Genomic DNA, 55,417 nt, shown 5'->3' with positions numbered 1-55,417 from the left:
GGGCCTGTGGAAGGCATGGTCGGCGCATCGCTCCAGCAAGGAGCATGAGGGAGATTCGGCATGAAATGGATCGCGGCCTTTGCGGCACTGGCCTTCGCGACACCGGCAGTCGCCCAAGCGGATGATCCGCTCGACTGGTCCGCGCCCGATCAGGAATTGCGCGTCGCGGTTGATGGCGGCGAGGTGTGGGTGCGCGTCAATGGCGATCTGGAGGCCGATGCCGCGCCCGCGATCTTCATCCATGGCGGCCCGGGCGGCACCCACACCGTGTTCGGCGGCCTCATCAGCATGGCGGACGAGCGCGCGGTGATCCTTTACGACCAGCTCGGCAGCGGAATGTCCGACCGCGGCGGCGATCCTGCCACTTGGGGCGTGGAGCGGTTTGTCGACGAGCTGGAAGCCATCCGGCAGGCGCTTGGCGTGGAACGTTGGCACGTGGTCGGGCATAGCTGGGGCGCGGCGCTCGCGCTGGAATATGCCGCCGCTTACCCGCAGCACACCGCTTCCGCCGTGCTCGGCGGCACCTATATCTCCACCCCGCACTGGATCCTCGGCACCAATTTGCTGATCCGCGACCTGCCCGACGATGTGCGCGATACGCTGATCGCGTGCGAGGCGGGGCGCGCGCAGCCGGGCATGAACTGCGATGCGGCCACCGCCGCATTCTACCGCGCCTATAATGGCCGCGCCGACAGCCCGCCGCTGTCGCCCGCCGCGCGCCGCTATTTCGGGCAATATAACGGGCGCGGGTTCAACGGTCAGATTTACAACACGATGTGGGGGCCGAGCGAGTTTTCCGCGCGCGGCACGCTGGTCGGCTATGACGGGACACCGCTGCTCTCACAGGTCGATGGCAGCCGCATCCTCTTTATGATCGGCCAGTATGACGAAGCGCGGATCGATACAGTGCAGGATTTCCTGACGCTGACGCCGGGCGCGGAATTTGCCGTGGTGCCAGGCGGCAGCCATTCCTTCCCGATGGAGCGCCCGGTCGAGACCGAAGCGATCCTGCGGGCTTGGCTGGCGCGGAAGGATTGAGTAGCTGGCTAGAGGGTATCAGAACGCTCAAAAGCACTGGGATAATTGAACCTAAACTCCAAATGACGGCCAATACCTTCGTGTTCATCGTCATAGGCTGAGCAAAAGCCGAAAATCTCTCGGTTCCAATCTCCAAGTTGGTCAAACAGATCTTGGATTTTTGCGCGAACGCCCGCATCGTGGTTGGAGAAGTTGAAGAAAGCTATCCCTACCCTGCTATTGTGCCGCGTCACCGTGAGCTTGGTGGCAGAATCCGCGAAAGCCTTCTCTACCTCTGCAACGACATCCTCCCATTTGAAGAGGATTTGATCCTCATCAATTGGATAGTTATCGATCCTCTCAGGTGTAACAATAAAGCCGGAATATGTGTTCATGGGATATCTATGACGAACCGCTTCTTCTCTCGCAACAAGTTGGAACACTTGGCATGATCATCGCCGTCGATGGCCCCACCGCTTCGGGCAAAGGCACGATTGCCAAGGCGCTTGCGGCGCATTTCGGCCTGCCGTGCCTCGACACCGGCCTGCTTTACCGCGCGGTGGGCTATCAGGTTGAGCAAGCGGGCGGTGATGCCGACAATGCGGCGGATGCGCTGGCGGGGTGCGACTTCCCTGACAGCCTGCTTGCGAATCCCGATCTGCGCAGCGAAGCGACCGGCGGGCTGGCCAGCCGCGTCTCAGTGCATCCCGAAGTGCGTGCGGCGCTGCTCGAACGCCAACGCGCCTTTGCGGAGCAGGAAGGCGGCGCGGTGCTCGACGGGCGCGATATCGGCACAGTGATTGCGCCCGATGCCGACGTAAAGCTCTTCATCACCGCCAGCGTGCAGGCGCGGGCCAAGCGGCGCTGGCTGGAAATGCAGGGGCGCGAAATGGAAATCACGCTCGACGAGATCGAGCACGATATCGCCATGCGCGATGCCCGCGATACTGGGCGGAAAGACGCGCCGCTCAGGATTGCGCCCGATGCGCGGGTAATCGACACGACCGCGCTCGGCAAAGAGGAAGCGATTGCCGCAGCGATTGCGGCGGTGGAACTCGCGCGCGATTAGCGCGACTAAGCAGCGGCGCTTTTCGCCCTCGCCGCGAACTGGCGCAGCACCAGCGCGCGGAAACGCGGGTCAACCGCCATTCCCAGCAGCGCCGCAGCGGCAATGGCCGCCACCAGCGCGCCGCTCCAGCCCAGCCCCGCGCCCACCAGCAGAAGCAGCAGCGGGTAATGCAGCGCGTAAAGCGGGAAAGACAGTCCTCCCAGCAGCCGTGCGGTGCCGCTCTCGCCCATCGCCAGCACGGCCAGCACCAGCAACGGGTGGACGATCAGGACAAAAGCAATCTCCCCCTCCCCGCTTAGCCATGCGGGCCAGAAAGCGAGCGCCAAGACATAGAGGAACACCGCCGGCCAAGCGGCACTTGCGGGCAACCACACACGGTCGCGGTTCCAGCGCCACAACGCCACACCAAGGCAATAGGAGAGCAGCACGCGCGGCAGGCCGAGCAGCGTGCCGACATCCAGCCCGCGCACTTCCATCAGCGGCAGCAGCACCAGCGCGCTTACCGCCACGACGGCGAGCAGCTTGGTGACGGAGATGCGGTGCAGCCATGCCGCGTGAATCATATTCGCGACGATCTCGAAAAAGATCGTCCAAGCGGGCGGATTGAACAGGATCACCAGCCCCACCAGCGGCAGGATCGCCAGCCCGGCGGCGAGATTCAGCGCCAGCTCACCCGGTGCCATGCCGTCCATCGCAAAGTAAATCGCGCCCAGCGCCACCCCGCAGGCGACCGGTGCCCAGAGGCGGAGATAACGTTGGCGGGTGAAATCCAGCGTGCGCGGCATCCGCCCTTCATAAGTGCGCGCCAGCACATAGCCCGAGAGCAGGAAGAACAGATCGACCGCGAGATAGGCCTTGTGAAACAGGCCCGATGCCGCCGAAGGAAAGTCGGCGATAAAATCCGCATGGAACCACGCGACCAGCAATGCCGCCACACCGCGCACCAGTTCCAGCCCGTGCAGTCTTCCCGTCATGCAAAACGGGTTAGCGACTTATGGTAAAGTTAGGGTGAAGCGCTCAAGTCGCCGCGCGGGGAGCCATCAATGCGTCGACGTCGCCCTTTAGCCCCTTGGCCAGCCCCAGCGCCCACAGCCCCTCGACCGTCATAAACAGCGGGCCGTGCAGCAGGCCGCGCAGGTCATCCATGAAGGCGGGCTTGCGGCCTTCATAATAGTGCCCGACAAACTGGAACGCCCAACCGACCACGAACAGGCCGATCCCGCCGCCAATCCATGCGGTGGTAGAGATCGCGGCAATCTGCGCGCCAATCGCGTAGAAAATCGCCAGCAGCGCAGTCATCAGCAGCCCCGTCTTCGTATCGAGCCGGAGATACCACACCGCTGCGAGCACATTCACCACCAGCGCGGGCGTCAACGCCATGCCCGGCAGCGGAAGGCCCAAAGCAGGCCGGGCGAGCAGCACATCGAGCGCCAGCACGATCATCGGCACGCCCACGGCATGGGTCAGCACATTGCGATGGTCGCGGTGATATTCGCCATAACTGGCGAGCGTTTCGGCCAGGGTCATGCCTCTCTCCTCATGCGCGGACTTTCCTACAGAATATCGCGCAGTGCAAGGCTCGCCGGATGATCCGTCAGCCATCCCTCGCCCCCTGCTCATCTGCAGCCGGATTGCGCCCTGCGGTTTTCCCCTCTGAACCGTGTAACAGGTGTAACAGGTTAGTTGGATTTGCCCGCGCCCGCCTCCTGCATAGCCTGCCCCAAACCGCTTGCCTTTCGCAGGGCTTTCGCCTAGGCGCGCGCCTGTTCCTTGCATCTCCTGATGGAATGGACCCGGGCGGCGGTATTCGGCCCCGCACGGATGTCGGCCTCTTGCCCCGGACGGCTCGCAATAGTGCGCAGCAGGCGGGAAAAGACCCCGGTAAAACCGGTGGCCGGTAGCAAACATGAACGAGGAAACTCAACCCTATGGCAACTTCTGCCAACCCCACCCGCGATGATTTCGCGGCCATGCTCGACGAACAGCTCGGCGGCGCCGATGGCGGCTTTGAAGGCCGCGTCGTCAAGGGCACCGTCACCGCCATCGAAAACGGCATGGCGATCATCGATGTCGGCCTCAAGAGCGAAGGCCGCATCTCTCTCAAGGAATTCAGCCGTGGTGAAGACGATCACGGCCTGACCGTCGGCAGCGAAGTCGAAGTCTTCGTTGACCGGGTCGAAAACGCCGATGGCGAAGCCATGCTCAGCCGCGACCGCGCCCGCCGCGAAGCCGCGTGGGACAAGCTGGAAAGCGAATTTGGCGAAGGCAAGCGCGTCGAAGGCCGCATCTTCGGCCGCGTCAAGGGCGGCTTCACCGTCGATCTCGATGGCGCCGTGGCCTTCCTCCCCGGCAGCCAGGTCGATATCCGCCCCGTGCGCGATGTCGGCCCGCTGATGGATATGCCGCAGCCCTTCCAGATCCTGAAGATGGACCGTCGCCGCGGCAACATCGTGGTCTCGCGCCGCGCGGTGCTGGAAGAAACCCGCGCCGAACAGCGCAGCGAACTGATCGACAAGCTGGCCGAAGGCCAGATCACCGATGGTGTGGTGAAGAACATCACCGATTACGGTGCTTTCGTCGATCTGGGCGGCATTGACGGCCTGCTGCACGTTACCGACATGAGCTACAAGCGCGTCAACCACCCCAGCGAAGTGATCGAAATCGGCCAGAGCGTGACCGTGCAGATCATCCGCATCAATTCGGACACGCAGCGCATCAGCCTCGGCATGAAGCAGCTCGAAAGCGATCCATGGGAAGGCGTCGGCGCAAAGTATCCGGTGGGTGCGAAGGTCTCCGGCCAGGTCACCAACATCACCGAATACGGCGCCTTCGTGGAGCTGGAAGCCGGCATCGAAGGCCTCGTCCACGTTTCCGAAATGAGCTGGACGAAGAAGAACGTGCACCCCGGCAAGATCGTTTCGACAAGCCAGGAAGTCGACGTGCTGGTGCTGGAAGTCGATGCCGACAAGCGTCGCATCAGCCTTGGTCTCAAGCAGGCCCAGCGCAACCCGTGGGAAGAGTTCGCCGAAGCCAATCCGGTGGGCGCAACCGTTACCGGCGAAGTCAAGAACGCGACCGAATTCGGCCTGTTCATCGGCCTGCCGGGCGATGTGGACGGCATGGTGCACATGTCGGACATCGCATGGGGCATTTCGGGTGAAGACGCCCTCGCTCTCCACCGCAAGGGTGAAGAAGTGCAGGCCGTCGTGCTCGATGTCGATATCGAGAAGGAACGCATCAGCCTCGGCATGAAGCAGCTCGAAAAGGGCGCTCCGGCAGAAGGCGGCGCTTCGGACAGCCTGCGTCGTGGCCAGGTCGTCACCGTCACCGTGCTCGAGGTCCGCGATGGCGGCCTCGAAGTGCAGGTGGGTGAGGATGGCGCAACCGGCTTCATCAAGCGTGCGGATCTCGGCCGTGACCGTGACGAGCAGCGCCCCGACCGGTTCCAGACCGGCCAGCAGGTCGATGCGATGGTCACCGGCTTCGACCGTTCGAAGAAGCCCAACTTCTCGATCAAGGCGCACCAGATCGCCGAAGAGAAGGAAGCGGTGGCACAGTTCGGTTCTGCCGATTCGGGCGCATCGCTGGGCGACATCCTTGGCGCAGCGCTGAAGAAGGGCGAGTAAGCTCTCCGTTGGCGCTCGCCCCTCCGGGCGAGCGTCCTCGGCGCTGTTCCCTCCGCCGGGGCTTCGCTCCGGCTGCGGGGCACCTGCGGGCTGCGCGTTCGCGCGCTGTCGGCACCGGAGCGGTACCGAGAAAAGGGCGAAAAAGGATCAAGGCCCGCTTGCCAATTCGGCAGGTGGGCCTTTCCTACATCCGGCATCCGTGTAAACTGGCGGTACGATGCCAAAGCGCCACGCCAGCTGCCAATGCGGTGCCCTGACCGCCGAAATCGCCGACGGGGCGGAAGCGGCGACAGTCGTCTGCCACTGTATCGACTGCCAGCGCCGCAGCGGCTCACCCTTCGGTGCGATCGCCTATTATCCCAAGGACAAGGTGACGCTGGCGGGCGAAGCCACCGAATTCACGCGGCCCACCGATGAAGGTCGCACCTTCACCACCGGCTTTTGCCCCGCGTGTGGCAGTACGGTATGGGCCCGGGCCGACAAGCATCCAACGATGATCGGCGTCCCGCTGGGCGCGTTCGCCGATCCGCTGTTCGGCAAACCAGCGCGTTCGGTGTACGAACGCAGCAAGCATTACTGGGTCGCGCTTCCGGCCAACGTGCCGCGTCATCCGATGGGGAGGAATACATGAGCACCGATATCGCGATCCACCAGTTCCCGTGCCTGCAAGACAATTACGGCTTTCTGGTGCACGATCTGACCAGCAAGCAGACCGCCTGTATCGACACGCCCGACCCCGCCGAATGTTTCGCCCAGGCCGAGAAGCGCGGCTGGACGATCACGCAAATCTGGAACACGCATTGGCACCCCGATCATGCAGGCGGCAACGCCGCGATCAAGGAAGCCACCGGCTGCACGATCATCGGCCCGCAGGCAGAGGCGGACAAGATTCCCGGCATTGACCGCGCGGTGCGCGAAGGCAATCTGGTCAAGCTGGGCCAGCACACCGCGCAGGTGATCGATGTCGGCGGGCACACCAATGGCCATATCGCCTATAATCTGATCGACTACGAAATCGCCTTTGTCGGCGATGCGTTGTTCGCCTTGGGCTGCGGGCGGATGTTCGAAGGCACGCCGGAACAGTTCTGGACGAGCCTCTCCAAGCTCAAACGCCTGCCCGAAGACACGCTATTGTTCTGTGCGCACGAATATACACAGGCCAATGCCCGCTTCGCGCTGCACGCCGATCCGGACAATGCGGTGCTGAAAGAATATGCCGAATGGATCGATGCAAAGCGTGCCGAGGGTGCGCCGACCGTGCCGTTCGGGCTGGAGCGCGAGCTGGAGACCAACCCCTTTCTGCGCGCCGATGATCCGGACATGATGGCCCGCTGGGGTGGCTCCGCTCCGCACGAGACGTTCGCCGCGCTGCGGGCTGCGAAGGATGCATTCTGAGCGGAACGGTCAGCCTCGTCCCCTATACCTCCGCTTGGCCTGTTGAGTTTACAAACGAGGCTTCGGCAATCAGAGCGGCGATTGGGCTGGCTTGCGTTCACATTCACCACATTGGCAGCACTGCGGTTCCGGGACTGTTAGCCAAACCGGTGATCGACATTCTGGTGGAGACGGAAACTCTGGCGGCACTGGACGCGGCGACGCCCGCCCTTGCCGCCTTGGGTTACACCGCGCGCGGTGAGTACGGGATCGCGGGTCGTCGCTATTTCGCGAAGAGTGACCGTGAAGGTCAGCGCAGCCACCACCTGCACGCCTTCACCATCGGTGCGCCCGAAATTGCCCGGCATTTGGCCTTCAGGGATTACTTGCGCACACACGACGCCGCGCGGGCGGAATATGCGGCTGCGAAATGCGCTGCCTTGCAGGATACAGGTGCCATCAAGGCGGACTACCAGTCGGCAAAATCCGCCTGCATTGCCCGCCTGTTGGAGGAAGCGCTAACTGGCCCCGCCAGTCCCTAACCCAACAAAACAAACCCCACGAAAGCTGCCGCGCCCACGCTGCTCGCGGTAATCGTCAGGCGGCGCAGGGCCTTGACCTGCAGACCCATCATAACGCCGCTCAGCACCAGCAGGAAGAGCACCAGCGCGAGCGCGGTGGCGTAGAGCTTGAACCACACGCTGCCCTTGGCCTTGTGCAGTTGCACCAGCCAGCGGTGGACGGTCGCTTCTTTCACCGCGACTGCGGCCACCATCGGGTCGGCACTGGCCGCAACGCTCGCCTCGCTGCGGGCGCCGGTCCAGATCAGGCTCTGCTCTGCCCCCTCGCCGTCAACGCTTGCTTCGCCGCTCGGCGCAGGTTGGCCGGTCGCTTCGAGCGCGTCGATGGCAGCCGCGCGCAGGCCCGCCTCGTCCAGCTCGGCATAGGGCTGCGAGAGCGTGACCGTTTGCGTGCTCTCGATCCACTCGCCCTTATTGCCCCAGGTGTAGAGCCCCCCTGTCACAAGGAACATCAGCACCGCCGGGAACATGAAGGCAGCAGCGACGAGATGGAGTTTGGTGAGAAGCACGCGATTCATTCGATCGGACCCTTATTGCAATTCGCTCGCATTAGCACAATCGGCGCAAATGCCAACGAAAAAGCGCGCCCGATCCGGAGAAGGGGCGCGCTTTTTGTGTTCCATCATGTCGCAAACTGTCAGAGGCTGGCGATCATCTCGTCGGCCAGTGCCTTGTCGGCTGCGGCATCGTGGTTGCCCGCAATCAGCGCGGCGGCGGCAGCGGTCGAGGCATCGGCGGCCTTGGCGCGCAGCTCGGCCACGGCTTGACGCTCGGCAGCGGCGATCTTGTCCTGCGCCATGCGTTCGCGGCGGGTAATCATCGCGGCGGTGTCTTCTTCCGCCTTGGCGACAATGCCCTTGGCTTCGCGGCGGGCATTGTCGAGCATCGCCTCAGCATCCTTCTCGGCACCGGCGATCTTGTCGGCATATTCCTGCCGCAGCGCCTCGGCCTCGGCACGCAACTGCTTCGCTTCTTCCAGATTGTCGCGGATCGCCTTGATCTTGCTATCAAGACCACCGGCAATCGACTTGTGCACCTTGGCAAAGCCGAAGACGAACAGCAGCAACACTGCCATCGCCACCGAAACCCACTGATAGGGCTCCAGGCCAGCAAATGTCGGCTCCGAATGCGCCCCGGCGTGTTCGGCGACTTCCGCCGCAACGGTCAGCAGATCAAGCATGGCGCATCGCCTCCTTCACGGCAGATTTGGCAGCGGTCTTGGTGACCTTTACCCCGGCAAGCCGTGCAGCGATGTCCTGCGCGGCTTCGGCGGCGACGCTTTCGATTTCGGCAGCGGCTTCGGCACGGCTGGCAGCAATGCGCTGCTCGGCCTCTGCCAATTGGGCGTCGATACCCGCCTGCACTTCGGCGAGGCGCGCTTCGGTCGAGGCTTGCGCCTTGGCCTTGGATTCGCTCACCAGCGCCTGCGCCGCTTCACGGTTGGCATTCTCGCGCTGGCGCCATGCCTCTTCCGCCGCATCGGCAGCATCGCGCGACGCCTGCGCCGCAGCCAGATCGTCGGCGATCTGCTGGTCACGCATACCCACGGTGTCCAACACCTTGGGCACCATGCCCTTGCCGATGACAAAGAACACGAAGCCGAACGTGATCAACAGCCAGAAGAGCTGGCTGGACCAGATTTCGGACATTTGATCTATCTGGGGCATGGACGGATTCCGCCTGTAAACGCGAGTGCAAGTTCAAAAACCGGCCGGACGCGAACCGCCCGACCGGCCAAGTTCGTATCAGACTTCAACGAAGAGAATGATCATCGCCACAACGAAGGCCAGCAGGCCGAGCAGTTCGGCTGCGGCGAAGCCGATGAACAGGCGGCCCTGCTGGCCGTCTGCGGCACCCGGATTGCGCAGCGCGCTTTCGAGGAACGAGCCGAACACATTGCCCACGCCCAGCGCAGCCATGCCCGCACCGATTGCAGCGAGACCCGCACCGATCAGCTTTGCAGCTTCTGCTTCCATTGTATTATCCTTTCAGAGGTAAAACTAATAAGAGATTGAAAAATTGAATTTAGTGCAGATGCTCAGCATCGTTGATATACAACGACGTCAGCAGTGCAAACACGTAAGCCTGAATGCCTGCGACCAAGATTTCCAGCGCGGAAATACCAATCATCAGGGCAAAGCTAGGAATACTTACCATCGCGCCCACGCCAATCCCGGCATTGGCACCATTGATAACGAAGCCCGACAGCACTTTCAGCAGGATATGCCCCGCCATCATCGCCACGAACAGTCGCAGCGCGAGGCTGAAGGGGCGGAACAGGAACGAGACGAACTCGATCGGCGCGATCACGAAGACCATCGGCAGCGGCGTGCCCGACGGCACGAATAGGCTAAAGAAGTGCAGGCCGTGCTTCCAGAAGCCGACGATCAGCACAATCGCAAAGCTCATAATCGCCAGCACGCCGGTGACGGTGAAGTGGCTGGTGAAAGTGAACGGGTGCACGCCGACAATGCCCAGCGGCAGCAGGCCGAGGAGGTTGGCGAAGAGAATGAACATGAACAGGCTGAAGATATAGGGCACATATTTGCGCCCTTCCTTGCCGATATTCGCTTCCAGCATATCGTCGATAAAACCGGTGAAACTTTCCACCATCATCTGCCAGCGGCCGGGCACCAGCTCGCGCTTCATCCCGCCGAGCATGAAGACGAACAACACCACGGCGGTGATCGTCATCCACATCGCGGAATTGGTGTAAGCAATGTTGAACCCGCCAATGTTCCAGTCCTGGCCGAGCAGCGGCTCGACAGTGAACTGGTGCATGGGGTCGACTTTGCCAGCTTCGGCTTCGCCTGCCACGTGATTGCTTCCCTTGCGCTTCTAGCTGTCAGCGCCCTTATCCGGGCCACTGCTGGAACTGCGAATAATATTCCTGAAGGCGACGATTATTCCGAGGAACAACCCCACCAACAGCGCCCACGGATTGATGTCGAAAAACCACCCGACGGTGTAACCGACAATCGCTCCACCAAGAACACCACCAAGCAGGTCTGCCAGCGCCCTGTTGCCCGCTTTCTCGCTGGCAGAGGTCGCTTTGACCGTTGTCCGGTTGCGCTCCTCTTCCCGCTCGCGTGCGGCTTTCAGCCGCGCTTCGAGCGCGTCGATCCGCGCATCCTCACCGATGGGTTCCCGTGCGGGTTTCTCGTCACTCATGCCTGCTCCTGTAAGACAGAAATATGGCACGGGCAAAGAGGTGCCCGCCAAGGGCGCCGCCCCCTTAGAAGGGGGGTGGTGGCGAGTCAACACGTGTGGGGCCGGAAATGGGCAAGACCTAGACCTTTGGCGGAGCCCTTACCCGCTTATCCTGCGCTCGTCGAAGGATTGCTTTTTCTTCTGGTGCTTGTGCAATCGGAAAAAGGGCGCGGCGCTGTTAGACAAGCCCAAGGCAGACGGTATGAAAGGGGATATGGAGAATTCCGAATCTCTTTTCCCCGAAACAGGCAGCGCGCCCAAGCAATCGGGTGCGCCAGGGCACCGCGCGCGGTTGCGCGAACGGCTCCTCACCGGTGGGGCAGAGGCTTTGGCGGATTACGAAGTGCTCGAATATCTGCTGTTCGGCGCTTTGGCGCGGGGGGACACGAAACCGCAGGCCAAGGCGCTGCTTGCGCGGTTCGGTTCGCTGTCCGCCGTGCTCAACGCAGAGCCCGGCGCGCTCAAGCAGGTGAAGGGCGTGTCCGATGCCTGCGTCGGCCAGATCAAGATCGCCGCGCTGGTCGCCCGCCGCATGGCGCGCAGCGAAGTAGCGGACAAGCCGGTGCTAGGCAGCTGGCAGGCGCTGCTCGATTATCTGGCGATCGACATGGCACATCTGACGGTTGAGCGCGTGCGTGTGCTCTATCTCAACGCGAAGAACCGCCTGCTGCTCGATCACCACGTGGGCGATGGCACGGTGGACGAAGCTGCGATCCATCCGCGCGAAGTCATCCGCCGCGGCCTCGATTGCGGCGCGAGCGCGCTGATCCTCGTGCACAACCACCCCAGCGGCAATCCCGAACCGAGCCGCGCAGATATCGCAATTACCAAGGCGATTGCCGAGGCCGGCCGCCATGTCGGCATCACCGTGCACGACCACGTGATCGTGGGGCGCGAAGGCCATGTAAGCCTTCGGGCGAAGGGGGTGATCTAGCAGGCGCTCATTCAGGTGGCGCAATTCCGTGCTGCGCGTATTCGGCTGCGAGCGGCGGATACATCAGCAGGCCGTGGCGGACATCCTCCGCGCCGCCTGCATCGCCCGCGTGCAACCGGACAATCCCGCGCAGATAGCGCGCCGCCGCCATTTCCGGGGCGAGCACCAGCGCCGCATCGAGATCGGCGATGGCCAGATCGTAATCCCCGCGCCGGAAATGCACCAGCGCGCGGCTGTCGAGCTGCGCCGCGGCATTGTCCGACCGTTCGACAGCCTGTGTGCAGCGCTCCACGGCGCTATCCAGCCGCAATTCGAACAGGCCACGGAACCAGCAATCGAGATTGAGCGCGGTGCTATCCTGCAGTTTGCCCTCGACCATATCGGTCATCAGCGCCTCGCCACCCGCCACATCGCCCGACATCGCCAACAAGACGCCGGTGTAATAGGCGTGGAAAGCCTCGTCCTCCTCGGCGACGGGAAGTTCGTCCATAATCGCGAGACCGCTCGCCACATCGCCATTAAGCGCCAGCAGATCGGCCAGCGTGCGGCCATAGCTGTGCGAGGGATCGAGATCATAGGCCATCCGCAGATCATCCAGCGCCGCATCGATATCGCCCAGCGACTGGTGGATAAACGCGCGCTCGGCATAGAGCGAGGCGGACGCCTCCTCCGCGATCAGGAAGTCGATATCAGGCAGCGCGCCCGCATAATCGTAGATATGCTGCATGAACCACAGGCGATACCGGCGCGGCGTGTGGTCATCCTCGTCGGCAAAGGCGATGGCGTCTTCCAGCAGATCGAGCACCGGCTGCGCCCGCTCGGCCCGTTCGGCATCGGTCAGTTCCCAGCGCCACACGACATCTTCCGGCGGGACAAGATCGGTCATGATGCTGTCATAGCGGCGCGCTTCGCGCTTCAGGGCAGGAACATCTGCCGCTGCCACTTCGCCTAGCGTTTCAAAGACTTCGACAGTGCCCGTCAGCACCCCGCCATCGATCTGCGTATTTCCGGCAACGCGCATATTGGCAATGTCGGCAGAAATGTCGGTCGGCCCGACCAGTGTGAAGCCCGCGCCGTTCTGCGGCAGCACGATCACCGATTCCATCAGCGCGCGCGAAGGCCCCACTGTCGCCACCGGAATATCCCGCCACGCCGCGCGGGAGCGGTCGGGATTGAAGGTGGGCGGCGCGTTTTCCTCGACAATGCTGCGCAGGCGCCCGTCACGCCATTCGAAGCTGGGGCGCATGATGCCGGTGAACACGGCTCCGCCAGTGGCGCTGTCATCATCGTAAGTCAGCGTAATCGCGCTGATCACGCCTTCCCTGCTGCTGCCCATGCTGCGGGCGATCATGCGCATCTGGTCCGGATCGTCGGCATCGGCCATCGCCTGGATTTGCGCCGCAGCGGGGCCGGTCATCGTCATCGACATGGTCATCAGCGCGGGCCAATCGACCCCGGCGGACTGGTCGAGCGTCACCCGCATCGCCATTTGCGGCTGGGCCAGATCGCGCTGCTCCATCGCCACCAGACCCGATCCGCCTTCGCGCAGCGGCAAGTCGTAATGGAACGGCGGCACATCGGCGAGATTGGCCACCCGCGTCGCCGTGCTCGTGCCGTCGAGCCAATAGACCACCCCGTCGATCTCCGCACGCACGATCATATGGTCAAATGCGCCGGGCAGCGGCAGCAGTTCGGGGATCGCATCGCCCGCTTGGCTGTGCACCAGCACGGTTTCCGACGTGATGCCCATTTCCCGCAGCAGGGCGAGCAGCAGGACGGATTTCGCCTTGCAATCGCCGTAGCGGATGGCCCAGGTCTCCTCCGCGCTTTGCGGCAGATAATTCCCGCCATCGAGCCCGTCGAGCAGATAGCTCACTTCATCCTGCACCAGCCGCGTGGCGAGCGCGGCGCGTTCGCGGGGATCGTCGGTCTGCGCCATGATCCGCGCCGCCTCCGCCGCAACCGGCGATCGGGCGGCAAGCTGCGCCGCGCTTTCGAAATGCGGCACCATCAGCGCGCTGAGTTCTTCCCAGCTGGCAAAACTGCCCACGCGCAGCACCGACGGGCGGCGATAGCGATAGGGCGCATCGCGCGGCACCGGATCGGCCTCTGCCAGCGGGAGATCGAGCGACAACCAGCGATACCCGTCGCGCAGTTCGGGCTCGGGCAACGTCACGCGGTCTTCCACATCCCAGTACATTTCCGCGTCCGCAGGCCAGCTGAACATCACCCGCGCCGTGCCCACTTGCCAAGGCTCGCTGCGCAGCCATTCAGCCGCCTGCACTTCGTGTCCCAGCGCCTGATCGGACAGGGTGACGCTATGCGCGATCCGCAGCACGTCGCCTTCGCGGAGGCCCGGGACGGAGACGGTCGCGGTCAGTTCGCCATCGAGCAGGCGGCGCTCCAGCCCCTGTTCGCGGCGCAACACTTCGAAGCGCACGCCCTGCGCCACCAGATCGATCACTTCGCCATCGCGGTAGATTTCGAAGCGGTGGATCGTCAGATCGCCCTTGTCGGGCAGCCAGGTGAGGCTTTGCGTATTCATGTCCATCAGCGACGCGGGATTGTCGATCCGGAAGACGCTGTCGGTGTATTCGACCACCAGCCCTGCTTCGAGCCGGAATTGCCGGTCATAGAGGATTTCCGCCGGGCCACGCTCGGCGATCAGCGCCGGGACATCGGCCTGCTGCACCCATGCGGGGGTTTGCGCATATTGCGGTTCCTCGCCAGCAAGCGCGGGCGCGCTCCAGACGATAGCGGCGAGCGGAAGGGCAGCGAGTGTCCTGTACATGAAAATCCCCTGTCGCAGCGCGAACGGCGCGCGGCTGCATTGCAATAAACAGTCTAAACCCCGCTGAATCAACGTCTCTTTTGGAATGTGGGGAAGATTGGCGCGATATGCGCCTTGCCATCGCATCTCCCCTCACCTAGCCGCGCTCGCAGCACGTCCATTGCCATCCGGAGTTACCCATGGTCCCCCGTTACGCCCGCCCCGCCATGACCGCCATCTGGGAGCCGGAGACGAAATACGAGATCTGGTTCCTGATCGAAGCGCACGCCACGCAGAAGCTCGCCGAGCTGGGGGTGGTGCCCGCGAGCGGCGCGAAGGCGCTGTGGGACTGGTGGGAGACGAACCCCGGCATCGATGTCGCCGCTATCGACGCCAAGGAAGCGGTGCTGAAACACGATGTGATCGCCTTCCTCGACTGGGTGGCGGAGCAGGTCGGCCCCGAAGCGCGGTTCATGCACCAGGGGATGACGAGTTCGGACGTGCTCGACACGACGCTGGCGGTGCAATTGGCGCGCGCGACCGATCTGCTGCTGGACGACATGGACGCCTTGCTCGCCGCCATCAAACGTCGCGCGCAGGAACACAAATACACCGCCACTATTGGCCGCAGCCACGGCATCCATGCCGAGCCGACGACCTTCGGCCTGAAGCTCGCGCAAGCCTATGCCGAGTTTGACCGTTGCCGGACGCGGCTGGTGGCCGCCCGCGCCGAAATCGCCACTTGCGCGATCAGCGGCGCGGTGGGCACCTTCGCCAATATCGACCCGTCGGTGGAAGAATATGTCGCGCAGCAGCTGGGCCTGACGGTGGAGCCAGTGAGCACGCAGGTGATCCCGCGCGACCGGCACGCCGCCTATTTTGCCACGCTGGCCGTTATCGCTTCGAGCATCGAGCGGCTCGCGGTCGAAATCCGGCACCTGCAGCGCACCGAAGTGCTGGAGGCCGAGGAGTATTTTGCGCCGGGGCAGAAGGGCTCCTCCGCCATGCCGCACAAGCGCAACCCGATCCTCACCGAGAATCTGACCGGGCAAGCGCGGATGATCCGCAGCTACGCCCTGCCGGCGATGGAAAACGTGGCGCTGTGGCACGAGCGGGATATTTCGCACTCCTCGGTCGAACGGTTTATCGGCCCAGACGCCACCATCACGCTCGACTTCGCCCTCGCCCGCCTCACCGGCGTGGTCGACAAGCTGCTGGTGTATCCGGAGCGGATGCAGAAGAATCTCGACCGAATGGGCGGCCTCGTCCATTCCCAGCGCGTGCTGCTGGCGCTGACCCAAGCCGGCATCACCCGCGACAACGCCTACCGGTTGGTGCAGCGCAACGCGATGAAGGTGTGGGAATCGGACGGCCAACTCTCGCTGCTCGAATTGCTCAAGGCGGACGAGGAAGTCGCCGCCGCGATGAGCGAGCAGGAATTGGCGGACAAGTTCAACCTCGATTATCACTTCAAGCACGTCGACACGATCTTCGCGCGGGTGTTCGGGGAATAAGGTGATGTTCTCTCCCATTTCGGGAGAGATACGGAGACTTGCGAGCTTGCTCGCTAGGCGTAGTTGAGAGGGCTTTCGACAGCCCTTCCAATCTAACTCCCCCTCGCCTAGCATCGGTAGGACGAGAAAATCGCCGGGAGGAAACGACAGTCATGCAAATCATCCGCACCATAATCTGGGTTTTGCTGCTGGTTGCGCTGCTGCTGTTCTCGATCGCCAATTGGGATCCGACAGTCACCGTGCGAATCTGGGACGGGATCGTCGTGGATACCAAGCTGCCCGCCATCGTCATCGTCAGCTTCGTGATCGGCTTCGTGCCGATGTGGCTCTATTACCGCGCGGCCAAGTGGCAGTGGCGACGCAAGGTGACGAGCCTGGAAAATGCCGTCCGCACCGCCGCCGCAACGCCTGTCGCGCCGCCGGAGACGGAGATTATCGAAGAAACCGTGTCCGACCCCGCGCCCGCTCCGGCCTATGAGCCGACCCCCGGCGCGGATATCGCCGATGCGGACAGCTCCCTTTCCCCCAGTGACGAAGCACCCAAGGCATGAGCAATCCGGTCTATCTTGCGCTCGATCTGCCGCAACTCGATGCGGCGAAAGCGTTATGCGAGAAGGTGAAAGGCCATATCGGCGGCGTGAAGCTGGGCCTCGAATTTTTCTGCGCGCATGGCCATCACGGCGTCCACGAGATCGCCCATCTCGGCCTGCCCGTTTTCCTCGACCTCAAACTGCACGACATCCCCAACACCGTGGCGGGCGCGATGCAATCGATCCATGTGCTCCAGCCGTCCATCGTGACCGTCCACGCCAGCGGCGGGCGCGCGATGATGGAGGATGCCAAGGCGGCGGCGGGGGAGGACTGCAAGGTCGTCGCGGTGACCGTCCTCACTAGTCTTGATGACACCGCGCTCAACCGCACCGGTGTCGGCGGCTCGGCGCACGATCAGGTGATGCGTCTGGCGGAACTGGCAGAGGCAAGCGGGCTCGACGGAATTGTCTGCTCCGGCCACGAGGTGAAAGCGGTTCACCAGCAATGGAAGAAGGGCTTCTTCGTCGTCCCCGGCCTGCGCCCCGGCGGCAAGGCAACCGGCGACCAGAAGCGCGTCGTCACCCCGCGTCAGGCCCGCGATGACGGCGCAAGCGTGCTGGTAATAGGCCGCCCGATAAGCCGTGCGGACGATCCGTTGGCAGCGGCCCGAGCGATTGAGGGGACGTTGTAGAAAATGACCGACCACGCCACGCCCAACCTGCCCTCGCGCGATTTTAGCTCAACCGAGGAGTTCTACTCGGCGCTTGGCTTCGAGAGCAGTTATCGCAGCGAGGGTTGGATGATCCTCCAACGCGGCGGCGTGCAGTTGGAGTTCTTCCCCTTCCCCGATCTCGATCCCTACGCCAGCAGCTTCGGATGTTGCATTCGGCTCGACGACTTAGACGGACTGGTGGCGCAGCTAGCCGCGTCAGATGTGCAGCAAGCCAAAACCGGCATTCCCCGCTATCACCCGCCACAGCGGGAGGCGAGCGGCCTGACTATCGCCTACCTCATCGACCCAGACGGTACGCTGTTGCGGCTCATCCAGAACGACTAGTTTGGGGGAGGAGGAGGTACTCGAGGAGCAGAACCGCCTAGCTCAGAATTGCTATCCATAGCTTCGGCCAAGACCTCCGAGTTGATGTCCCAGCCGTGCAATTCCATCTGATCGCCAGTGCCTTTGAACGTGAAAGTCTCTGTCGCTTCTCCGTTTTGATAGGTTGACGACATTGTGATAACCGTAGTTGTCTCGCCGTTGTTGCTGTTGAGATTGAAGCCCGTCCGCTCGCTGCTTTGCAGTTCTCCAAGAGATGATCGAACCAGTCCTTTCAGTCTGACGTAAGCGTCATCTAACTCGGAGCGGGTGCTCCCTTCCCGACTTGGGCCATGCATATCGGCCTGGAATTCAGCGATTAGGCGTTCACTGCTGTCCATCTGGGCAACCGGATTGCACGCCGACAATACGAGCGCGCACATTGCACCCAAAAACCAACGCATAATCAGTCCCCTCGATTCTTTGACCAAGCAAACATTGCCCACTTTCCCCGCCAACGCAATTCACCTAAGCCCCCTCCCCATGCCGCAACAGCTGATCAAGATCTGCGGGCTCACCACGCCCGACACGGTCGATGCCGCCATCGATGCTGGCGCCACGCATATTGGCCTCGTGCATTACGAGCCGAGCCCGCGCCATGTCAGCCTCGAAGATGCCGCGAAGCTGCGGATGCGGGTGCCCGAAAGCGTCAAGGTCGTGCTGCTGACCGTCAGCCTCGACCCCACCGAGACAGCGCTCGCCTTGCAGGAATTGCAGCCCGACGTGCTGCAATTGCACGGTGCGGAAGCGCCTGAGTGGCTCGCCATTCTAAAAGCCAAGACCAAGATCGAAATCTGGAAGGCGCTGGGCATCAAGGACAAGGCGACGCTGGAAAAGGCCGCGCGTTACAAGGATGCGGCGCACCGGCTGCTGTATGACGCGGCGGCGGGCGCGCTGCCGGGGGGCAATGGCCTCGCGCTCGACTGGCGGCTGCTGCTGGGGCACGACCATGTGCTGCCCTGGGGCCTTGCGGGCGGACTGACCCCGGCGAATGTCGGCGATGCGATCCGCTTTACCGGCGCGGAACTGGTCGATGCCTCATCCGGCCTCGAAAGCGAAAAGGGCGTGAAGGATACGGCCAAAATTGCCGCTTTTTGCAAGGCGGCACTTGCGGCTAGGGAAGCATTATGACCGAACAGAAACCCAATTCCTTCCGTACCCAACCAGACGATCGCGGCCATTTCGGCCAGTTTGGCGGGCGCTATGTCGCCGAAACGCTGATGCCGCTGGTGCTCGATCTGGAGCGTGAGTATCGTAAGGCGCAGGCCGATCCCGCGTTCAAGGCGCAGTTTGACGATTTGCTCGAACACTATGTCGGCCGCCCCAGCCCGCTCTATTTCGCGCCGCGTCTGACCGAGGAATTGGGCGGCGCGCAGATCTGGTTCAAGCGCGACGAGCTGAACCATACGGGCGCGCACAAGATCAACAATTGCATCGGGCAAATCCTGCTCGCCATGCGCATGGGCAAGAAGCGGATTATCGCCGAGACCGGCGCGGGCCAGCACGGCGTGGCGACTGCCACCGTCTGCGCACGCTTCGGCCTGCCTTGCATCGTCTACATGGGCGCAGAGGATGTGCGGCGGCAGTCGCCCAACGTGTTCCGCATGAAGCTGCTGGGCGCGCAGATCGTGCCGGTAACGGCGGGTCGCGGGACGCTGAAGGATGCGATGAACGAGGCTTTGCGCGACTGGGTCGCCAATGTGCATGACACGTTCTACATCATCGGCACAGCGGCTGGCCCGCATCCCTATCCCGAACTTGTCCGCGATTTCCAAAGCGTAATCGGGCGCGAGGCGCGCGCGCAAATGCTGAGCCGGACAGGCAAGCTGCCCGATCTCGCGGTCGCCTGCATCGGCGGCGGATCGAACGCTATCGGCCTGTTCCATCCCTTCCTCGACGATCCAGAAGTCAGGCTTTTGGGCGTGGAAGCGGCGGGCAAGGGTCTGGATGGAGACGAACACGCCGCCAGCCTTGCGGGCGGTTTCCCCGGCGTGCTCCACGGCAACAAGACCTATCTGCTGCAAGACGAGGACGGCCAGATCACCGAAGGCCACTCGATCAGCGCGGGGCTCGACTATCCGGGCATCGGGCCGGAACACGCGTGGCTGAAAGAGACGGGCCGCGTCGAATACACCTCCGCCACCGATGAGGAGGCGTTGGAGGCGTTCCAGCTGCTCTGCCGCACCGAGGGGATTATCCCCGCGCTGGAGCCGTCCCACGCCATCGCCGCCGTAGCAAAGGTCGCGCCGACAATGGACAAGGATCAGACGATCCTGATGAATTTGTGCGGACGGGGGGATAAGGATATTTTCACGGTGGCTGAGGCGTTGGGAGTGGAGATTTGATGCCTAACTCCACACAACACGTCACTCCGGACATGATCCGGAGTCAGGCTTGCTCTGACAAAGCGCAACAGGATGTCTTGGCCCGGCTCGGAGCCCGGAGTGACGATAATCCCGCGACCAATACGGGCACCAACTCTTGAAGTCCCGTCGCGACCTGTTGATTGGCGGCGTGGTGGCGACATCCGCAGCCTTTGCGAGCTTTACCGCGATGGACAGCTTTGCCGATGCATCGCCCACCCAGAATGCGCTGCATATTGCCGGTTATTTCTTCGTTGCTATTGCGCTCTATCTGTTCTTCAAAGGCCTTCGCACTCAGCAATGACACGCCTTTCTACCACCGTCATCCCGGCGAAGGCCGGGATCCATTTCAGCGGCAGCGCCTATGCCCCGATGGATTCCGGCCTTCGCCGGAATGACGAATAGCTTGAAACCTGGGGAGGGGTAGTTTGAGACGAGACTGGAGGCTGCATCTGGCCGTTTTCTTGCTGGGAGTCGGTCTTATCGCGCGCGAGACATACCACTCCAAGTTTTTGTGGTGGAAGGTCAGTATCGAGAAGGAAGCTGAGGCGCAGGCGCCGGGCATTCCAACCTGTCAATTCGACTGCCGACCCACACCTTTCGAAATCTCGGCATGGGGCGATACAGGCTTGGTGACATTGACTGCTGCATTTGCCTTACTCATCTGGACAATATTAGAATCCGCAAAATGACCCGCCTCTCCACCACCTTCTCCGCCCCTCGCCCCGCCCTTGTCGCTTTCATCACCGCTGGCGATGGCGACACTGCGGCCAATCTTGATGCGCTTGTCGAAGGCGGCGCGGATGTTATCGAGTTGGGGATGCCTTTCACCGATCCGATGGCGGACGGCCCCGCGATCCAGGCGGCGAATATCCGTGCGCTCGGCAATGGCACCAAAACCGCCAATGTGTTCGCGCTCGCCACGGCGTTCCGTGCGCGTCACCCTGACGTGCCGCTGGTGCTGATGGGCTATGCCAATCCGATGATCCGGCGCGGGCCGGACTGGTTTGCCGATGCCTGCGCGGCGGCGGGCGTCGATGGCATCATCTGCGTCGATCTTGCGCCGGAGGAGGACGAAGACCTTGGCCCGGCTTTGCGCGCGCGCGGCATCGCCCCGATTCGCCTCGCCACCCCGACCACGGACGAAGCGCGCCTGCCGCGTGTACTCGACGGGTCGAGCGGGTTTCTGTACTACGTCAGCGTGGCGGGCATCACCGGCAAGCAGGCCGCCGCCATCGTATCGATCGAGGCGAATGTGGCGCGCATCAAGCAGCACTCCGATCTGCCCGTCGCGGTCGGTTTTGGCGTGCGCACGCCCGAACAGGCGGCGGAAATCGCGCGTGTTGCCGATGGGGTCGTCGTCGGCAGCGCCTTTGTCGATCTGGTCGCCAAGCACGGCACAGACGCGCCCGAGCACTTGCGCGAACTGGCTGCGCAATTGGCCGAGGCTATCCACACCGCCCGCTAAACCCGTCATTGCGAGGAGCCGCAGGCGACGTGGCAATCCAGTCCAGCCTTCAGAACTGGATTGCTTCGCCTCCGGCTCGCAATGACAGCAAATTGAAGCTAAGGAACCCGACATGAGTTGGCTAACCCGAGTCCGCGAGCGCCTGCCGTTTATGAGCAAGCGCGAAACCCCCGACAATCTGTGGGTCAAATGCCCGCGCTGTCAGGAGATGGTGTTCCAGAAGGAATATGAGGCGAACCTCTATGTTTGCCCCAAATGCGAGCATCACGGCCGCATCGGAGCCGATGCGCGGCTGGAGCAGTTGCTGGACGCAGGCTACTCCGTCCTCCCCGCGCCGCAAGTGGCCGACGATCCGCTGAATTTCCGCGATACCAAGCGGTATAAGGATCGCATCAAGGCCGCGCGCGCCAGCAATCCGCGCCCCGACGCCTTCACCGCTGCTTATGGCGCGATCGACGGTGTTCCTGCGGTGGTCGGCGTGCAGGACTTCACCTTTATGGGCGGCAGCATGGGCATGGCAGTGGGCGATGCCTTTATCGCCGCTGCGCAAAAGGCGCTGGACGCGCGCTGCGGCTTTGTCTGCGTCACCGCTGCGGGCGGCGCGCGGATGCAGGAGGGCATCCTTAGCCTGATGCAAATGCCCCGCGCGACGGTGATGACGCGGCGGCTGAAAGAGGCGGGCCTGCCCTATATCGTCGTGTTGGCCGATCCGACCACAGGCGGCGTAACCGCCAGCTACGCGATGCTGGGCGACGTGCATATTGCCGAGCCGGGCGCACTGATCGGCTTTGCAGGCCAGCGGGTGATCCAGGAAACCATCCGCGAGAAACTGCCCGAAGGCTTCCAGCGCGCCGAATATCTGCACAAGCACGGGATGGTCGACATGGTTGTGCCGCGCGGGGAGTTGAAAGCGACTCTCGCGAGCATTCTGGGCTATCTCAGCCCGGCGAAGGCGGCGTGAGGCGAGTTGCTCCCCTCCCGCTTGCGGGAGGGGCCGGGGGAGGGCCTGTCACAATTGCCACCCCGCTGACACGCCCTCCCCTAACCCCTCCCGCAAGCGGGAGGGGAATGTGAAAGACTTCGCCATCTCCGATGATCCCGCCGTCCAGCGACAGTTGGACAGGCTCGGCGAACTTCCGCTGCCTACCGACAAAATCGGCCTCGAAACCATTGAAACGCTGCTGGAACGCCTCGGCAATCCGCAGCGCGCCTTGCCGCCGGTGTTCCACGTCGCGGGGACAAACGGCAAAGGCTCGACCTGCGCCTTCCTGCGCGCAATGCTTGAGGCGGACGGCAAGCGCGTCCACGTCCACACCAAGCCGCATCTGGTGCGCTATAATGAGCGTATCCGTATCGGCGGCGAGTTGGTGTCCGACGCGATGCTCGCCAGCCTGCTGGAGGAAGTGTTTGACGTGGCGGGTGATCTTCCCGCCAGCTTCTTCGAAATCACCACCGCAGCGATGTTCCTCGCCTTTCACCGCGAGCCTGCCGATGCCTGCGTGATCGAAGTCGGCCTGGGCGGACGCTTCGATGCGACCAATGTGCTGGAAAGCCCCGCCGCCTGCGGGATTGCGGCGCTGGGGGTCGATCATGCCGATTGGCTGCTGCAGGAAGACCCAACCGCGCCGCCCCCGCACCCGCCCTTGGTGCGGATCACTTTCGAGAAGGCGGGGATTGCGCGCAATGGCTCGCCGCTGGTGACGCAGAGCTATCCGCCCGAAGTCGAGCAGCGCATCGCCGAAAGCGCCGCCGCTGCGGGTGCCGTTCTCGCAATGCGCGGGCGCGACTGGTTTGCCGAGACGTCGCCAGACGGCATCACCTATCGCGACACACGCGGCGAACTCGCCCTGCCCCTCCCCACCCTGCCCGGCGCGCATCAGGCGGATAACGCCGCGCTCGCCGTGGCGATGCTCCGGCACCAGGATGCGGTGCCGGTGTCGGACGAGGCACTGGCGGCGGGCATTCGCGCTGCAACTTGGCCCGCGCGGCTGCAAACCCTCCGGCCAGGCCCGCTGACCGAGCTTGCTGGCGAGCGGCCCGTGCTGCTCGATGGCGGACACAACGAGGATGCGGCGGGCGCGCTCGCACGGCATCTGGCGACGCTGGGCGCGCCGGTGGATGCGATCATCGGCATGATCAAAACGAAGGACGCGCGCGCCTTTCTGCGCGTGATCGCGCCGCATGTCCGCTCGCTCACCGCCGTGCCGGTCAGCGGGCATGACGGCGTGGAGCCCGAGGAAATGGCCGCGATGGCGCGCGAGGTGAGGCTCACGGCAGAGGCTGCGCTGGAGCTAACCGCCGCCGTCGAAGCGCAGGCGGGCCGGAGCGGCACGCTGCTGATCGCCGGTTCGCTCTACCTTGCAGGCGAAGTGCTGCGGTTGAACCGCGAGTGGCCTCAATAAATCCGACTGCCCTGAGCCTGTCGGAAGCGAAGCTGGCCCTAGGCCAACGGCTGCACTTTCTTCGGCCCTAGGCGCTAGTCAGAAAGAAAAACAGTCCTTCGACAGGCTCAGGACAAGCGGGGTTTAGTTAGGAGAGCCCAACCCTACCCCGCCACCATATGGGCGTCCGGCTGCACCACGCCGCTATCTCTGCCGGTGCGGATGACCCTTATCCATTCCATCGCGCACAACACTACCGCCACAAGGCCGATCAGCGCGGTGAAGATAAAGACGTAGTAATAGCCGCGATCCTCGATCATCTGGCCCAGCGCGCCGCGCCCCAGCGTACCGATCAGCAGCGTAAGCGAGGCGAGCAGCGCGAATTGCACGGCGGCGTATTTCTTCGCCACGATGGAACTGAGCCACGCGATATAGGCAGCCCCCGCAATGCCGATGGCGAGGTTCTCCCAGAAGATCGTGAAGGCGAGCTTCGCCAGCCCTTCGGATGGCGGAGCGGCCACGAAGAATAGCGGGGCCACCCATGCGGCGAAATTATCGACCAGCCAGGTGAAGCCGATCGCATCGCTCGCCGCTTGCATCGCTGCGCCGCCCACGGCGAGGTTGGCATAGAGCAGGTTTGTTGCCGCCGCAATGATCGCCCCGAAGGTCAGCATGAACATCCGCCCGAACACGGTAATCAGCCAGCCGCCCAGCGCGAGGCCGAGCAGGATGGCGATGATGCCGAGGATCTTCGAGGCAAACGCGACGTCCTCTCCGGTGTATCCCAGCTCGCCGAGATAGAATGGATAGGCGAACACGCCCCACACCGAATCGGTGATGCGATAGGTCAGTACCAGCGCGAGGATCAGCATCAGCGACCAGCCCATGCGGCTGACAAACTCGACCAGCGGCAGCACCAGCGCGCGGTAAAGATGATCTGTCCACTTCACATCATAGTCCGAAACCGCACCGGAAGAAGCTGCGATGACATTCACCCCGTCACGCTGCTCCTTTGCCACCCATGCGGCGATGAAGGCGGGCAGCACGATTGTCGCCAGCACGATAAGCGGGCCGAAGATCGCGGTAAATTCGGTTGGGTCTGGCCGACCGCTCTCGCCCGAAGGCAACATTCCCAATAGCCAACTGATGTTGAAACTGCGCTCCGTCCCGAAAAGGCTGAAACTCCATGTAGGGGTGATGGGAGCGGTGCCGGTCATGGAGCGGGTCATGAAGATGATTACGATCAGGATCGCCCACGCCCAAAGCACACCCACTGCAAGCAGCGCGCGGTTGCGCACTTCCCCGGTCACTTCCCCGGGATTGTAGAGTTCTGCCACTTCGTCCCGATTGGCGGCGGCATTGGCCGCGCGGTCGTCCGACACGCGGGCGTCGGGCGCAAACAGCGCGGCAAGGCCGATCACCAGCATAAAGCCGCCGAACAGGACGTAAACGAAAGGCCAGCCGTAGCGGTCTGCCCAAATAAGGCCGAATGCTCCGCCTACCAGCGAAGCAAGGCGAAAGCCCATTTGCGTCAGCGTAGAGAGGATGTCGAGCGTTGCATCCTCGTCCGCGACATCGATGCGCCAGGCATTGATGCCGATATCCTGCGTCGCGCTCGCAAAGGCCCCGATGGCGGCCAGAAGGCTGAACCATGCGAGCGCATTCTTGGGGTCGAGCGTGCTCATCACAACCAGCGCAATGCCGATAATCAGCTGCATCGGCGCAATCCACTGCTTGCGCTTGCCCAATTTACTCAGCCCCGGAATATCGACCTTGTCGAGCAGCGGCGACCAGAGGAACTGGAAGGCATAGGCAAGGCCGACAAGGCTGAACACGCCCATCGTTTCCAGATCGACCTCTGCCTCGCTCAGCCACGCATAGAGCGTGCCGAGAAACAGCGCGGGGGGCAGGCCTTGGGCAAAACCGAACAGCACCATGAAGCCACTCTTGGGATTGCGTAAGGAACGGAACAGCGTTCCCCAGCCCGGCTTTTTCTTTGTCTCCACGGCGGCCTCAGCCATTTTTGACACTCCCCGAAATCATGTCCTTGTTCGCAATACTGCTAAACCATCGCAATGGAAGGCTGGATGAACGGGCTCTCTGCGGATAAGGGCCGTGCTATGTCCGAAAATGAACGCCCCGAGGGCGACCGCATCGCCAAATTGCTCGCCCGTGCGGGTGTTGCCAGCCGCCGTGAAATCGAGCGGATGATCGAAGATCGGCGCATCAAGATCGGCGAGGACTTTGTCACCTCGCCCGCCACCTTCCTCACCAGCCTCAACGGCGTGACGGTGGACGGCAAACCGGTCGCCAAGCCCGAGCGCACGCGGCTGTTCGCCTTTCACAAGCCCACCGGCCTGCTGACGGCAGAGCGCGATTTCTCCGGCCGCCCGACGATCTACGCCGCCTTGCGCAATGCCTTGCCGCAGGGCACGCCCCGGATGATGCCGGTCGGGCGGCTGGATATGAATACCGAAGGGCTGCTGCTGCTCACCAATGATGGCGGCCTGAAGCGGCAAATGGAATTGCCGAGCAGCGAAATCCCGCGCACCTACCGCGCGCGCACCTTTGGCGATATCTCGCAGGAACAGCTCGAAACGCTGATCGAGGGCGTCGAAGTGGACGGAATGCGGTATGACCGGATCGATGCCAATCTGGAACGCCGCACTGGCCAGAACCAGTGGATCGAGCTGACGCTCACCGAAGGCAAGAACCGCGAAGTGCGCCGCGTGCTCGAACATTTCGGGCTGAAAGTGAACCGGCTGATCCGCACCGCCTACGGCCCCTTCGGCCTCGCCGACTTGCCGCGCGGTGCAGCGGTGGAAATCGGCAAGGAAGATGTCGAGCGGTTCCGCGCGAGCCTTGCATCATGAGAATCATCGCCGGGGAATGGAAGCGCCGCCCGCTCACCGCGCCGCCGGGCGATGCCACGCGGCCCACATCTGACCGGACGCGCGAAACGCTGTTCTCCATGCTCACCAGCCGGCTTGGCAGCTTTGCCGATCTGCGCGTCGCCGACCTGTTCGCAGGCTCCGGCGCGCTCGGGCTGGAGGCGCTGAGCCGGGGTGCGGCGCATTGCCTGTTTGTCGAGCAGGACGCCGCCGCCATCCGCGCGCTGCGCAAGAATATCGCCGCTTTGCGCGCGCAGGCCCAATGCGATGTGATGGCGGCATCGGTGCTCAGCCTCGGCCCAGCGAAGCAGCCGCTTGACCTTATCATGCTCGATCCGCCCTACAAATCCGGCGCGGGCGCGGTGGCGATCGACAAGCTGGTCCGGCTCGGCTGGATTGGCCCGGCGACATGGGTCACGCTGGAAATCGGCGTCAAGGAAGACGCGCAGGTGCGCCGCCTGGAGGTGGAATCCGAACGCAAGGTGGGCGCGGCGAAGCTGGTGTTCTTCAGGATGCCCGAATAAGGCCCGCGCCGCCCTTGCGGGCAACACACGCGTTCTCTACCTGTTCACCGGTGACGACTCCCCCTGCCCTCTCCCCCACGCCCGAATGGCTGGCGCACTTGAACGATCCGCAGCGCGAGGCTGTGCTGACGACCGAAGGCCCTGTGCTGATGCTGGCGGGTGCGGGCACGGGCAAAACCGCCGCGCTTACCCATCGCCTCGCCCATATCGTTCGCGAGCGGCTGGCGTGGCCGAGCGAAATCCTCTGCGTCACCTTTACCAACAAGGCTGCGCGTGAAATGCGTGAGCGGGTGGGCAGGCTGACCGGCGGCGCGCTTGAAGGGATGCCGTGGCTCGGCACCTTCCACTCGGTCGGCGCGAAAATGCTGCGCCGCCATGCCGAATTGGTCGATCTGAAAAGCAATTTCACCATCATCGACACCGACGACCAGCTGCGCCTGCTCAAAACGCTGATCCGCGAACACGAGATTGACGAGAAGCGCTGGCCGCCGCGCCAGCTTGCGGGGCTGATCGATAGCTGGAAGAACAAGGGGCTGACTCCGGCCGACCTGACGCCGGTGGACAATGAAAGCTACGCCAATGGCCGGGGGCAGGAGATCTACCGCCTCTATCAGGCGCGGCTGATCAGCCTCAACGCCTGCGATTTCGGCGACCTGCTGCTGCACGTCCTCACCATTTTCCGCCAGCATCACGACGTGCTGGAGCAATATCGCCAGCGGTTCAAATATGTGCTGGTGGACGAGTATCAGGATACCAACGCCGTCCAGTATCTGTGGCTCCGCCTGATCGCGCAGAGCCGAAAAAATATCTGCGTGGTGGGGGATGACGACCAGTCGATCTATTCATGGCGCGGGGCAGAGGTCGCCAATATCCTGCGGTTTGACAAGGATTTTCCCGGCGCGAAAGTCATCAAGCTGGAACAGAATTACCGCTCCACCCCGCAAATCCTCGCCGCCGCCAGCGGGCTGATCGCGGCGAACAGCCAGCGGCTGGGCAAGACGCTGTGGACGCAGCTGCCCGAAGGCCCGAAAGTGCGCGTCATCGGCGTGTGGGACGCACCCGAGGAAGCAAGGCGCGTCGGAGAGGAAATCGAGCGGCTGGAGCGCGAGGGGCTGGGGCTCGACCAGATCGCCATCCTCGTACGCGCGCAATACCAGACTCGCGAATTTGAAGACCGCTTCATCCAGATCGGGCTTTCCTACAGGATCGTCGGCGGCTTCAGGTTCTACGAACGCGCCGAAATCCGCGATGCGCTGGCCTATCTGCGGGTGATCGCGCAGCCGGCGGACGATCTGGCGTTCGAGCGGATCTACAACCAGCCCAAGCGCGGGCTTGGCGATAAAACGCTGGAGAAGATGTACCAGCACGCCCGCCGTACCGGCCAACCGCTCGCCGCAGCCGGGCTGGAACTGGCCGATAGCGACGATCTGCCCGCCCGTGCGCGCGGCACTATCGCCAATCTTATGCGGCTGTTCGTCCAATGGCGCGCGATGGCGGAGGCAGTGACGCCTGCTGACCTGATGCGCGCCGTGCTGGAGGAATCGGGCTATGACGCGATGCTGAAAGCAGACCGCTCGCCCGAGGCCGCGGGCCGCGCGGAGAACCTCACCGAACTCGCACGCGCGATGGAGGAATACGAAACGCTCGAAGACTTCCTCGAACACGTCGCGTTGGTGATGGACAATGACGCGCGCGATGATGGCGAGAAGGTCACCATCATGACGATGCACGCGGCAAAGGGGCTGGAGTTTGACCACGTCTTCCTGCCCGGCTGGGAGGAAGGCGTATTCCCCAGCCAGCGGTCACTCGACGAAGGCGGGCTCGCCAGCCTGGAGGAGGAACGCCGCCTCGCCTATGTCGCGATCACCCGCGCGCGGCGCAAATGCACGATCCTGCACGCGGCGAACCGGCGGATTTTTGGCCAGTGGAACAGCTCCATCCCCAGCCGCTTTGTCGAGGAATTGCCGGAAGAGCAGATCGAGGTGGAAACCACGATGACGGGCGGCAAATCGCTGTGGCAAGCCAATTGGAGCGAGAGCGAAGACCCCTTCGCGCATGTTTCACAAAGCCGCCCCGAACGCTCCTCCGCACGCGGCCCCGGCTGGCAACGGGCATTGGCGACAGGCTATGACACGAAGCAGCAACGTGTGCGCGAAAGCACCAGCAGCGCCGCCAGCTTCGCCTCGCGGCCCCGCACCGACATCACCGTAGGAATGCGCGTCTTCCACGAGAAATTCGGCTATGGCGAGGTGACGGGGCAGGAAGGCAACAAGCTGCTGATCGCCTTCGACCACGCGGGCGAAAAGCGGGTGATTGATAGCTTTGTGAGTTTGGGGTGAGTGTGAAGCAGGCAGCGGGCGGTGTCTCGAAGAGATCAACGGCGAGTTTCGTACAATCAATTGATGTTGCAGCAAGCGCACTCCGCTTTTCTGGAAACCCCTGCTAATCGCTCCCCATGCCCTTTCGCGATATCGCCCTCCTCGTCTTGCTCTGCGTCATCTGGGCGGCGAACGTTATTGTCAGCCGGATTGTCGTTACCGATCTCGCCGTTCCGCCGCTGTTCTTTGCTGCGCTGCGCTCGCTGGTCGTCGTCGCGGCGCTCATTCCGTGGCTGCAATGGCCGGGGAAGGACTGGTGGCGGGTCGCTTTGGTGACCACGTCTGTCAGCGGGCTCGGCTTTGCGCTCATGTTTGTCGGCTTGCAGGATGCCACCCCTTCCTCGGCCGCCATCGTGCAACTGTCCGGTGCTCCGATGACGGTGTTGCTGGCCATCGTGATCCTTGGCGAGAAAGTCCGTTGGCGGCGCGGGATCGGCATTGCGCTGGCGCTGGCAGGCGTGCTGCTCGCAGTGGCCTCTCCCGCCGGATGGGCGAACAGCACAGGATTGCTCTTTATCTTTGCCGGAGCGTTCGTCGGCGCGCTCGGATCGGTCTATCTAAAGCAAATCGACCTTTCCCCTCTCCGCCTGATGGCGTGGGCGGGGTTCTTTTCGACATTGTTGCTGTTCCCGCTAAGCCTATTGCTGGAACAAGGTCAGGTCGGCGCGGTCACCGCCGCGCCGCTGCCATTCGGCGCATCGCTTGCCTTTTCGGGGCTCGTCGTCTCGGTCTTCGCACACACCGCCTATTTCCATGTCCTGCAACGCAACGAGGCGGGCGTCGTCGCACCGATCACGCTGCTGACGCCGATTTTCACCATCCTGATGGGCGCAAGCATTACCGGTGACGAGGTGAGCGGGCTGATGCTGGTGGGCGGAGCTTTGGCGGTAGCAGGTGTGCTCGTTATCACGATCCGCCCGAGCGCGACCTTCTTTAAGGGACTGCTGGTGCGGCCCAGGCTCTAGTCATGCACCGCCCGTATCGCATCCCCGAACCCGCTCTGTCCGAGCCAACCCACTTGCGTTTCTGCGGTCACGCGGTTGATCTCTGTCTGCGGCACGAAGCCGCCGCTTACCGGCATCCGCAGGGGCCGTGTGCCCGGGGCCATAGCAATGAGTTGTTCGATGGCGCGGGGGACGTCCATCGGGTCGGCGCTGCGGCCTGAGCCGTCTTCCTCGCCCATGCGGCTCACGACTGCCGAATAGCCCGAAGTGTGCCGCTCCTCCGCCCGTTCGCGCAAGCTGCGCGTGTAGATATTGCGGTTGACCCACACATCAGTCGGGTAGCCGCCGGGTTCGACAATCGCCACGTCGATGCCGTGCGGCACGAGTTCGTAGGCGAGTTGTTCGCCCATCGCTTCCAGCGCGAATTTGGTGGCGGAGTAATGCCCCGAATAGGGCACGATTACGCGGCCCAGCTGGCTGCTGATGGGGATAATCAGCCCCCTCCCTGCCGCGCGCATTCCCGGCAGCACCGCGCGCACCATGCGCTGGCAACCGAAAACATTGGTGTCGAAAATCAACCGCGTCGCTTCCATGTCCTGCACCTCGGCAGGGCCGGTAATGCCGATGCCGGCATTGTTGACGAGCACATCGAGCGGCCCGCCATTGATGCGCTCCGCCTCGGCGACGCCCGCTGCAACGCTTTCATCGGAGAGCACGTCGATTTCGAGGATGTGGATGTCCAGCCCCTCGGCTGCGGCCAGTCCGGCCAGTTCGGCACCTTCGGGACGCGGCAGATTGCGCATGGTGGCGAAAACCTTCGCACCGGCCCGCGCATAATGCTCCGCCCCCAGTCGCCCGAAGCCCGACGAACAGCCGGTGATCAGCACCGAAGTGCCGCTCAGATTGCGCGGCGTGTAGGCCTCCTGCGCCCGCACGCCGGTGGCAGCGACCGCGCCCAAGGCAGCGGTTCCGGCGAGCAGGCTACGGCGGGTGATATCAGGCATGGCGGGTTCCTCGGTTCGGTCTGGATGGTGGCTACCATACCAAATCCGCCCCTCGGCAACAGTTCCGCCAATTATGCAGCGATCAGGCGGCTCCGGCCTCGCCCGCTAGGGTGGCGTCCGCGCGATACCGCTTCTCCCACGGCCGCGCGAGTTCCCCAAGCAAGCCGCGCGTGCCCTCTTCGATGCCGGTTTCGCAATCGATATAGGGGGCAGGGTCGACATAGGTGCCGAAGAGCCTGTCCCACAGGGTGACGGTGTTGCCGTAATTGGTGCCCATCAGCGCTTCATCGCGGATATGGTGCAACCGGTGCGCGGCGGGAGAAATCAGCACTTTGCCGAGCGGGCCCAAGGTCCACGGTACATCGGCATGGATGAACGTGCCCCACCAGGTCCGGATCACACCCGCCAGCACAATCGCCCAGACAGGCAGACCCAGCGCCAGCACCAGCAGCAAATCGACCAGCATCGACAGCGCCTTGCCGACCGGATGCTTGCGATGGACGCTCAGCCAGTGGATCGCGGTGTCAGCATGGTGGGTTGCGTGATAGCGCCAGAGCGCGGGATGATGTTCCAGCCGGTGCCGCCAATAGGCGACCAGATCGATCAGCAGGATGGTGACGAGCAAGACGACCACGCCCGGCACTCCCGCCCAGAACCCGGCAAACCAGCGCTCGCCGTCAACGATGCCGGTGATGGTGAGAAACGGGATCGCCACCAGCGGCGCGACAATCATGCTGTTGATCGCAAATAGCAGCACATTGGTGGTCGCCTCGCGGCGCACGCGGCGCATCGCTTCGAGGATCGCGGCGCGTTTCACGATCACGGCCAGCAGGATAAAGAACAGCGCCATCGGCGCGGTATCGCGCAGCGGGCTCCAGATGGTGGAAAGCACAGCGTCCATGCGGGGGTTCATGCCCGCAAAAGCCCTAATTTCCGCTTAAGATTTCAGCTGGTCGAGATGTCGAGGAAAGCGGGTTTCGGGCCGTTCCATTCGCCAGCGGGCACCGGCGGATCATCCTGCGGATAGCGACCGCGCCCGCGCGGTTCGGCGCTGCGGGATTCGGCCTTGCGGTCGTCCCGGCGCGGTTCTGGCTTGCGTTCCGGTCTGGGCTCCGGCTTGCGCTCTTCCCGGCGGCTCTCTTCGCGCGGCTTGCGCTGGCGTTCGCGCGGTGCGGCTTCGGCATCAGCATCGTCACGGCTGCGCGACCGCTGGCGCTTGGGCTTTTCCTCCGCCGTATCGTCATCACCCGATGTGTCTCGGGTCTTGGGTGCCGGAGCCTTGGGCAGTTCGACGCGCACGTCCTTCTTGCCGAACACAGGCACTGTCGCGCCGGTCAGCTTCTCGACATTGGCGATCGCCTCTGCATCCTCGGGCGCGACGAAGGTGAAGGCCCGCCCCTTAGCGCCAGCGCGGCCGGTGCGGCCGATGCGATGCACGTAATCGTCGGGGTGCCACGGCGTATCGAAGTTGAAGACGTGCGAGACACCCTTGATATCGAGCCCGCGCGCAGCAACATCGGAGGCAACGAGAATATTGATCTCGCCCGATTTGAACCGCTGCAATTCGGCATTGCGCTGGTTCTGGTCGATATCGCCGTGGATTTCGCCCGATTTGAACCCGTGCTGTTGCAGGCTCTTGTTGAGCTCGCGCACCGTCGTCTTGCGGTTGGCGAAGATGATCGCGGTTTCCACCAGATCATTGCGCAGCAGCCAGCGCAGGGTTTCGCGTTTTTCGCGCGTGGCGACCGGAATTTTGAAGGCGGTAATGTCGGCATTGGTGGATGCCGCCCGGCTCACTTCGATGCGCTTGGGGTTGTTGAGGAAGGTTTTCGCCAGCTTCGTAATCGGCGGCGGCATGGTGGCGCTGAACAGCAGCGTCTGGCGCTGTTCGGGCAGTTTGGAGCAGATAAATTCGATATCCGGGATGAAGCCCATGTCGAGCATCCGGTCCGCCTCGTCGATCACCAGCAATTCGCAGCCCGAAAGCAGGATCTTGCCGCGTTCGAACAAGTCCATCATCCGGCCCGGCGTGGCGATCAGCACGTCCACGCCGTCAGACAGCGCCTTCACCTGCTCGCCCATCTGCACGCCGCCGATCAGCAGCGCCATTTTGAGATCGTGGTTCTTGCCGTATTTCTCGAAATTCTCCGCCACCTGCGCCGCGAGTTCGCGGGTCGGCTCCAGAATCAGCGAGCGCGGCATCAGCGCGCGGCGGCGGCCATTGGCCAGCACATCGATCATCGGCAGCACGAAGCTGGCGGTTTTGCCCGTGCCCGTTTGTGCAATACCGATCATGTCGCGCATCATCAGCACCGAAGGGATCGCCTCCGCCTGGATCGCGGTCGGCGTGGTATAGCCCGCCTCCTCCACAGCTTGGAGCAATTGGGGCGAAAGGCCGAGATCGGCAAAAGTGGTCAAAGCGCGGTGTTTCCGAAGATAAGGGCAGGAGCGGCAATGCGCTGCAAGCAGACGCGCGCCCTATGCAGCACAGGGGTGAAAAGTCAAGATTCGTGAAGGTGGCGCAGTGCCCGCGAATTAATCGGCGATGGCGACCAAGCGGGTGAACTGGGCAATCTGGCAACTGGCCCCGGCGCGCGACTGCAAACGGTCGCGATTGACGCACAGCCGCCCGTCGCTGCTGCGTTCGGTGTAAAAGCCTGCGTAGAAAGCGCGCGCATTGCAGCCTTCGACCAGCCGCGCTGCCAGAATCTGGTTCTGGTTGGTGAAGAACAGCAGCCGCCCGTCATTGCTCGGCTGCACGCCGATGACATTGTTCGCGGTCACGCATTCGCCGAATTCCGCCTCGGCATAGCTTGTGCTGAGCGGGCGGCGGGGCAGTTCTGCCAGCATTTCGCTGCGTGCATCGCGCGGGCCGGGGGTCACGCGCACGACCACGCGGCCACGGATGCGCACCTGATGCTGCACAACCGGCTGCCGCGCTTCCTCCAATGTGTTGAACGGCGGCAACTGGCCGGGACTGCTGCCCGTCAGCGGCACCGATTGCGGCCCGTTGACCTGCCCCGGCCGCAGCGGATCAGCGTCCTGCGCCTCCACCTGCACCGCCAGCCACACCGCGAGCAGCGGAGCGACCAGAAATGCCAGCAAAAGAAGGGGGAGTTTGTGCTTCATCAATCCTGTCACAGCGGCCTATTTGTTGGGCCTCGGGCAAGCAATGCGATGCCAAACGCGCCATCGCTTGGCCACTCTCCTAGCGCGCGGGATTGAATGTTGGCTTAACTGCTTGGCAATCCCGCCACCAAAATGGCATTGGCAGGCCATGAGCGAATTTGCACTTGCAGCGGCCAACCTGCTCGGCCCGCGCGGTTGGACGCAAGATAGCGAGCTGGTCGATCCGTGGCTGACCGATTGGCGCGGGCGCTATACCGGGCGCGCCATCGGCCTCGCCTCGCCCGCCTCGACTGCGGAGGTCGCCGCATTGGTCAGACTGTGCGCCGAGCATGGCGTGCCGATTGTGCCGCAAGGCGGGAATAGCGGAATGTGCGGCGGCGCAACCCCCGATGCGAGCGGCACCGCTATCCTGCTCTCGCTGCGGCGGATGGCGGCGATCCGGCGGTTTGACGCGGCGGCGCGCGAGATCACCTGCGATGCGGGTGTGGTGCTGCAAACGCTCCACGACACGGTCGAAGCCGAAGGCCTGCGCTTCCCGCTCACTCTGGGCGGCAAGGGATCGGCGACCATTGGCGGGCTGATCTCGACCAATGCGGGCGGCACGCAGGTGCTGCGCCACGGGGTGATGCGCGCGCAGGTGTTGGGGATCGAAGCGGTGCTGGCCGATGGCACGGTGTTCGACGCGCTGACGCCGCTGAAGAAAGACAATCGCGGGTTTGACCTCAAGCAGCTGCTGATCGGTTCGGAGGGGACGCTGGGGATTGTCACCGCGGCCACACTGCAATTGCAGCCCGCGCTGGCCGGGCGCAGCGTGCTGTGGGCGGGGCTTTCCTCGATCACCGATGCGCGCGCGCTTCTGCTCCATGCGCAGAAGGTAGCGGGCGACGCTTTGGAGGGGTTCGAAGTCATCCCGCAATCCTCGCTTACCGCCGTGCTCGATCATGTCCCCGGCACGCGCGCCCCGCTGGCAGGCGAGCACCCTTGGCACGCGCTGATCGAACTGGCGGGCGATGCCGCCAGCGCCGAAGCCCTACCTGCGCTTGCCGAAAATCTGCTCGCCAGCGCGTTCGAGGAAGGGCTGATCGAAGACGCGACGATTGCCGCCAGCGAAGCGCAGGCCGAACAATTCTGGCTGCTGCGCGATTCGATTTCCGCTGCCGAGCGCGCGCATGGCCCCGCGATGCAGCACGATATTTCGGTTCCGGTGGCGCGGATGGCCGATTTTATCGCCGCCACCGCGCCCAAGCTGGAAGCGCGCTTTCCGGGCACCCGCGCCATCGCTTTCGGCCATTTGGGCGACGGCAATGTCCACTTCCACGCCATCGCCCCCGCAGGAGCGGTGCGCGGCGAATGGGAGGAGCGCGAAGGCAAGGCCATCAGCCGTTTCGTGCATGATGAAGTCACCGCCTGGGGCGGCTCGATCAGCGCCGAACACGGCATCGGGCAGATGAAGCGGGCGGAGCTGGCGCGGGTCGGTGATCCGGTGCATCTGGCCATGCTACGGGCGGTGAAACGCGCGCTCGATCCGCAGGGGCTGCTCAATCCGGGCAAGCTGGTTGATACCGACGGGTAGCCTAGGCCATGCAGACGCTTGCCCTTCCCTCTGACACGCTCTAAGGCCCGCCCCCTGACATTACGGTGCCCCGGCGTGGAGCCATGCTCCTCCTGTTGCACTGCCTGACCATCCCTGACCGGAGAGACTACCATGGCCAGCGCGCCGAACCCGCAACTGCCTATCCTCTATTCGCAACTCGTTCCGCTCAACAGCAACGATCACCTTGGCTGGAAAGGCCGCACCACCGACAAGGCGCCGTGGATTGCCAAGCAGCACGCCATTCCGCTGACGGTGGAAGAATTCCCCGTGGCACAGCGCGATTATCCGATCATCTTCTCCTCGGGCGAGCGTCCGGTGCCGCTGGCGCTGATGGGCCTCAACGAAGGCGTGAACGTGTTCTTTGACGATGAAGGCAAGCCGCTCGGCACGCCTTACGTTCCCGCCTATGTCCGCCGCTATCCCTTCCTGCTCGCCAAGCTGCAGCCCGACACGGATTCGCTGTCGCTGTGCTTTGACCCGACGAGCGGTCTGGTGGGCGATTTCGAAGATGGCGAGCGCCTGTTCAACGACGACAAGACCCCGTCGGACCACTGCCAGCAGCTGCTCAACTTCTGCGAGAAGTTCGAGGAAGCCGGTGGCAAGACCCAGCTGTTCATGGAAGAGCTGGCCAAGGCCGACCTGCTGATGGACGGCGAGATTTCGATCCAGCGCCGCGACAATCCGGAACAGCCCTTCACCTATCGCGGCTTCCGCATGGTGAACCAAGAAAAGCTGCGCGAACTGCGCGGTGACCAGCTGCGCAAGTGGAACGAGAACGGTCTGCTGCCGCTGATCTTCGCGCACCTGTTCTCGCTGGAACTGATGCGCAACATTTTTGCCCGCCAAGTGGAACAGGGCAAGGGCCCGATGGCTGGCGCCAATGGCGCGGCGATCCCGCAGGCCTAACCGCCTTCAACGCATTGTAAACGCACCAAAGGCGGCGTTCCGGCAACGGAGCGCCGCCTTTTTGCTGGCTCTTGAAGAACACGGCAGACGACCTAAATTGCAGAAGTCCGGCAGGCGCTCCCCTCATGGCCTTGCCGGATTGGTGCACGTCCCCCGTGCACCTCCTCCCTGAACCTTGGCCGCCTCGTGCTTTATGCACGGGGCGGTTTTTTCGTTGTGGCCTGATGCTGCCTATTCCGCCGCTTGGGCAAAGCCGAAGCCGCCCGCCACCACCTCGTCGGCCAGCAGGCGGACAAGGCCCGCAATCGTCTCGCTGACGGCATCCACCCCTTCGGCGGGTTCGCGCATCGCGGCATCGAGATAGGCGCTGCGGCACACTTCCAGCTGCATCGCGCTGATCTTGCGCGCGGGCGCGCCGTGCCGGTCGAGCACATAGCCGCCCGCATAGGGCCGGTTGTGCGCGACAGAGGCGCCCTTGCGCTCGAAATGATCGAGCGTCGCACCCACCAGACGGCTGTCACAGGCTGCGCCGAACCGGTCGCCGATCACATAGTCCACCGCCGCCTCCGGCCCGCTTTTGGGGCCGAGCGGGGGCATCGAATGCAGATCGAGCAGCAGCGCCGCGCCCCAGCGGTCGCGCATCGATTCGAGCGTTTTCGCCAGCGCCGCATGGTAAGGCTGGTGCACCCAGGCGATCCGTTCTTCGAGCGCGGCACGGCTGATCGGCGCGCGCCAAAGCTCGCCCAGGCCCGGCAGGCGGCGCGGCACGAGGCCAAGCCCGCTGCGCGCCCTGCGCCCGGCGGTAAGCCGCGCGCGCACCGCGCTGCCCCCGCCCTGCACCATCTCCCAGTCGATATCATCGGGGGCGCGGTTGAGATCGATCATCGCCCGCGGCGCATGGGCCAGCAGCAGACCGGCCCCCGTGGCGCGGGCGACGCGATCCGCCACCAGATCGATATAGCGGTCTTCCAGCCGCAGACCCGCCTCGCGCGGATGGCGCAGCGCAGCGGTCAGCGCGGGCGGGTAGAAGCGCCCGGCATGGGGCACCGCGATCAGGACGGGGATCGGATTCGCGCGCGGCCTGCGCAGGACGAAGGCGGGCACACCCTCGGCGCCGGGCACACGCCCGCCGCTTTGCGTGGGCGAATCGCCCCAAGGCTGATCGAAAAGCGCCATGGCCCCGTGCTGGCGGGCTTTATCCACGAAGTCAAAGCGCGGTGTTCCAAAGCTGGCCACCCGCAAATCGGGGCAAGACTTTGTTACATCTTTCTGGGTAATGGGCCGCACCCGCCAAGACAAAACAGTAAGAGGCACCCTGCCATGATCCGAATCCTGCTGGCCGAAGACGACACCGCCATGCGCACCTATCTCAAGCGCGCGCTGGAGCAGGCGGGGTATTCGGTTATGGCGGTGAGTTCGGGCATCGAGGCGCTGCCGCTGATCGAAACCGAAATTTACGATCTGCTGCTGTCCGACATCGTGATGCCTGAAATGGACGGGATCGAGCTGGCGCAACGCTGCAACGACATCAGCCCGACGACGAAGGTGATGTTCATCACCGGCTTTGCCGCCGTCTCGCTGCGCGCCACGCGCGACGCACCGCACGCGAAAATGCTGTCCAAGCCGTTCCACCTGAAGGATCTGGTGCTGGAAGTCGAACGTCTGTTCGACGACGTGGCGGCCGCTTCGCTCTGATTCTTCCCCGATAGGGACTTGCCAGTTGATAGAGGCGGCGCTAGATGGCCCGCCTTGCCGCGCGAAACATGGCGCGGCAACACGAATGGTGCGGGCGTATAGCTCAGTGGTAGAGCACTATGTTGACATCGTAGGGGTCGCAAGTTCAATCCTTGCTACGCCCACCATTCGGAAAACCCCCGCAATCCCGATCACCCGGCCCAAGGCAGCTTACTGCCTGCGCAGGCTCAGCCGGTCGATCTTGTCCTGCGCCTCGGCATCCATCTGTTCCAGCTCGGCAATCGTCTGTTCGATCGCGGTCTGTTGTTCCACCAGTTCGGCGAGCCGCTGGTGGATGCGCGATTGCAGGTGACGCATCTGCTCCACCTTCGCGCCCTCGTCCTCGTCATAGAGCGAGAGAAACTCGCCGATCTCGCGGATCGAGAAGCCCAGCCTTTTGCCGCGCAGGATCAGCTGCATCCGGCCCATTTCGCGCTTCGAATAAGCGCGCATCGTGCCCACGCGCTGTGGCGCAATCAGGCCCTTGTCCTCGTAAAAGCGCAGAGTGCGCTGGGTCACGCCAAGCGCGTCGGCGGCCTCGGCAATCGACTTCAAAGGTTCGCTTCCTTGCGCCTCATACATGGTTGCCACGCTATCAGGCATTCAGGCCTCCATCCGTTGCAGTGGCGGCTGCCGCATCGCGCTTGGCCTTCTCCTCGGCCACCAGCGCCTTCTTTTCGAGCTTGCCGACCAGCGTCTTGGGAAGCTCGTCGCGGAATTCGTAAGAGTCGGGCATTTCAATGGGATTGAGCCGCATCTTGAGAAAGGCGTGCAAGGTCGCGGCGTCCAGATCCTCGCCATCATGCAGGGCGATGAACAGCTTGGGCGCTTCGCCGCGATAATCGTCGGGCACGCCAATGGCGACCGCTTCCTTCACCGCCGGATGCTCGTACGCCGCATCTTCGATCATGCGCGGATAGACATTGTATCCGCTGCACAGGATCAAATCCTTGATCCGGTCAACGATGAACAGATAGCCGTCCTTGTCGAGATAGCCGATATCGCCGGTGCGCAGGGATTCGCCGAAGAAGGTGTCCTTCGTCGCATCGGGGCGGTTCCAGTATCCCTTCATGATCTGCGGCCCGCGCGCGCAAATCTCGCCGCGATGATCGGGGCCGATGCCTTCGACCAGTTCGCCCTTCTCGTCGCGCAGTTCGATGATCGTGTGCGGGAAGGCAGGCCCGGCGGAGTTTTCCTTCACCGGCTGGCGGCCAAGCAGCGGGTTGCTGGTGATGATCGGCGAGGCTTCGGTGAGGCCATATCCTTCTGAAACAATCGAACCGGTGCGCTTTTCGAACTGCATCCGCACTTCCAGCGGGAGCGGCGCGCCGCCCGAACAGCTGGTCAGCACAGAGGACAGATCGGGCACCTTGTCATCGGGCAGCGAGCCGAGCGCGTTGTAGATCGTCGGCACGCCGAACATCTGCGTCGGCGGCTTGCGCTTCACGCATTTGAGCACCTCGTCCATTTCGAAGCGCGGCAGCAGGACAAGCTCTGACCCTGTATCAATGCCGAAATTGAGCACGCAGGTCAGCGCGAACACATGGAACAGCGGCAGCACGCCCAGCGTGCGCTCTTGCTGGTCGCGCTCAACCCCGACATGGAGCATCATCTGCGCCGAATTGGCGGCAAGGCTGCGGTGTGTCAGCATCGCGCCTTTGGGCCGACCGGTCGTGCCGCCGGTATATTGCAGCACCGCCACATCTTCGGGGTCTTGCTTGACCGGCGCGGGATTGGCCGGATGCGCCGCCAGATCGCGGTAATCAAGATAGGCGATGCCGTCCTGCCGCTGCGCCAGCGAGGAACGTTTCACCGTGCGCAGGCCGACCGATTTCCAGAAGGACAGCACATCCGCCATCGGGCACAGCACCACTTTTTGCAGCGGCACATGGCCTGCCTCATCCGCCTTGCCCCACGCTTTGGCGACTTTGGAATGCAGCAGTTCAAGATCGGGCACGGCCACCATCTTCGCGCCCGCATTGGTAATGAGGAATTCGACTTCGCTTTGGGAATAAAGCGGGTTGATATTGACCACCATGCCGCCTGCACGCAGCACGGCGTAGAACATGATGACCGAATAGGGCGTGTTGGGCAGACACAGGCCGAAGCGGTCGCCCGGCTCCAGCCCTTCGGCCTGCAGGCCGGTCGCGACGCGGTCAACCAGATTGCCGATTTCGCCATAGGTCCATTCGCGGCCGAGGAAGTCCACGCACACGCGGTCCGGCCAGGTGGCGACCGCATGGTCGAGCGCTTCAGTCAGCAGCCGCGGACGGATGGTGCCATCCGCGTTCATGAAGCGGCTCGTGTCCATCAGGCGGAACCCTTCGGGCACCTCGACCATGAAATATCCTTTCTTCATCCCCCGCCTTCAAATCGCCAAACAAAAGTTGCAGCGGGTGTGAGAGGCGGCTTGATTCCCTTGCCCTTAACGTATACGTCAAGTAACAGACTTTATCGTAACCATTCAGCGCAAAAGGTCAATCGACCTTGCGAAATGCAGAGGAAAGGCAGTCAAAACCATGACCGATGTCGTAATTGCGGGCTATGTCCGCTCCCCCTTCACCCTCGCTTACAAAGGCGCTCTGGCCAAGACCCGGCCCGACGATCTGGCGGCGAACACGATTCGCGGGCTGATCGAAAAGACCGGCGTGAAGGCTGAGGATATCGAAGACATCGTGATGGGCTGCGCCTTCCCCGAAGGCGAGCAGGGCTTCAATATCGGTCGCCTCGTCGCCCTGCTGGCTGACCTGCCGCTGAGCGTGGGCGGCATCACCATGAACCGGTTCTGCGGCTCTTCGATGAGCAGCATCCACTACGCCGCTGGCCAGATCGCGATGGGCGCGGGCGAGGTGTTCATCGCCGCCGGTGTCGAAGGCATGAGCCGCGTGCCGATGACCGGTTTCAACCCCATGCCGAACCCAGAACTCGCCAAGAAGAGCGCTGCCTATCTCGGCATGGGTGACACGGCGGAAAACGTCGCCAAGAAATACGGCATCAGCCGCGAGGAGCAGGAAGCCTTCGCGGTGAAGAGCCAGGAGAAGGCTGCGGCTGCCATCGCCAAGAATGCCTTCGCGGATGAAATCGTGCCCTACACCCTGCCCGATGGCACGGTGGTGGACAGCGACGGCACCCCGCGCCCCGGCACCACGGCGGAAGACCTCGCTGGCCTCAAGCTCGCTTTCGACCAGAACGGCACCGTCACCGCTGGCACCTCCAGCCCGCTCACCGATGGCGCGGTCGCTGTGCTCGTCTGCTCGGCAGACTACGCCGCGAAGAACGGCCTCACCGTCATGGCCAAGATCAAGAGCATGGCGATTTCCGGCTGCGCGCCCGAAATCATGGGCATCGGCCCCGTCGGCGCGAGCCAGAAGGCGCTGGAGCGCGCTGGCCTGACGATTGACGACATGGATGTGATCGAACTGAACGAGGCCTTCTCCAGCCAGTCCATCGCCACGATCCGCGATCTGGGCGCGGATGAAAGCAAGATCAACCTGGATGGCGGCGCGATTGCCATCGGCCACCCGCTGGGTGCCACCGGGGCGCGCATCGTCGGCAAGGCAGCGGCGCTGCTCCAGCGCGAAGGCGGCAAGTATTCGCTGAGCACGCAGTGTATCGGCGGCGGTCAGGGCATCGCTACGATCCTGGAGAAGGCATAATGCCAGAGAACACTCAAACCAAATCCATCAAGAAAGTCTGCGTCATCGGCGCCGGCACGATGGGTGCCGGGATTGCCGCACAGGTCGCCAATGCCGGCATTCCCGTGCTGCTGCTCGATATCCTGCCCAAGGACGGGGACAATCGCAACGCGGTGGCCGAAGGCGCCGTCGCCAAAATGCTCAAGACCGAGCCTGCGCCCTTCATGAGCAAGCGCGCGGCCAAGCTGGTCGAAACGGGCAATATCGAAGACCATCTGGGCAAGGTCGCCGAATGCGACTGGGTGGTCGAAGCAATCATCGAACGCTTGGACATCAAGCAAAGCCTGTATGAAAAGCTGGAAGCCGTGCGCACGCCCGGCACGGCGGTGTCGTCAAACACCTCGACCATTCCCCTCGCCCAGCTGACCGATGGCCGCTCTGATGCATTCAAGCGGGATTTCCTCATCACCCACTTCTTCAATCCGCCGCGCTATATGCGGCTGATCGAGATTGTGGCTGGCCCGCAGAGCGATGCCGGCACGGTGGGCATGGTGCGCGACTTCGTGGATCGTCAGCTCGGCAAGAGCGTGGTCGATGCCGAGGATTCGCCCGGTTTTATCGCCAACCGCGTGGGCACGTTCTGGATCCAGCAGGCGGTCAATTCCGCCTTTGATCTGGGCGTCACTGTGGAAGAGGCGGACGAGATCGGCGGCCGCCCGATGGGTGTGCCCAAAACCGGCCTGTTCGGCCTCATCGACCTCATCGGTATCGACCTGATGCCGCATCTGATGAAGTCGCTCACCAGCACGCTTCCGGCGGATGACTGGTACCAGAAGATCGCCCGGAGCGAGAAGCTGATCGAGGACATGATTGCCACCGGCTACACCGGCCGCAAGGGCAAGGGTGGCTTCTACACGATGGAAAAGGGCGCGGATGGTTCGCGCACCAAGATGGCGAAGGATTTGAAGTCGGGCGAATACCGCCCGGCGGCGCGTCCCGGCATCGTCCACGGTTCTGCGGCGCGCGGCGATCTTGGCAAGCTGATCGAAACCAAGGGCAAGGTCGGCGCCTATGCCTGGGCGGTGCTCGGCCCGACGCTGTCCTATGCCGCCAGCATTGTTCCCGAAGCGACCAAGACCGTTGTCGGCGTCGATGATGCGATGAAGCTCGGCTACAACTGGAAGATGGGTCCGTTCGAGATGATCGACGTGATTGGCGCTGCCAAGCTCGTCGAGAAGCTCAAAGCGAGCGAGTATCCGGTGCCGCCGCTTCTCGAACAGGTGGGCGACAAGAGCTTCTACCGCATCGAGAACGGCAAGCGCCAATATTTCGGCACCGATGGCGAATATCACGACGTTGTGCGCCCCGAAGGCGTGCTGCTGCTCGAAGACATCAAGCTGGCGAGCGAGCCGCTGCTCAAGAACGGTTCGGCTGCACTGTGGGATGTGGGTGACGGCGTGGTCGCGCTCGAATTCACCGGCAAGATGAACGCGCTCGACGAGCAGGTGATGAAGCTGATCCAGCAGGCAATCCCGCTGGTGAAGTCGGATTACAAGGCGCTGGTCGTCTATAATGAAGGCTCCAACTTCTCCGCCGGTGCCAATCTCGGCCTTGCGCTGTTCGCGCTGAACATCGCCGCGTGGAGCGAGGTCGAAAAGTCGGTGGCGGGCGGTCAGGCGGCCTACAAGGCGCTGAAATACGCGCCCTTCCCCGTCGTCGCCGCGCCCTTCGGTCTGGCGCTGGGCGGCGGATGCGAGGTGTGCCTCAATTCCGATGCCATCCAGGCGCACGCCGAAACCTATATCGGCCTTGTCGAAACCGGTGTTGGCATCATCCCCGGCTGGGGCGGATGCAGCGAGCTGATCGACCGCTGGCAGAAGAACCCGCGCCACCCCAAGGGCCCAATGCCTGCCGTCTCCAAAGCCTTCGAGATCATCTCGACCGCGACGGTGGCGAAATCGGCGGCCGAGGCGAAGGAACACGGCTTCCTGCGCCACACCGATCAGGTGACCATGAACCGCGACCGCTTGCTGTATGACGCCAAGCAACGCGCGCTCGCTATGGTGGACGGCTACACGCCGCCCGAAAAGCCCGAATTCCGCCTGCCCGGCCCTGCCGGTGCAGCGGCGCTGAAGCTGGCGGTGGAAAGCTTCCGCAGCCGCGGCATCGCCACCCCGCATGACGAGGTGGTGGCCGAACAGCTGGCATACGTCCTAACGGGCGGGAATACCGATCCGATGGAAACTGTTACCGAAGACCGGATGCTGAAGCTGGAACAGGAAGCGTTCATGAAGCTGGCCCGCCATCCGCATACTGTGGCCCGGATCGAGCATATGCTCGAAACCGGCAAGCCCCTGCGTAACTAGAACAGAGAGAGGATTTGTCCCATGCAAGTCTATGAAGCACCCATCCGCGATATGCGCTTCAATCTGGAAGAGCTGCACGAAGACGACGGCTTCGGAAATCTCGAAGGGTTCGAGGATTTCGACGCCGATATGCGCGCCGCTATCCTTGAAGAAGCCAACAAGCTGTGCCGCGATGTCCTCTTGCCGCTCAACTGGCCGGGTGACCAGCAGGGTTGCCGCATCGAAAACGGTGTCGTGCGCACGCCCGATGGTTTCCCCGAGGCCTACAAGCAGTTCTGCGAAGGCGGCTGGGCCGGTCTCGCCGTCAGCCCCAAATGGGGCGGCCAGGGCGCACCGCACAGCCTCGCCAAATGCGTCGAGGAAATGAGCTGTTCGACGAATCTCTCCTTCGGCCTTTATCCGGGTCTGACTGGCGGCGCGATGGTGAGCCTCGAAGCCTATGGCAGCGAAGACCAGAAGAACTTTTACCTGCCGAAGATGGCCAATGGCGAATGGACGGGCACCATGTGCCTCACCGAACCGCATTGTGGCACCGATCTGGGGATGCTGCGCACCAAGGCGGAACCGCAGGAAGACGGCAGCTATCTGATCACCGGCAACAAGATCTTCATCTCCGCCGGAGACCATGATCTGGCCGACAATATCATCCACCTCGTGCTGGCCCGCCTTCCCGATGCGCCTGCGGGCGTGAAGGGCATTTCGATGTTCCTCGTGCCCAAATATATGCCCAAGGAAGACTATTCGCTGGGCGATCGCAATCCGGCCTACGCCACCGCGATCGAGCACAAGATGGGCCTGAAAGCCTCCGCCACCTGCCAGATGAGCTTTGACGGGGCGAAAGGCTGGCTGGTCGGGCCGGAAAACCGCGGCCTCGAAGCGATGTTCGCGATGATGAATACCGAGCGGGTTGCCGTGGGCATCCAGGGACTTGGCATGGGTGAAATCGCGTACCAGTCCTCGGTCTATTACGCCAAGGATCGCTTGCAGGGCCGTTCGCTGTCGGGCGTGAAGAACCCCGATGGCCCTGCCGACCCGCTGATCGTGCACCCCGATGTGCGGCGGATGCTGATGACCATGCGCGCCTATAATGAGGGTTGCCGTGCGCTCTCCGCTTGGGTCAGCCGTGCCTTGGACGCCGAGCACGCCTCGCCCGAACCCGAAGCACGCGAACGTGCCCGTGATTTCATCGCGCTGATGACGCCGGTGGTGAAGGCGCTGTTCACCGATCTCGGCCACGAGACGACGCAGATGGCGATCCAGCTGCATGGCGGACACGGCTATATCCAGGAAACCGGGATCGAACAGTTTGCCCGCGATGCCCGCATTGCGCAGATTTACGAAGGCGCGAACGGCATTCAGGCGCTCGATCTGGTGGGCCGCAAGCTGCCCGACCGGATGGGCCGCAATCTGCGCGCCTTCTTCCACCCGGTCAGCCAGTTCATCGAAGACCACGCGGCAGACCCGCAGATCGGCAAGATCGTCGGCGCGTTGCAGCAGAGCTTTGGCGCGCTGCAACTCTCGACCGCGCATATCGCGCAAAAGGGCCTGTCCGATCCCGAGGAAGCGGCGGCTGCGGCAACCGATTACCTGCGTTTGCTCGGCTTCGTGGCGATGGGTTACTGCTTCGCCAAGGCAGCCAAGCTGGCGCACGCCAAGCTGGCGGAAGGCGTGGAGGACGAGCAGTTCTACAAGTCCAAGCTCATCACCGCGCAGTTCTTCTTCGATCGTCTGCTGCCGCCCGCAACGGCGCAGTTCATGGCGATCCGGAGCGGCAAGGCGAGCATGATGGATATGCCGGCGGACGCCTTCTGATGGCCACCGGCAACTGGCAGGACTTCAAGGCACGGTGCCGCATTCCCGCGATTGCGGCACCGATGTTCCTGTGTTCCGGCCCCGATCTCGTGGTGGAACAGTGCAAAGCGGGGATCGCGGGCACGTTCCCCGCCCTCAACCAGCGCACCAGCGAAGGGTTTGAGGACTGGCTGAAGGAAATCCAGGATCGCCTGCCCGATGATGCCGCGCCCTATGGCGTGAACCTGATCGTCCACCAGTCGAACCCGCGGGTGATGACCGATCTGGAATTGTGCGTGAAGCACAAGGTGCCGCTTATCATCACCTCGCTGGGCGCAGTGCCCGATCTGGTGGCGGCGGTGCATTCCTATGGCGGCCTCGTGTTCCACGATGTCATCAAGCGTCGCCACGCCGAAAAGGCTGCCGAGGCGGGCGTTGACGGCATTATCGCCGTTGCTGCCGGTGCCGGTGGCCATGCCGGAACGCTCAGCCCCTTTGCGCTGGTCAGTGAAATCCGCGAAGTCTTTGACGGCGCGATCATCCTGTCGGGCTGCATGACACATGGCGGACACGTTCTCGCGGCCGAAGCGATGGGCGCTGATTTCGGCTATATCGGCAGCCACTTCATCGCCGCCAAGGAAAGCATGGCGGTCGACGGCCAGAAGGCGATGATGATCGATTCCGAAGCCAAGGACATCACCTATACCGACAAGGTCACAGGTGTCGGCGCCAATTTCCTCACCCCCAGCCTCAACGCCGCGAGCATCGAGCACGCGCCGGGCGAAATGTCGCTCAATGAAGAGGCGAAGGCGTGGAAGACCATCTGGTCTGCCGGACACGGCGTGGGTGCCACTAAAGAGGTGTTGCCAGCGAAGGTGATATGTGAACAACTTATCGCCGAGTATGACGCTGCCAAAGCCAGAATCTGCGGATAATTCCCGCCTTGTACACGCGGTGGCCGGTCCGATGACTGACCACCGCGCTTCCCCCGTGCCCCGCATCACCGCCATCAGCACCGCCGTGCCCGATTGCGATGTGCATTCCGCCTATACTGACTGGGTGCGCGGACTGCTCGCCGGAAAGCGGGAGGCGGCTTTGTATGCCCGGATGGAGGCGCGCAGCGGGATCGCGCATCGTTACTCCGTGCTGGATGTCGCCGATGCGCGGATGGAACCGGGCAGCTTTTACCGCAATGGCGACGCGCCCGGCACGGCCAGCCGCATGGCGCACTACGCCGCCCACGCGCCCGATCTGGCGATCAAAGCGGTGGCCAAGCTCCCTTCGCTCGACGGGGTGACGCATCTCGTCATCGCCTCGTGCACCGGCTTTATGGCGCCCGGCCTCGATCAGGTGATTGCCCGCAGGCTGGGCCTTGCGAGCAATGTCGAGCGGGTGAGCATCGGCTTTATGGGCTGCTATGCGGGCGTAACACTGTTGCGCACCGCCGGGCACATCGTCCGCTCGCAGCCGGACGCAAAGGTGCTCGCCATCGCGGTGGAGCTGTGCACGCTGCATTTGCAGGAAACCGACGATCTCGAACGCCTGCTCGCCATGACGCAATTCGCCGACGGCGCGGCGGCGGCGCTGGTGAGCGGCAGCGGCGAAGGGCTGGCGCTGGGCGAGGGGATTTCGGCCACGCTGGAGGAAAGCGACGATCTGATTACCTGGAGTGTGGGCGATACGGGCTTTGCCATGCACCTCTCGGGCGCGGTACCCGGTCGGCTCGCCGAGGCGATGGACAGCGATGATCTACGCGCCGCCATCACCGGCGATGCCCCGCCGCAAAGCTGGGCGGTGCATCCCGGCGGCAAGTCGATCCTCGACGCGGTTGAACGCGGGCTGGCCCTGCCTGCCGATGCGCTGGACGCCTCGCGCAGCGTGCTCAATGACTTCGGCAATATGTCGTCCGCTACCGTGATCTTCGTGCTCGAACGGCTGCTGAGCGAGCGACCGGAAAGCGGCGTCGCGCTGGCTTTCGGGCCGGGGCTGGCGATGGAAGGTGTGCGCTATGGCTGGGTCGATGCTTGAGGAGCGCCTGCACGCCGACGAGCTAATGGACGATCCGGGTTTGCCGGAAGCGACCTATCGCGCGGTGCTGGCGGATCTGGTCAAGGTCAACCGCGTCACCATGGCCTATCGCCCCACAATCGCCTTTCTGGAGCTCGCGCTGAAAAGCCGCACCCGCTTCCGGCTGCTCGATGTCGGATACGGACAGGGCGATATGCTGCGCGAAGTGGCGCGCTGGGCGCAAAAGCGCGGGATCGCAGCGGAACTGGTTGGCATCGATCTCAATTCCCGCAGCGAAGCCGCTGCAACTGCCGCCACCCCGCCGGGCCTGCCGATCACCTATCGCACCGGTGACTATGCCGATCTGGCGGGCGGCGAGTGGGATTGCGTCATCTCCAGCCTCGTCGCCCACCATATGAGCCGCGCCGAATTGGTCGCCTTCCTGCGCTTTATGGAGGCCGAATCCCGCGCCGGGTGGTTCGTGAACGATCTGCATCGCCACGCGCTTAGTTATGCGGGCTATCCGCTGCTGGCGAGCCTCGCCCGCTGGCATCCGATTGTGCGGAGCGATGGCCGCACCTCCATCGCCCGATCCTACCGCCCCGCCGAATGGGCAAGCCTGCTGTCCGAAGCGGGGATTGGCGGCGCTGACATCCAACGCTTCTTTCCTTTCCGCCTTTGCGTTGCGCAGTTCCGGTGATCGCGCACCCGCTCATCCTCGGCGCTGGCCCCGCAGGCTGCGCGGCGGCGATCACCCTGCGCGCGCGCGGGGTGGACTGCACCCTGATCGACCGTGACGCGACGGTCGGCGATCCGCTCTGCGGCGGGTTCCTCAGCTGGCGCACGGCGGAGCAATTGGATACGCTCGGCATCGATATAGCCCGCCTCGGCGCGCATAAGGTCAGCACGCTGCGCCTCTTCGCGGGGCAGGATATGCGCGAGGTCGCCCTGCCTCACCGCGCCTATGGCCTCAGCCGCCACGCGCTCGACAGCGAAATGCGCCGCATCGCCTTGGCGCAGGGCGCGCGCTTTATCGCGGACACGATCAAAGGCCTTGGCGAAGGATACGCAATGGGCGCGCAGGAGGAATACCATTCGCGCAGCATCTTCCTCGCCACCGGCAAGCACGATCTGCGCGGGCACAGCCGACCGCGAACCGCCAAGGATACAACCGTGGGCATCCGCCTCCGCCTGCCCGCCTCGCCTGCACGCGACCGGCTGCTGGGCGGCGCGATAGAACTACATCTGTTCCCCGGAGGCTATGTCGGCATCGTGCTGCAAGAAGGCGGTTCGGCCAATATCTGCCTCGCCGTGCGCAAGTCCGCCCTCGCCTGCGCGGGAGGCTCCCCCGTCGCGCTGTTTGCCAAACTTGCGCAGGATAACAGGGCTTTGGCAGACAGACTTGGCGAAGGCTGGGAAGAAGCCCGCGTCGATACGATCGGCGCGGTGCCCTATGGCTGGATTTGCCGCGAGACTTCCCCCGGCCTCTATCGTCTGGGCGATCAGGCGGCGGTGATCCCCTCGCTGGCAGGCGAAGGCAATTCCATCGCCATCGCCAGCGGAGTCGCTGCGGCCAGCGCCTTCCGCACAGGCCGTAGCGCGCAGGAATACCAACGCGCCTTTGCCACCCGCGCCCGCCGCCCGGTGCGCCTCGCCGCCGCGCTGTGGCACATGGCGGAAACGCCGCTGGGTGCCCGCGCCGGGCTCGCCCTCGCCCGCATCGCGCCCGCGCTGGTTACGACTTTCGCCGAAGGCGCGCGGATTCCGCCCGCCCCCTCCCTTGCACAGACGTAAAGCTCTGCTAACACGCCCCCCAACAGGTCCAATCCAATCAAGAGGCAGGGAAGCCCCATGGCGAAAATTCAAGTCAAGAACCCGGTTGTCGAACTCGACGGCGACGAAATGACGAAGATCATCTGGCAGTGGATTCGCGAGCGGCTGATCCTGCCCTATCTCGATATCGACCTGAAATATTACGACCTTTCGGTGGAACACCGCGACGCGACGAACGATCAGGTGACGATCGATTCCGCCAATGCCATCAAGCAGTATGGCGTGGGCGTGAAATGCGCGACTATCACTCCGGATGAAGCGCGAGTGGAGGAATTCAACCTCAAGCAGATGTGGCGCTCGCCCAACGGCACCATCCGCAATATCCTTGGCGGCACGATTTTCCGCGAGCCGATTGTGATCGACAACGTCCCGCGCCTCGTGCCCGGCTGGACCGACCCCATCGTTGTGGGCCGCCACGCCTTTGGCGACCAGTACCGCGCCACCGACACGCTGATCCCCGGCGCTGGCAAGCTGCGCATGGTGTTCGAAGGCGAGAATGGCGAAAGCATCGATCTGGAAGTGCACACTTTCGATCAGCCCGGCGTCGCCATGACGATGTACAACCACGATGAAAGCATCCGCGATTTCGCTCGCGCGAGCTTCAATTACGGGCTCGACCGCGGCTGGCCGGTGTATCTCTCGACCAAGAACACGATCCTCAAGAAGTATGATGGCCGCTTCAAGGATCTGTTCCAGAAAGTCTACGACACCGAAGGCTTTGCCGCCAAGTTCGCAGAGGCCGGCATCCATTACGAACACCGCCTGATCGACGACATGGTCGCCTCTGCGCTGAAGTGGAACGGCAAGTTCGTGTGGGCGTGCAAGAATTATGACGGCGACGTGCAATCGGACGTGGTGGCGCAGGGCTTCGGCTCATTGGGCCTGATGACCAGCGTGCTGATGACGCCCGACGGCAAGACCGTTGAGGCAGAAGCCGCGCACGGCACTGTCACCCGCCACTATCGCCAGCACCAGCAGGGCAAGGCGACCAGCACCAACCCCATCGCCAGCATCTTCGCATGGACGCGCGGCCTGATGTATCGCGGCCGGTTTGACGGCACGCCCGATGTCGTCGCCTTCGCCGAAACGCTGGAGCGGGTGTGCATCGAATGCGTCGAACAGGGCAAGATGACCAAGGATTTGGCGCTCCTGATCGGCCCGAGCCAGGCGTGGATGACGACCGAGCAGTTCTTCGAAGCGATTGTCGAAGGGCTGGAGGCGGAAATGCGCAAGCAGGGTTTGGTTTGAGGCCAGTCTGCACCATGCAACTCCCCTCCCTTGAGGGAGGGGCAGCGAGACTTGGCGTGCGTAGCGCGCCTAGTCGCAGCGGGGTGGGCCTGCCGGCCCAGCGCTTCGCGCCCCACCCCCGGCCCCTCCCGACACGGGAGGGGAGCGACATATGACCAAAGCCCGCCTCGAAGTCCGGCAGGCCGAACCCGGCGATATCCGCCGCATCGCTGCGCTCGCCAAGCGGGTGTATGAGGACTTCGCGCCCTACACGCAGGGCGAAATCCGCGGGCAGATCAACAATTACCCCGATGGCTGCTTTGTCGCCATTCTGGATGACAGGCTCGTCGGCTATTGCGCCACCATGCGCATTGGCGGGGACAAGGCGCTGCGCCCGCATACGTGGGACGAGATTACCGGCAATGGCTACGGCTCCCGCCACGATCCGAAAGGCGACTGGCTCTACGGCTATGAAATGGTTGTTGATCCCAAGGTACGCGGCACGCGGATCGGGAGGCGGCTGTATGAAGAGCGCCGCTTCCTCGCCGAGCAGGAGGAGCTGAAAGGCATCGTCTTTGGCGGACGGATGCCCAATTACCTGCGCTCGCGCCGCCGGGTGAAGACGCCCGCCGAATATCTCGAACAGGTCGTTGCGGGCAAAATCCACGATCCGGTGCTGCGCTTCCAGCTCGCCAACGGGTTCGAGCCGCTGGGCATTCTCGAAGGCTATCTGCCCGAAGACACGCGCAGCCGCGGCAATGCCGTCCACATGGTCTGGCGCAATCCCTTCGTCGATCAAGAGGCGAGCCCGCAGGCCCGCGTGCCGCGCGGAGTGGAAAACGTGCGCGTTGCCACCTGCCAGTTGCAGGCCCGCGCAGTGAAGGACTTTGACGAGTTCATCGGGCAAATCCGCTATTTCGTGGATGTTGCCAGCGATTACGAAGCGGATTTCATCCTCTTCCCCGAGCTTTTCACGCTGATGCTGCTGAGCGCGGAGGAGGAGGAGCTCTCCCCGCTCAAAAGCATCGAGCGCCTTTCCGAATACACCCCGCGCATCCGCGAGACGCTCTCCGAGATGGCGCTCAAATTCAACATCAACATCATCGGCGGCAGCCACCCCACACGGATGGACGATGGCGACATTCACAATGTCGCGATGGTGTGCCTGCGCGATGGATCAATCCACGAACAGGAGAAGATCCACCCCACGCCCAACGAAGCCTATTGGTGGAACATTCGCGGCGGCGATGCGGTGGACGTGATCCAGACCGATTGCGGCCCCATCGGCGTGCTGATCTGCTACGATGCGGAATTCCCCGAGCTCGCGCGGCGGCTGGTGGACGAAGGCGCTCGGATCATCTTCGTGCCGTTCTGCACCGACAGCCGCCAGGGCTATATGCGCGTGCGCTATTGCGCGCAGGCGCGGGCGATCGAGAACCAGTGCTATGTGGTGATGAGCGGCAATGTCGGGAACCTGCCCAATGTCGCCAATATGGACATCCAGTATGCGCAAAGCTGCATCCTGACGCCGTGCGATTTCCCCTTCGCGCGCGACGGGATCGCGGCCGAGGCGACCGAGAATGTGGAGACGCTGACGATCAGCGATGTCAATCTGGCAGACCTCGCCTGGGCCCGCGCCGAGGGCACGGTGCGCAATCTGGCGGACCGGCGGTTTGATCTCTACCGGATCGAATGGGATCACCGCGAAGGCGCGACGCAGGCCGAACCCGGCGGCCCTCCGCCCTTGCACCGGCACGGGCCGGGCGGCGGATAGCGGCTTCGAGTTTAATAGCTCTCGCTGACTTCCGCGACTTGCAGTGCGGCCATTTCGGCCATTTCGGCATCAGCAGCACGCTGCTCGCGCTTTTCGCGTTCCATCTTGTCGCGCTGTTCGGCGACCGAACGGGCCTTTTCCGCGAGCCCGCGCCAGGTCTTCTCGGCGCGCAATTCGCGGTCGCGCACATTGTCCAGCGTGGCGTTGGCGGCAGCCTTGGCGGCCAGTTCGGCGCGCTCGCAACACATTTCATACGTGTCAGCCATACATTTCTCCGGGCAATCTGCGGTTGAGGGTTACAGGAATGGAAAACGGGCGCGGAGCCGAAACTCCGCGCCCGCTCCCCTAAAGTCCGTTAGTCAGCGGAGGAGAGGTTCACGGCGCTTTCCTTGCCGTTGCGTCCCTGCTCGACTTCGTAGTTGAGACGCTGTTCCTTATCGAGCGTCTGCATACCGGCGGCCTGCACGGCAGAGATATGCACGAAGCTGTCATTGGAACCGTCGTCGGGCTGGATGAAACCATAACCCTTGTCGGCATTGAAGAATTTTACGGTGCCTGTCTTAGACATAGAGAGTTCCTTTCGAGAACATTAGTGTAATCGCCCACGAAATTGCGGGCGGGTCGTGCGTCAAATCGTTCGAAGAAAGGAAGTCGTCGTCTGGTTTACGCCGGGGCTTTTTAAGCAAGCGGCGGTCGGCAAATTTCGAAGTCCGTCGCAAATTCCGACGTCAGCGGGAATGATATAGCGGGGATTTCGGAAAATAGCTAGGATTCATTTTCATGCTAGTCGGCCCACCGCTCCGTTACAGCATCGCGATGCCCTGCGAACATGGGTTGCAGGTATCCGCCTAGCCGCTTATGACATCGTTGTCATAAGGGGGTTGTATGCCGACAGAGCGAATGAGGGAGCTGGACGTGCTGCGCGGCATTGCCGTTGCGGTGATGATCTTGGTCACCTGCCCGGGTTCTTGGGCTTACACCTATCCGCAAATGCAGCATGTCGACTGGAACGGCTTCAGCTTTGCCGATTTCGTCTTCCCCGATTTCCTGTTCGGCGTGGGAATGGCGTTGGGGCTAACCTTCGGCGCTTCGCTTGATCCGGCCAAAAATCGGCGGAAGTTCTGGGGCAAAATCGCGCGCAGAGTAGCAGGGCTTGTCTTGCTGGGGGTCGCGCTCAATTTTCTTTACGTGATTTCGGGTTGGCTGGGGGCTGCGCCCGTCGGCCCGACCGATGAGCCGACATGGCGCTTACCCGGTGTGCTGCAACGCATCGCGGGGGCTTATCTGATTGCCGTACTGGTTTTGCTTGCAGTCGGCTCGCAACGCAAAGAAGGCGAACTCCGCTTGCGCACGCTTGGGATTATTGCAGCCATCGCGGTAATCCTTGTTGGATATTGGGCCTTGATGACCTTCGTCCCAGTGCCGGGGCACGGCGCCGGACTGCTGGACAAGACCGGCAATCTGGCGGCCTGGATAGACCGACAGGTTTTTACACCCGAACATATGTGGGCACTGGGCGCAGAAACGTGGCGCGGGGCGGTGGTCTATGATCCGGAAGGGCTGCTGGCGACACTGCCTGCGGCCACCAATGTCTTGTTCGGCGTGCTTGCCGTGTCGCTGTGGCGGCGAAGCGAGAGCTGGCGCATCGCCGCGCTTGCCGCATTTGGCGCAGCGCTCATCATGGCCGCGCTGCTGATTGATCCGGTCTTCCCGATCAACAAGAAAATCTGGACGAGCAGTTTTGCTCTG

General features: G+C 63.3%; 56 protein-coding genes and 1 tRNA gene (2 of these 57 running past the window's edge). 36 read left to right on the top strand and 21 right to left on the bottom strand.

Translation table 11 applies throughout. From position 1 onward, the window contains the following. A protein-coding gene (locus tag GC121_RS10455; protein WP_151974223.1) for a permease crosses the window boundary here: on the top strand, positions 1–64 show its final stretch. 218 nt of this gene lie to the left of the window's left edge; only the last 64 of its 282 coding nucleotides appear in the window; the start codon falls outside the window, past its left edge; the stop codon is at positions 62–64. Beyond that, on the top strand, positions 61–1,038 hold the full coding sequence (locus tag GC121_RS10450) for a proline iminopeptidase-family hydrolase (protein ID WP_151974222.1): 978 nt from the start codon (positions 61–63) through the stop codon (positions 1,036–1,038). The genes GC121_RS10455 and GC121_RS10450 overlap by 4 nt, the downstream gene beginning before the upstream one ends. 8 nt (positions 1,039–1,046) lie before the next feature. On the opposite strand, the gene GC121_RS10445 is transcribed toward GC121_RS10450, so the two are convergent. Further along, positions 1,047–1,412, bottom strand: a complete 366-nt coding sequence (locus tag GC121_RS10445; protein WP_151974221.1) for a hypothetical protein — start codon at positions 1,410–1,412, stop codon at positions 1,047–1,049. A 53-nt stretch (positions 1,413–1,465) separates the two neighbouring features. Between GC121_RS10445 and GC121_RS10440 the strand changes: the two genes are divergently transcribed. After that, the gene (locus GC121_RS10440) at positions 1,466–2,086 is read left to right on the top strand and encodes a d(CMP) kinase (RefSeq protein ID WP_151974220.1); all 621 of its coding nucleotides are present in this window, start codon (positions 1,466–1,468) and stop codon (positions 2,084–2,086) included. Positions 2,087–2,091: 5 nt separating this feature from the next. Here the strand turns inward: GC121_RS10440 and GC121_RS10435 are convergent, their stop codons facing one another. Both GC121_RS10435 and GC121_RS10430 read right to left on the bottom strand, forming a co-directional pair. Next, positions 2,092–3,060 carry an acyltransferase gene (locus GC121_RS10435; RefSeq protein ID WP_151974219.1) on the bottom strand — a complete coding sequence of 323 codons (969 nt, stop codon included), beginning with the start codon at positions 3,058–3,060 and terminating at the stop codon, positions 2,092–2,094. 43 nt (positions 3,061–3,103) lie between these two features. Next, a complete protein-coding gene (locus GC121_RS10430) occupies positions 3,104–3,613 on the bottom strand; it encodes a DUF962 domain-containing protein (protein WP_151974218.1) in 510 nt (169 codons plus the stop codon). A gap of 401 nt (positions 3,614–4,014) precedes the next feature. On the opposite strand from GC121_RS10430, the gene rpsA reads away from it, so the two are divergent. The 4 genes from rpsA to GC121_RS10410 all read left to right on the top strand — a co-directional run bounded on the left by rpsA (position 4,015) and on the right by GC121_RS10410 (position 7,628). Further along, a complete protein-coding gene (gene rpsA / locus GC121_RS10425; RefSeq protein ID WP_151974217.1) occupies positions 4,015–5,712 on the top strand; it encodes a 30S ribosomal protein S1 in 1,698 nt (565 codons plus the stop codon). 217 nt (positions 5,713–5,929) lie between these two features. Next, the gene (locus GC121_RS10420) at positions 5,930–6,343 is read left to right on the top strand and encodes a GFA family protein (RefSeq protein ID WP_151974216.1); all 414 of its coding nucleotides are present in this window, start codon (positions 5,930–5,932) and stop codon (positions 6,341–6,343) included. Continuing rightward, positions 6,340–7,107 carry a hydroxyacylglutathione hydrolase gene (gene gloB, locus GC121_RS10415; RefSeq protein WP_151974215.1) on the top strand — a complete coding sequence of 256 codons (768 nt, stop codon included), beginning with the start codon at positions 6,340–6,342 and terminating at the stop codon, positions 7,105–7,107. The genes GC121_RS10420 and gloB overlap by 4 nt, the downstream gene beginning before the upstream one ends. Then, entirely contained in the window at positions 7,044–7,628 is a 585-nt protein-coding gene (locus GC121_RS10410) for a GrpB family protein (protein WP_199857930.1), read from the top strand. The genes gloB and GC121_RS10410 overlap by 64 nt, the downstream gene beginning before the upstream one ends. Here the strand turns inward: GC121_RS10410 and GC121_RS10405 are convergent. From GC121_RS10405 to GC121_RS10380, 6 genes are all read right to left on the bottom strand, one after another. Then, positions 7,625–8,185: a PepSY domain-containing protein gene (locus tag GC121_RS10405; RefSeq protein WP_151974213.1), complete on the bottom strand. Its 561-nt coding sequence runs from the start codon at positions 8,183–8,185 to the stop codon at positions 7,625–7,627. The two genes, GC121_RS10410 and GC121_RS10405, sit on opposite strands and share 4 nt — an antisense overlap. Before the next feature lie 119 nt (positions 8,186–8,304). Then, on the bottom strand, positions 8,305–8,847 hold the full coding sequence (locus GC121_RS10400; RefSeq protein ID WP_151974212.1) for a hypothetical protein: 543 nt from the start codon (positions 8,845–8,847) through the stop codon (positions 8,305–8,307). Further along, positions 8,840–9,334 carry an ATPase gene (locus GC121_RS10395; protein WP_151974211.1) on the bottom strand — a complete coding sequence of 165 codons (495 nt, stop codon included), beginning with the start codon at positions 9,332–9,334 and terminating at the stop codon, positions 8,840–8,842. The genes GC121_RS10400 and GC121_RS10395 overlap by 8 nt, the downstream gene beginning before the upstream one ends. Positions 9,335–9,412: 78 nt before the next feature. Then, complete coding sequence (locus GC121_RS10390; protein ID WP_151974210.1) at positions 9,413–9,643, bottom strand: F0F1 ATP synthase subunit C; 231 nt, start codon at positions 9,641–9,643, stop codon at positions 9,413–9,415. A 49-nt stretch (positions 9,644–9,692) separates the two neighbouring features. Continuing rightward, positions 9,693–10,448 carry a F0F1 ATP synthase subunit A gene (locus GC121_RS10385; protein ID WP_151975701.1) on the bottom strand — a complete coding sequence of 252 codons (756 nt, stop codon included), beginning with the start codon at positions 10,446–10,448 and terminating at the stop codon, positions 9,693–9,695. Between the two features lie 57 nt (positions 10,449–10,505). After that, positions 10,506–10,838 (bottom strand): AtpZ/AtpI family protein, encoded by a 333-nt coding sequence (locus tag GC121_RS10380; RefSeq protein WP_151974209.1) that lies wholly within the window; start codon positions 10,836–10,838, stop codon positions 10,506–10,508. 253 nt (positions 10,839–11,091) lie between these two features. Here GC121_RS10380 and radC point away from each other — a divergent pair, with 253 nt between their 5' ends. After that, the gene (gene radC / locus GC121_RS10375) at positions 11,092–11,811 is read left to right on the top strand and encodes a DNA repair protein RadC (RefSeq protein WP_370513768.1); all 720 of its coding nucleotides are present in this window, start codon (positions 11,092–11,094) and stop codon (positions 11,809–11,811) included. A 7-nt stretch (positions 11,812–11,818) separates the two neighbouring features. On the opposite strand, the gene GC121_RS10370 is transcribed toward radC, so the two are convergent. Next, positions 11,819–14,602 carry a DUF3857 domain-containing protein gene (locus GC121_RS10370; protein WP_199857828.1) on the bottom strand — a complete coding sequence of 928 codons (2,784 nt, stop codon included), beginning with the start codon at positions 14,600–14,602 and terminating at the stop codon, positions 11,819–11,821. A 179-nt stretch (positions 14,603–14,781) separates the two neighbouring features. Here GC121_RS10370 and purB point away from each other — a divergent pair, with 179 nt between their 5' ends. From purB to GC121_RS10350, 4 genes are all read left to right on the top strand, one after another. After that, entirely contained in the window at positions 14,782–16,095 is a 1,314-nt protein-coding gene (gene purB, locus GC121_RS10365) for an adenylosuccinate lyase (RefSeq protein WP_151974206.1), read from the top strand. 152 nt (positions 16,096–16,247) lie between these two features. Next, positions 16,248–16,646: a LapA family protein gene (locus tag GC121_RS10360; protein ID WP_151974205.1), complete on the top strand. Its 399-nt coding sequence runs from the start codon at positions 16,248–16,250 to the stop codon at positions 16,644–16,646. Continuing rightward, positions 16,643–17,317, top strand: coding sequence for an orotidine-5'-phosphate decarboxylase (gene pyrF, locus GC121_RS10355; protein ID WP_151974204.1), 675 nt, complete (start codon positions 16,643–16,645; stop codon positions 17,315–17,317). The genes GC121_RS10360 and pyrF overlap by 4 nt, the downstream gene beginning before the upstream one ends. Positions 17,318–17,320: 3 nt before the next feature. Next, positions 17,321–17,683, top strand: a complete 363-nt coding sequence (locus GC121_RS10350; protein WP_151974203.1) for a bleomycin resistance protein — start codon at positions 17,321–17,323, stop codon at positions 17,681–17,683. Here GC121_RS10350 and GC121_RS10345 read toward each other — a convergent pair. Then, positions 17,680–18,123 carry a hypothetical protein gene (locus tag GC121_RS10345; RefSeq protein ID WP_151974202.1) on the bottom strand — a complete coding sequence of 148 codons (444 nt, stop codon included), beginning with the start codon at positions 18,121–18,123 and terminating at the stop codon, positions 17,680–17,682. The two genes, GC121_RS10350 and GC121_RS10345, sit on opposite strands and share 4 nt — an antisense overlap. A gap of 79 nt (positions 18,124–18,202) precedes the next feature. Between GC121_RS10345 and GC121_RS10340 the strand changes: the two genes are divergently transcribed. The 6 genes from GC121_RS10340 to GC121_RS10315 all read left to right on the top strand — a co-directional run bounded on the left by GC121_RS10340 (position 18,203) and on the right by GC121_RS10315 (position 23,952). Beyond that, the gene (locus GC121_RS10340) at positions 18,203–18,850 is read left to right on the top strand and encodes a phosphoribosylanthranilate isomerase (protein WP_151974201.1); all 648 of its coding nucleotides are present in this window, start codon (positions 18,203–18,205) and stop codon (positions 18,848–18,850) included. Continuing rightward, positions 18,847–20,064 carry a tryptophan synthase subunit beta gene (gene trpB / locus GC121_RS10335; RefSeq protein ID WP_151974200.1) on the top strand — a complete coding sequence of 406 codons (1,218 nt, stop codon included), beginning with the start codon at positions 18,847–18,849 and terminating at the stop codon, positions 20,062–20,064. The genes GC121_RS10340 and trpB overlap by 4 nt, the downstream gene beginning before the upstream one ends. Before the next feature lie 172 nt (positions 20,065–20,236). Further along, positions 20,237–20,386 carry a hypothetical protein gene (locus GC121_RS15325; protein WP_199857827.1) on the top strand — a complete coding sequence of 50 codons (150 nt, stop codon included), beginning with the start codon at positions 20,237–20,239 and terminating at the stop codon, positions 20,384–20,386. 384 nt (positions 20,387–20,770) lie between these two features. Beyond that, on the top strand, positions 20,771–21,550 hold the full coding sequence (gene trpA, locus GC121_RS10330) for a tryptophan synthase subunit alpha (RefSeq protein ID WP_151974199.1): 780 nt from the start codon (positions 20,771–20,773) through the stop codon (positions 21,548–21,550). Between the two features lie 112 nt (positions 21,551–21,662). Continuing rightward, entirely contained in the window at positions 21,663–22,511 is an 849-nt protein-coding gene (gene accD, locus GC121_RS10325) for an acetyl-CoA carboxylase, carboxyltransferase subunit beta (RefSeq protein WP_151974198.1), read from the top strand. Between the two features lie 109 nt (positions 22,512–22,620). Next, positions 22,621–23,952: a folylpolyglutamate synthase/dihydrofolate synthase family protein gene (locus GC121_RS10315; RefSeq protein WP_151974197.1), complete on the top strand. Its 1,332-nt coding sequence runs from the start codon at positions 22,621–22,623 to the stop codon at positions 23,950–23,952. A 143-nt stretch (positions 23,953–24,095) separates the two neighbouring features. Here GC121_RS10315 and GC121_RS10310 read toward each other — a convergent pair whose 3' ends face one another. Continuing rightward, the gene (locus GC121_RS10310; RefSeq protein WP_151974196.1) at positions 24,096–25,952 is read right to left on the bottom strand and encodes an MFS transporter; all 1,857 of its coding nucleotides are present in this window, start codon (positions 25,950–25,952) and stop codon (positions 24,096–24,098) included. A 66-nt stretch (positions 25,953–26,018) separates the two neighbouring features. Here GC121_RS10310 and GC121_RS10305 point away from each other — a divergent pair, with 66 nt between their 5' ends. The 4 genes from GC121_RS10305 (at position 26,019) to GC121_RS10290 (ending at position 30,689) form a co-directional block, all read left to right on the top strand. Next, positions 26,019–26,804, top strand: a complete 786-nt coding sequence (locus GC121_RS10305; protein WP_234421203.1) for a pseudouridine synthase — start codon at positions 26,019–26,021, stop codon at positions 26,802–26,804. Then, positions 26,801–27,346 (top strand): 16S rRNA (guanine(966)-N(2))-methyltransferase RsmD, encoded by a 546-nt coding sequence (gene rsmD, locus GC121_RS10300; protein WP_151974194.1) that lies wholly within the window; start codon positions 26,801–26,803, stop codon positions 27,344–27,346. The genes GC121_RS10305 and rsmD overlap by 4 nt, the downstream gene beginning before the upstream one ends. A 50-nt stretch (positions 27,347–27,396) precedes the next feature. Then, on the top strand, positions 27,397–29,685 hold the full coding sequence (locus tag GC121_RS10295) for an ATP-dependent helicase (RefSeq protein ID WP_151974193.1): 2,289 nt from the start codon (positions 27,397–27,399) through the stop codon (positions 29,683–29,685). A gap of 116 nt (positions 29,686–29,801) precedes the next feature. Next, complete coding sequence (locus GC121_RS10290) at positions 29,802–30,689, top strand: DMT family transporter (RefSeq protein WP_151974192.1); 888 nt, start codon at positions 29,802–29,804, stop codon at positions 30,687–30,689. On the opposite strand, the gene GC121_RS10285 is transcribed toward GC121_RS10290, so the two are convergent. From GC121_RS10285 to GC121_RS10270, 4 genes are all read right to left on the bottom strand, one after another. Continuing rightward, the gene (locus tag GC121_RS10285) at positions 30,686–31,672 is read right to left on the bottom strand and encodes an SDR family oxidoreductase (protein ID WP_151974191.1); all 987 of its coding nucleotides are present in this window, start codon (positions 31,670–31,672) and stop codon (positions 30,686–30,688) included. The two genes, GC121_RS10290 and GC121_RS10285, sit on opposite strands and share 4 nt — an antisense overlap. Before the next feature lie 82 nt (positions 31,673–31,754). After that, a complete protein-coding gene (locus GC121_RS10280) occupies positions 31,755–32,573 on the bottom strand; it encodes a sterol desaturase family protein (RefSeq protein WP_151974190.1) in 819 nt (272 codons plus the stop codon). A 44-nt stretch (positions 32,574–32,617) separates the two neighbouring features. Then, on the bottom strand, positions 32,618–34,090 hold the full coding sequence (locus GC121_RS10275) for a DEAD/DEAH box helicase (protein ID WP_151974189.1): 1,473 nt from the start codon (positions 34,088–34,090) through the stop codon (positions 32,618–32,620). A 117-nt stretch (positions 34,091–34,207) separates the two neighbouring features. Continuing rightward, a complete protein-coding gene (locus GC121_RS10270; protein WP_151974188.1) occupies positions 34,208–34,801 on the bottom strand; it encodes a hypothetical protein in 594 nt (197 codons plus the stop codon). Between the two features lie 148 nt (positions 34,802–34,949). Between GC121_RS10270 and GC121_RS10265 the strand changes: the two genes are divergently transcribed. Continuing rightward, positions 34,950–36,374 carry an FAD-binding oxidoreductase gene (locus GC121_RS10265; protein WP_151974187.1) on the top strand — a complete coding sequence of 475 codons (1,425 nt, stop codon included), beginning with the start codon at positions 34,950–34,952 and terminating at the stop codon, positions 36,372–36,374. A 132-nt stretch (positions 36,375–36,506) separates the two neighbouring features. After that, positions 36,507–37,301, top strand: a complete 795-nt coding sequence (locus tag GC121_RS10260; RefSeq protein ID WP_151974186.1) for a SapC family protein — start codon at positions 36,507–36,509, stop codon at positions 37,299–37,301. A 231-nt stretch (positions 37,302–37,532) separates the two neighbouring features. On the opposite strand, the gene GC121_RS10255 is transcribed toward GC121_RS10260, so the two are convergent. Beyond that, positions 37,533–38,504 (bottom strand): N-formylglutamate amidohydrolase, encoded by a 972-nt coding sequence (locus GC121_RS10255; protein WP_234421201.1) that lies wholly within the window; start codon positions 38,502–38,504, stop codon positions 37,533–37,535. 117 nt (positions 38,505–38,621) lie between these two features. On the opposite strand from GC121_RS10255, the gene cpdR reads away from it, so the two are divergent. Both cpdR and GC121_RS10245 read left to right on the top strand, forming a co-directional pair. After that, the gene (cpdR, locus tag GC121_RS10250) at positions 38,622–38,996 is read left to right on the top strand and encodes a cell cycle two-component system response regulator CpdR (RefSeq protein ID WP_151974185.1); all 375 of its coding nucleotides are present in this window, start codon (positions 38,622–38,624) and stop codon (positions 38,994–38,996) included. Between the two features lie 92 nt (positions 38,997–39,088). Further along, positions 39,089–39,163 (top strand) — tRNA-Val (locus GC121_RS10245). A gap of 43 nt (positions 39,164–39,206) precedes the next feature. On the opposite strand, the gene GC121_RS10240 is transcribed toward GC121_RS10245, so the two are convergent. Both GC121_RS10240 and GC121_RS10235 read right to left on the bottom strand, forming a co-directional pair. After that, a complete protein-coding gene (locus GC121_RS10240) occupies positions 39,207–39,638 on the bottom strand; it encodes a MerR family DNA-binding transcriptional regulator (protein WP_151974184.1) in 432 nt (143 codons plus the stop codon). Next, entirely contained in the window at positions 39,631–41,394 is a 1,764-nt protein-coding gene (locus GC121_RS10235) for a long-chain fatty acid--CoA ligase (protein WP_234421199.1), read from the bottom strand. The genes GC121_RS10240 and GC121_RS10235 overlap by 8 nt, the downstream gene beginning before the upstream one ends. A 160-nt stretch (positions 41,395–41,554) precedes the next feature. Between GC121_RS10235 and GC121_RS10230 the strand changes: the two genes are divergently transcribed. The 9 genes from GC121_RS10230 (at position 41,555) to GC121_RS10190 (ending at position 53,668) form a co-directional block, all read left to right on the top strand. Then, positions 41,555–42,691: a thiolase family protein gene (locus GC121_RS10230; RefSeq protein ID WP_151974183.1), complete on the top strand. Its 1,137-nt coding sequence runs from the start codon at positions 41,555–41,557 to the stop codon at positions 42,689–42,691. Continuing rightward, on the top strand, positions 42,691–45,036 hold the full coding sequence (locus GC121_RS10225; RefSeq protein ID WP_151974182.1) for a 3-hydroxyacyl-CoA dehydrogenase/enoyl-CoA hydratase family protein: 2,346 nt from the start codon (positions 42,691–42,693) through the stop codon (positions 45,034–45,036). Before GC121_RS10230 ends, GC121_RS10225 begins: the two co-directional genes overlap by 1 nt. A gap of 21 nt (positions 45,037–45,057) precedes the next feature. Beyond that, a complete protein-coding gene (locus tag GC121_RS10220) occupies positions 45,058–46,848 on the top strand; it encodes an acyl-CoA dehydrogenase C-terminal domain-containing protein (RefSeq protein WP_151974181.1) in 1,791 nt (596 codons plus the stop codon). Then, positions 46,848–47,762 (top strand): nitronate monooxygenase family protein, encoded by a 915-nt coding sequence (locus GC121_RS10215; protein WP_234421197.1) that lies wholly within the window; start codon positions 46,848–46,850, stop codon positions 47,760–47,762. The genes GC121_RS10220 and GC121_RS10215 overlap by 1 nt, the downstream gene beginning before the upstream one ends. Positions 47,763–47,793: 31 nt before the next feature. Further along, the gene (locus tag GC121_RS10210; protein ID WP_151974180.1) at positions 47,794–48,855 is read left to right on the top strand and encodes a type III polyketide synthase; all 1,062 of its coding nucleotides are present in this window, start codon (positions 47,794–47,796) and stop codon (positions 48,853–48,855) included. Further along, a complete protein-coding gene (locus tag GC121_RS10205) occupies positions 48,836–49,534 on the top strand; it encodes a methyltransferase domain-containing protein (RefSeq protein ID WP_234421196.1) in 699 nt (232 codons plus the stop codon). The genes GC121_RS10210 and GC121_RS10205 overlap by 20 nt, the downstream gene beginning before the upstream one ends. Beyond that, entirely contained in the window at positions 49,531–50,628 is a 1,098-nt protein-coding gene (locus tag GC121_RS10200; RefSeq protein WP_151974179.1) for an NAD(P)/FAD-dependent oxidoreductase, read from the top strand. The genes GC121_RS10205 and GC121_RS10200 overlap by 4 nt, the downstream gene beginning before the upstream one ends. Before the next feature lie 57 nt (positions 50,629–50,685). Then, positions 50,686–51,915, top strand: coding sequence for an NADP-dependent isocitrate dehydrogenase (locus GC121_RS10195; RefSeq protein WP_151974178.1), 1,230 nt, complete (start codon positions 50,686–50,688; stop codon positions 51,913–51,915). 151 nt (positions 51,916–52,066) lie between these two features. Beyond that, the gene (locus GC121_RS10190) at positions 52,067–53,668 is read left to right on the top strand and encodes a bifunctional GNAT family N-acetyltransferase/carbon-nitrogen hydrolase family protein (RefSeq protein ID WP_151974177.1); all 1,602 of its coding nucleotides are present in this window, start codon (positions 52,067–52,069) and stop codon (positions 53,666–53,668) included. Positions 53,669–53,679: 11 nt separating this feature from the next. On the opposite strand, the gene GC121_RS10185 is transcribed toward GC121_RS10190, so the two are convergent. Then, the gene (locus tag GC121_RS10185) at positions 53,680–53,934 is read right to left on the bottom strand and encodes a hypothetical protein (protein WP_151974176.1); all 255 of its coding nucleotides are present in this window, start codon (positions 53,932–53,934) and stop codon (positions 53,680–53,682) included. 89 nt (positions 53,935–54,023) lie between these two features. Beyond that, on the bottom strand, positions 54,024–54,236 hold the full coding sequence (locus GC121_RS10180; RefSeq protein ID WP_151974175.1) for a cold-shock protein: 213 nt from the start codon (positions 54,234–54,236) through the stop codon (positions 54,024–54,026). 317 nt (positions 54,237–54,553) lie between these two features. On the opposite strand from GC121_RS10180, the gene GC121_RS10175 reads away from it, so the two are divergent. Beyond that, positions 54,554–55,417: the 5' portion of an acyltransferase family protein gene (locus GC121_RS10175; protein ID WP_151974174.1), read on the top strand. The gene runs 327 nt beyond the window's last position; the window shows 864 of its 1,191 coding nt (coding positions 1–864); the start codon lies at positions 54,554–54,556; its stop codon lies beyond the right edge, outside the window.

It is taken from the genome of Erythrobacter sp. EC-HK427 (assembly GCF_902498745.1).
Taxonomy (GTDB): Bacteria; Pseudomonadota; Alphaproteobacteria; order Sphingomonadales; family Sphingomonadaceae; genus Alteraurantiacibacter.
The sequence above is the reverse complement of the archived record's forward strand: the minus strand, read 5'-3'. Positions and strand labels throughout refer to the sequence as shown.

What these genes read in the sequence shown, in the direction of transcription:
- GC121_RS10420 (WP_151974216.1), top strand. Translation starts at nt 5,930, where the DNA reads ATGCCAAAGCGCCACGCCAGCTGCCAATGCGGTGCCCTGACCGCCGAA.
- GC121_RS10380 (WP_151974209.1), bottom strand. Translation starts at nt 10,838, where the DNA reads ATGAGTGACGAGAAACCCGCACGGGAACCCATCGGTGAGGATGCGCGG.
- GC121_RS10310 (WP_151974196.1), bottom strand. Translation starts at nt 25,952, where the DNA reads ATGGCTGAGGCCGCCGTGGAGACAAAGAAAAAGCCGGGCTGGGGAACG.
- GC121_RS10215 (WP_234421197.1), top strand. Translation starts at nt 46,848, where the DNA reads ATGGCCACCGGCAACTGGCAGGACTTCAAGGCACGGTGCCGCATTCCC.
- GC121_RS10430 (WP_151974218.1), bottom strand. Translation starts at nt 3,613, where the DNA reads ATGACCCTGGCCGAAACGCTCGCCAGTTATGGCGAATATCACCGCGAC.
- GC121_RS10400 (WP_151974212.1), bottom strand. Translation starts at nt 8,847, where the DNA reads ATGCTTGATCTGCTGACCGTTGCGGCGGAAGTCGCCGAACACGCCGGG.
- GC121_RS10260 (WP_151974186.1), top strand. Translation starts at nt 36,507, where the DNA reads ATGGCCAGCGCGCCGAACCCGCAACTGCCTATCCTCTATTCGCAACTC.
- GC121_RS10180 (WP_151974175.1), bottom strand. Translation starts at nt 54,236, where the DNA reads ATGTCTAAGACAGGCACCGTAAAATTCTTCAATGCCGACAAGGGTTAT.
- GC121_RS10370 (WP_199857828.1), bottom strand. Translation starts at nt 14,602, where the DNA reads ATGTACAGGACACTCGCTGCCCTTCCGCTCGCCGCTATCGTCTGGAGC.
- GC121_RS10405 (WP_151974213.1), bottom strand. Translation starts at nt 8,185, where the DNA reads ATGAATCGCGTGCTTCTCACCAAACTCCATCTCGTCGCTGCTGCCTTC.
- purB (WP_151974206.1), top strand. Translation starts at nt 14,782, where the DNA reads ATGGTCCCCCGTTACGCCCGCCCCGCCATGACCGCCATCTGGGAGCCG.
- GC121_RS10230 (WP_151974183.1), top strand. Translation starts at nt 41,555, where the DNA reads ATGACCGATGTCGTAATTGCGGGCTATGTCCGCTCCCCCTTCACCCTC.
- GC121_RS10350 (WP_151974203.1), top strand. Translation starts at nt 17,321, where the DNA reads ATGACCGACCACGCCACGCCCAACCTGCCCTCGCGCGATTTTAGCTCA.
- GC121_RS10195 (WP_151974178.1), top strand. Translation starts at nt 50,686, where the DNA reads ATGGCGAAAATTCAAGTCAAGAACCCGGTTGTCGAACTCGACGGCGAC.
- GC121_RS10360 (WP_151974205.1), top strand. Translation starts at nt 16,248, where the DNA reads ATGCAAATCATCCGCACCATAATCTGGGTTTTGCTGCTGGTTGCGCTG.
- cpdR (WP_151974185.1), top strand. Translation starts at nt 38,622, where the DNA reads ATGATCCGAATCCTGCTGGCCGAAGACGACACCGCCATGCGCACCTAT.
- GC121_RS10385 (WP_151975701.1), bottom strand. Translation starts at nt 10,448, where the DNA reads ATGCACCAGTTCACTGTCGAGCCGCTGCTCGGCCAGGACTGGAACATT.
- GC121_RS10290 (WP_151974192.1), top strand. Translation starts at nt 29,802, where the DNA reads ATGCCCTTTCGCGATATCGCCCTCCTCGTCTTGCTCTGCGTCATCTGG.
- GC121_RS10440 (WP_151974220.1), top strand. Translation starts at nt 1,466, where the DNA reads ATGATCATCGCCGTCGATGGCCCCACCGCTTCGGGCAAAGGCACGATT.
- GC121_RS10280 (WP_151974190.1), bottom strand. Translation starts at nt 32,573, where the DNA reads ATGGACGCTGTGCTTTCCACCATCTGGAGCCCGCTGCGCGATACCGCG.
- GC121_RS10185 (WP_151974176.1), bottom strand. Translation starts at nt 53,934, where the DNA reads ATGGCTGACACGTATGAAATGTGTTGCGAGCGCGCCGAACTGGCCGCC.
- GC121_RS10190 (WP_151974177.1), top strand. Translation starts at nt 52,067, where the DNA reads ATGACCAAAGCCCGCCTCGAAGTCCGGCAGGCCGAACCCGGCGATATC.
- GC121_RS10445 (WP_151974221.1), bottom strand. Translation starts at nt 1,412, where the DNA reads ATGAACACATATTCCGGCTTTATTGTTACACCTGAGAGGATCGATAAC.
- GC121_RS10450 (WP_151974222.1), top strand. Translation starts at nt 61, where the DNA reads ATGAAATGGATCGCGGCCTTTGCGGCACTGGCCTTCGCGACACCGGCA.
- GC121_RS10305 (WP_234421203.1), top strand. Translation starts at nt 26,019, where the DNA reads ATGAACGGGCTCTCTGCGGATAAGGGCCGTGCTATGTCCGAAAATGAA.
- pyrF (WP_151974204.1), top strand. Translation starts at nt 16,643, where the DNA reads ATGAGCAATCCGGTCTATCTTGCGCTCGATCTGCCGCAACTCGATGCG.
- GC121_RS10390 (WP_151974210.1), bottom strand. Translation starts at nt 9,643, where the DNA reads ATGGAAGCAGAAGCTGCAAAGCTGATCGGTGCGGGTCTCGCTGCAATC.
- GC121_RS10205 (WP_234421196.1), top strand. Translation starts at nt 48,836, where the DNA reads ATGGCTGGGTCGATGCTTGAGGAGCGCCTGCACGCCGACGAGCTAATG.
- GC121_RS10345 (WP_151974202.1), bottom strand. Translation starts at nt 18,123, where the DNA reads ATGCGTTGGTTTTTGGGTGCAATGTGCGCGCTCGTATTGTCGGCGTGC.
- GC121_RS10270 (WP_151974188.1), bottom strand. Translation starts at nt 34,801, where the DNA reads ATGAAGCACAAACTCCCCCTTCTTTTGCTGGCATTTCTGGTCGCTCCG.
- accD (WP_151974198.1), top strand. Translation starts at nt 21,663, where the DNA reads ATGAGTTGGCTAACCCGAGTCCGCGAGCGCCTGCCGTTTATGAGCAAG.
- GC121_RS10235 (WP_234421199.1), bottom strand. Translation starts at nt 41,394, where the DNA reads ATGAAGAAAGGATATTTCATGGTCGAGGTGCCCGAAGGGTTCCGCCTG.
- GC121_RS10225 (WP_151974182.1), top strand. Translation starts at nt 42,691, where the DNA reads ATGCCAGAGAACACTCAAACCAAATCCATCAAGAAAGTCTGCGTCATC.
- radC (WP_370513768.1), top strand. Translation starts at nt 11,092, where the DNA reads ATGGAGAATTCCGAATCTCTTTTCCCCGAAACAGGCAGCGCGCCCAAG.
- GC121_RS10210 (WP_151974180.1), top strand. Translation starts at nt 47,794, where the DNA reads ATGACTGACCACCGCGCTTCCCCCGTGCCCCGCATCACCGCCATCAGC.
- GC121_RS10265 (WP_151974187.1), top strand. Translation starts at nt 34,950, where the DNA reads ATGAGCGAATTTGCACTTGCAGCGGCCAACCTGCTCGGCCCGCGCGGT.
- gloB (WP_151974215.1), top strand. Translation starts at nt 6,340, where the DNA reads ATGAGCACCGATATCGCGATCCACCAGTTCCCGTGCCTGCAAGACAAT.
- GC121_RS10340 (WP_151974201.1), top strand. Translation starts at nt 18,203, where the DNA reads ATGCCGCAACAGCTGATCAAGATCTGCGGGCTCACCACGCCCGACACG.
- GC121_RS10240 (WP_151974184.1), bottom strand. Translation starts at nt 39,638, where the DNA reads ATGCCTGATAGCGTGGCAACCATGTATGAGGCGCAAGGAAGCGAACCT.
- GC121_RS10435 (WP_151974219.1), bottom strand. Translation starts at nt 3,060, where the DNA reads ATGACGGGAAGACTGCACGGGCTGGAACTGGTGCGCGGTGTGGCGGCA.
- trpB (WP_151974200.1), top strand. Translation starts at nt 18,847, where the DNA reads ATGACCGAACAGAAACCCAATTCCTTCCGTACCCAACCAGACGATCGC.
- rsmD (WP_151974194.1), top strand. Translation starts at nt 26,801, where the DNA reads ATGAGAATCATCGCCGGGGAATGGAAGCGCCGCCCGCTCACCGCGCCG.
- GC121_RS10285 (WP_151974191.1), bottom strand. Translation starts at nt 31,672, where the DNA reads ATGCCTGATATCACCCGCCGTAGCCTGCTCGCCGGAACCGCTGCCTTG.
- GC121_RS10395 (WP_151974211.1), bottom strand. Translation starts at nt 9,334, where the DNA reads ATGCCCCAGATAGATCAAATGTCCGAAATCTGGTCCAGCCAGCTCTTC.
- trpA (WP_151974199.1), top strand. Translation starts at nt 20,771, where the DNA reads ATGACCCGCCTCTCCACCACCTTCTCCGCCCCTCGCCCCGCCCTTGTC.
- GC121_RS10220 (WP_151974181.1), top strand. Translation starts at nt 45,058, where the DNA reads ATGCAAGTCTATGAAGCACCCATCCGCGATATGCGCTTCAATCTGGAA.
- rpsA (WP_151974217.1), top strand. Translation starts at nt 4,015, where the DNA reads ATGGCAACTTCTGCCAACCCCACCCGCGATGATTTCGCGGCCATGCTC.